This window comes from Niveispirillum sp. SYP-B3756 (assembly GCF_009495745.1).
Classification (GTDB): Bacteria; Pseudomonadota; Alphaproteobacteria; order Azospirillales; family Azospirillaceae; genus Niveispirillum.
In genome coordinates this window covers 56,636-105,987 of record NZ_WIDQ01000015.1, presented here as the reverse complement: position 1 = coordinate 105,987, position 49,352 = coordinate 56,636, and the positions used below count along the sequence as shown (strand labels likewise).

The 49,352-nt window shown below is 63.2% G+C and carries 49 protein-coding genes and 6 tRNA genes (1 of these 55 cut by a window edge); 21 read left to right on the top strand and 34 right to left on the bottom strand.

Annotated features, from left to right (window positions below; genetic code table 11):
* Positions 1-346 precede the first annotated feature (346 nt).
* The 3 genes from GE253_RS21145 to GE253_RS21135 all read right to left on the bottom strand — a co-directional run bounded on the left by GE253_RS21145 (position 347) and on the right by GE253_RS21135 (position 2,654).
* The gene (locus tag GE253_RS21145) at positions 347-1,426 is read right to left on the bottom strand and encodes an OmpA family protein (protein WP_153206123.1); all 1,080 of its coding nucleotides are present in this window, start codon (positions 1,424-1,426) and stop codon (positions 347-349) included.
* Between the two features lie 220 nt (positions 1,427-1,646).
* Positions 1,647-1,832: a hypothetical protein gene (locus tag GE253_RS21140; RefSeq protein ID WP_153206122.1), complete on the bottom strand. Its 186-nt coding sequence runs from the start codon at positions 1,830-1,832 to the stop codon at positions 1,647-1,649.
* A gap of 201 nt (positions 1,833-2,033) precedes the next feature.
* Positions 2,034-2,654, bottom strand: coding sequence for a hypothetical protein (locus tag GE253_RS21135; protein WP_153206121.1), 621 nt, complete (start codon positions 2,652-2,654; stop codon positions 2,034-2,036).
* Between the two features lie 449 nt (positions 2,655-3,103).
* On the opposite strand from GE253_RS21135, the gene GE253_RS21130 reads away from it, so the two are divergent.
* A complete protein-coding gene (locus GE253_RS21130; RefSeq protein ID WP_173012762.1) occupies positions 3,104-4,240 on the top strand; it encodes a hypothetical protein in 1,137 nt (378 codons plus the stop codon).
* A gap of 207 nt (positions 4,241-4,447) precedes the next feature.
* On the opposite strand, the gene GE253_RS21125 is transcribed toward GE253_RS21130, so the two are convergent.
* From GE253_RS21125 to GE253_RS21090, 8 genes are all read right to left on the bottom strand, one after another.
* Positions 4,448-4,651: a hypothetical protein gene (locus GE253_RS21125; RefSeq protein ID WP_153206119.1), complete on the bottom strand. Its 204-nt coding sequence runs from the start codon at positions 4,649-4,651 to the stop codon at positions 4,448-4,450.
* Positions 4,652-4,799: 148 nt separating this feature from the next.
* Positions 4,800-4,875, bottom strand: a tRNA-Glu gene (locus GE253_RS21120).
* 118 nt (positions 4,876-4,993) lie between these two features.
* A complete protein-coding gene (locus GE253_RS21115) occupies positions 4,994-6,508 on the bottom strand; it encodes a hypothetical protein (protein WP_153206118.1) in 1,515 nt (504 codons plus the stop codon).
* 210 nt (positions 6,509-6,718) lie between these two features.
* On the bottom strand, positions 6,719-8,509 hold the full coding sequence (gene recJ / locus GE253_RS21110; protein WP_153206117.1) for a single-stranded-DNA-specific exonuclease RecJ: 1,791 nt from the start codon (positions 8,507-8,509) through the stop codon (positions 6,719-6,721).
* Positions 8,510-8,604: 95 nt separating this feature from the next.
* Positions 8,605-9,579 carry a class II fructose-bisphosphatase gene (gene glpX / locus GE253_RS21105; RefSeq protein WP_153206134.1) on the bottom strand — a complete coding sequence of 325 codons (975 nt, stop codon included), beginning with the start codon at positions 9,577-9,579 and terminating at the stop codon, positions 8,605-8,607.
* A gap of 94 nt (positions 9,580-9,673) precedes the next feature.
* The gene (locus tag GE253_RS21100; RefSeq protein WP_153206116.1) at positions 9,674-10,972 is read right to left on the bottom strand and encodes a homoserine dehydrogenase; all 1,299 of its coding nucleotides are present in this window, start codon (positions 10,970-10,972) and stop codon (positions 9,674-9,676) included.
* Between the two features lie 12 nt (positions 10,973-10,984).
* Positions 10,985-12,214 (bottom strand): LL-diaminopimelate aminotransferase, encoded by a 1,230-nt coding sequence (locus GE253_RS21095; protein WP_153206115.1) that lies wholly within the window; start codon positions 12,212-12,214, stop codon positions 10,985-10,987.
* Between the two features lie 125 nt (positions 12,215-12,339).
* A complete protein-coding gene (locus tag GE253_RS21090) occupies positions 12,340-12,729 on the bottom strand; it encodes a hypothetical protein (protein WP_153206114.1) in 390 nt (129 codons plus the stop codon).
* A gap of 269 nt (positions 12,730-12,998) precedes the next feature.
* Here GE253_RS21090 and phaC point away from each other — a divergent pair, with 269 nt between their 5' ends.
* Entirely contained in the window at positions 12,999-14,798 is a 1,800-nt protein-coding gene (gene phaC, locus GE253_RS21085) for a class I poly(R)-hydroxyalkanoic acid synthase (RefSeq protein WP_153206113.1), read from the top strand.
* 64 nt (positions 14,799-14,862) lie between these two features.
* On the opposite strand, the gene tatC is transcribed toward phaC, so the two are convergent.
* The 6 genes from tatC to GE253_RS26350 form a co-directional block, all read right to left on the bottom strand.
* Positions 14,863-15,675, bottom strand: a complete 813-nt coding sequence (gene tatC / locus GE253_RS21080) for a twin-arginine translocase subunit TatC (RefSeq protein WP_348770923.1) — start codon at positions 15,673-15,675, stop codon at positions 14,863-14,865.
* The gene (gene tatB, locus GE253_RS21075; RefSeq protein ID WP_153206112.1) at positions 15,672-16,238 is read right to left on the bottom strand and encodes a Sec-independent protein translocase protein TatB; all 567 of its coding nucleotides are present in this window, start codon (positions 16,236-16,238) and stop codon (positions 15,672-15,674) included. The genes tatC and tatB overlap by 4 nt, the downstream gene beginning before the upstream one ends.
* Before the next feature lie 52 nt (positions 16,239-16,290).
* Entirely contained in the window at positions 16,291-16,548 is a 258-nt protein-coding gene (locus GE253_RS21070; protein ID WP_153206132.1) for a twin-arginine translocase TatA/TatE family subunit, read from the bottom strand.
* Between the two features lie 114 nt (positions 16,549-16,662).
* On the bottom strand, positions 16,663-17,823 hold the full coding sequence (locus GE253_RS21065) for an ABC transporter ATP-binding protein (RefSeq protein ID WP_173012761.1): 1,161 nt from the start codon (positions 17,821-17,823) through the stop codon (positions 16,663-16,665).
* A 160-nt stretch (positions 17,824-17,983) separates the two neighbouring features.
* A complete protein-coding gene (locus GE253_RS21060) occupies positions 17,984-20,668 on the bottom strand; it encodes a valine--tRNA ligase (RefSeq protein ID WP_153206111.1) in 2,685 nt (894 codons plus the stop codon).
* 102 nt (positions 20,669-20,770) lie between these two features.
* The gene (locus GE253_RS26350) at positions 20,771-21,145 is read right to left on the bottom strand and encodes a DUF2497 domain-containing protein (RefSeq protein WP_247878789.1); all 375 of its coding nucleotides are present in this window, start codon (positions 21,143-21,145) and stop codon (positions 20,771-20,773) included.
* 44 nt (positions 21,146-21,189) lie between these two features.
* Between GE253_RS26350 and GE253_RS26590 the strand changes: the two genes are divergently transcribed.
* Positions 21,190-21,318 (top strand): hypothetical protein, encoded by a 129-nt coding sequence (locus GE253_RS26590; protein ID WP_282183251.1) that lies wholly within the window; start codon positions 21,190-21,192, stop codon positions 21,316-21,318.
* A gap of 195 nt (positions 21,319-21,513) precedes the next feature.
* Here GE253_RS26590 and GE253_RS21050 read toward each other — a convergent pair whose 3' ends face one another.
* The 3 genes from GE253_RS21050 to GE253_RS21040 are packed head-to-tail and all read right to left on the bottom strand — an operon-like array spanning position 21,514 to position 23,917.
* Entirely contained in the window at positions 21,514-22,896 is a 1,383-nt protein-coding gene (locus GE253_RS21050) for a TolC family outer membrane protein (protein ID WP_153206109.1), read from the bottom strand.
* 2 nt (positions 22,897-22,898) lie between these two features.
* Complete coding sequence (locus GE253_RS21045; protein WP_348770922.1) at positions 22,899-23,228, bottom strand: rhodanese-like domain-containing protein; 330 nt, start codon at positions 23,226-23,228, stop codon at positions 22,899-22,901.
* 23 nt (positions 23,229-23,251) lie between these two features.
* Entirely contained in the window at positions 23,252-23,917 is a 666-nt protein-coding gene (locus GE253_RS21040; protein ID WP_153206107.1) for a protein-L-isoaspartate O-methyltransferase, read from the bottom strand.
* Between the two features lie 226 nt (positions 23,918-24,143).
* On the opposite strand from GE253_RS21040, the gene GE253_RS21035 reads away from it, so the two are divergent.
* Positions 24,144-24,217: transfer RNA gene (locus GE253_RS21035), tRNA-Cys, on the top strand.
* A gap of 65 nt (positions 24,218-24,282) precedes the next feature.
* Here the strand turns inward: GE253_RS21035 and GE253_RS21030 are convergent.
* Complete coding sequence (locus tag GE253_RS21030; RefSeq protein WP_348770921.1) at positions 24,283-24,879, bottom strand: NUDIX hydrolase; 597 nt, start codon at positions 24,877-24,879, stop codon at positions 24,283-24,285.
* 191 nt (positions 24,880-25,070) lie between these two features.
* On the opposite strand from GE253_RS21030, the gene GE253_RS21025 reads away from it, so the two are divergent.
* Together GE253_RS21025 and GE253_RS21020 are read left to right on the top strand one after the other, a co-directional pair.
* Positions 25,071-25,145: transfer RNA gene (locus GE253_RS21025), tRNA-Asn, on the top strand.
* A gap of 85 nt (positions 25,146-25,230) precedes the next feature.
* Positions 25,231-25,305, top strand: a tRNA-Asn gene (locus tag GE253_RS21020).
* A gap of 68 nt (positions 25,306-25,373) precedes the next feature.
* On the opposite strand, the gene GE253_RS21015 is transcribed toward GE253_RS21020, so the two are convergent.
* The 3 genes from GE253_RS21015 to GE253_RS21005 are packed head-to-tail and all read right to left on the bottom strand — an operon-like array spanning position 25,374 to position 27,157.
* Positions 25,374-25,607, bottom strand: coding sequence for a hypothetical protein (locus tag GE253_RS21015; protein ID WP_089287826.1), 234 nt, complete (start codon positions 25,605-25,607; stop codon positions 25,374-25,376).
* A gap of 38 nt (positions 25,608-25,645) precedes the next feature.
* Positions 25,646-25,870, bottom strand: coding sequence for a hypothetical protein (locus tag GE253_RS21010; RefSeq protein WP_153206106.1), 225 nt, complete (start codon positions 25,868-25,870; stop codon positions 25,646-25,648).
* Between the two features lie 60 nt (positions 25,871-25,930).
* Positions 25,931-27,157, bottom strand: a complete 1,227-nt coding sequence (locus GE253_RS21005) for a bifunctional alpha/beta hydrolase/OsmC family protein (protein ID WP_153206105.1) — start codon at positions 27,155-27,157, stop codon at positions 25,931-25,933.
* A gap of 118 nt (positions 27,158-27,275) precedes the next feature.
* Here GE253_RS21005 and GE253_RS21000 point away from each other — a divergent pair, with 118 nt between their 5' ends.
* The 8 genes from GE253_RS21000 (at position 27,276) to GE253_RS20965 (ending at position 33,455) form a co-directional block, all read left to right on the top strand.
* The gene (locus GE253_RS21000) at positions 27,276-27,941 is read left to right on the top strand and encodes an NUDIX domain-containing protein (RefSeq protein WP_173012760.1); all 666 of its coding nucleotides are present in this window, start codon (positions 27,276-27,278) and stop codon (positions 27,939-27,941) included.
* A 79-nt stretch (positions 27,942-28,020) separates the two neighbouring features.
* Positions 28,021-29,022, top strand: a complete 1,002-nt coding sequence (locus GE253_RS20995; RefSeq protein ID WP_348770920.1) for a cysteine synthase A — start codon at positions 28,021-28,023, stop codon at positions 29,020-29,022.
* 26 nt (positions 29,023-29,048) lie between these two features.
* Positions 29,049-29,777 (top strand): alanyl-tRNA editing protein, encoded by a 729-nt coding sequence (locus GE253_RS20990; RefSeq protein ID WP_153206102.1) that lies wholly within the window; start codon positions 29,049-29,051, stop codon positions 29,775-29,777.
* 78 nt (positions 29,778-29,855) lie between these two features.
* Complete coding sequence (gene sseA / locus GE253_RS20985) at positions 29,856-30,725, top strand: 3-mercaptopyruvate sulfurtransferase (protein ID WP_153206101.1); 870 nt, start codon at positions 29,856-29,858, stop codon at positions 30,723-30,725.
* Positions 30,722-31,339 (top strand): GNAT family N-acetyltransferase, encoded by a 618-nt coding sequence (locus GE253_RS20980; protein ID WP_153206100.1) that lies wholly within the window; start codon positions 30,722-30,724, stop codon positions 31,337-31,339. The genes sseA and GE253_RS20980 overlap by 4 nt, the downstream gene beginning before the upstream one ends.
* An 11-nt stretch (positions 31,340-31,350) precedes the next feature.
* Positions 31,351-32,535 (top strand): cystathionine beta-lyase, encoded by a 1,185-nt coding sequence (gene metC / locus GE253_RS20975; protein WP_153206099.1) that lies wholly within the window; start codon positions 31,351-31,353, stop codon positions 32,533-32,535.
* A gap of 2 nt (positions 32,536-32,537) precedes the next feature.
* Positions 32,538-32,978, top strand: coding sequence for a phosphoribosyl-AMP cyclohydrolase (hisI, locus tag GE253_RS20970; protein WP_153206098.1), 441 nt, complete (start codon positions 32,538-32,540; stop codon positions 32,976-32,978).
* A gap of 108 nt (positions 32,979-33,086) precedes the next feature.
* Positions 33,087-33,455: a hypothetical protein gene (locus tag GE253_RS20965; RefSeq protein ID WP_153206097.1), complete on the top strand. Its 369-nt coding sequence runs from the start codon at positions 33,087-33,089 to the stop codon at positions 33,453-33,455.
* A 31-nt stretch (positions 33,456-33,486) separates the two neighbouring features.
* Here the strand turns inward: GE253_RS20965 and GE253_RS20960 are convergent, their stop codons facing one another.
* The 5 genes from GE253_RS20960 to GE253_RS20940 form a co-directional block, all read right to left on the bottom strand.
* A complete protein-coding gene (locus GE253_RS20960; protein WP_153206096.1) occupies positions 33,487-33,741 on the bottom strand; it encodes a DUF6460 domain-containing protein in 255 nt (84 codons plus the stop codon).
* A gap of 333 nt (positions 33,742-34,074) precedes the next feature.
* Entirely contained in the window at positions 34,075-35,946 is a 1,872-nt protein-coding gene (locus tag GE253_RS20955) for a flagellin (RefSeq protein WP_153206095.1), read from the bottom strand.
* A gap of 543 nt (positions 35,947-36,489) precedes the next feature.
* On the bottom strand, positions 36,490-37,248 hold the full coding sequence (locus GE253_RS20950; protein WP_153206094.1) for a sulfite exporter TauE/SafE family protein: 759 nt from the start codon (positions 37,246-37,248) through the stop codon (positions 36,490-36,492).
* Between the two features lie 60 nt (positions 37,249-37,308).
* Positions 37,309-37,986 carry an RNA pseudouridine synthase gene (locus GE253_RS20945; protein WP_247878788.1) on the bottom strand — a complete coding sequence of 226 codons (678 nt, stop codon included), beginning with the start codon at positions 37,984-37,986 and terminating at the stop codon, positions 37,309-37,311.
* A gap of 11 nt (positions 37,987-37,997) precedes the next feature.
* The gene (locus GE253_RS20940; RefSeq protein ID WP_153206092.1) at positions 37,998-39,578 is read right to left on the bottom strand and encodes a hypothetical protein; all 1,581 of its coding nucleotides are present in this window, start codon (positions 39,576-39,578) and stop codon (positions 37,998-38,000) included.
* A gap of 276 nt (positions 39,579-39,854) precedes the next feature.
* On the opposite strand from GE253_RS20940, the gene GE253_RS20935 reads away from it, so the two are divergent.
* From GE253_RS20935 to GE253_RS20915, 5 genes are all read left to right on the top strand, one after another.
* Positions 39,855-40,058, top strand: a complete 204-nt coding sequence (locus tag GE253_RS20935) for a hypothetical protein (RefSeq protein ID WP_153206091.1) — start codon at positions 39,855-39,857, stop codon at positions 40,056-40,058.
* 66 nt (positions 40,059-40,124) lie between these two features.
* Positions 40,125-40,199, top strand: a tRNA-Met gene (locus GE253_RS20930).
* Between the two features lie 71 nt (positions 40,200-40,270).
* Positions 40,271-40,345, top strand: a tRNA-Met gene (locus tag GE253_RS20925).
* Positions 40,346-40,565: 220 nt separating this feature from the next.
* Entirely contained in the window at positions 40,566-42,233 is a 1,668-nt protein-coding gene (locus GE253_RS20920) for a GGDEF domain-containing protein (RefSeq protein ID WP_153206090.1), read from the top strand.
* A 69-nt stretch (positions 42,234-42,302) separates the two neighbouring features.
* A complete protein-coding gene (locus tag GE253_RS20915) occupies positions 42,303-42,611 on the top strand; it encodes a hypothetical protein (RefSeq protein ID WP_153206089.1) in 309 nt (102 codons plus the stop codon).
* Here GE253_RS20915 and mnmA read toward each other — a convergent pair.
* Together mnmA and GE253_RS20905 are read right to left on the bottom strand one after the other, a co-directional pair.
* The gene (mnmA, locus tag GE253_RS20910) at positions 42,577-43,725 is read right to left on the bottom strand and encodes a tRNA 2-thiouridine(34) synthase MnmA (protein ID WP_153206088.1); all 1,149 of its coding nucleotides are present in this window, start codon (positions 43,723-43,725) and stop codon (positions 42,577-42,579) included. The genes GE253_RS20915 and mnmA overlap by 35 nt on opposite strands.
* A gap of 283 nt (positions 43,726-44,008) precedes the next feature.
* On the bottom strand, positions 44,009-44,701 hold the full coding sequence (locus GE253_RS20905; RefSeq protein WP_173012759.1) for a beta/gamma crystallin-related protein: 693 nt from the start codon (positions 44,699-44,701) through the stop codon (positions 44,009-44,011).
* 223 nt (positions 44,702-44,924) lie between these two features.
* Here GE253_RS20905 and GE253_RS20900 point away from each other — a divergent pair, with 223 nt between their 5' ends.
* Together GE253_RS20900 and GE253_RS20895 are read left to right on the top strand one after the other, a co-directional pair.
* Positions 44,925-46,526 (top strand): peptide ABC transporter substrate-binding protein, encoded by a 1,602-nt coding sequence (locus tag GE253_RS20900; RefSeq protein ID WP_153206086.1) that lies wholly within the window; start codon positions 44,925-44,927, stop codon positions 46,524-46,526.
* Between the two features lie 109 nt (positions 46,527-46,635).
* Complete coding sequence (locus tag GE253_RS20895) at positions 46,636-47,379, top strand: transporter substrate-binding domain-containing protein (RefSeq protein WP_153206085.1); 744 nt, start codon at positions 46,636-46,638, stop codon at positions 47,377-47,379.
* On the opposite strand, the gene GE253_RS20890 is transcribed toward GE253_RS20895, so the two are convergent.
* The 3 genes from GE253_RS20890 to GE253_RS20880 form a co-directional block, all read right to left on the bottom strand.
* Positions 47,372-48,160, bottom strand: coding sequence for a hypothetical protein (locus GE253_RS20890; RefSeq protein ID WP_153206084.1), 789 nt, complete (start codon positions 48,158-48,160; stop codon positions 47,372-47,374). The genes GE253_RS20895 and GE253_RS20890 overlap by 8 nt on opposite strands.
* A gap of 82 nt (positions 48,161-48,242) precedes the next feature.
* Positions 48,243-48,911 (bottom strand): ABC transporter substrate-binding protein, encoded by a 669-nt coding sequence (locus GE253_RS20885; protein WP_247878787.1) that lies wholly within the window; start codon positions 48,909-48,911, stop codon positions 48,243-48,245.
* Positions 48,912-49,008: 97 nt separating this feature from the next.
* Positions 49,009-49,352, bottom strand: partial view of a VacJ family lipoprotein gene (locus GE253_RS20880; protein ID WP_247878786.1) — the 3' portion only. 532 nt of this gene lie beyond the right edge of the window; only the last 344 of its 876 coding nucleotides appear in the window; the start codon falls outside the window, past its right edge; it ends in the stop codon at positions 49,009-49,011.

Genomic DNA, 49,352 nt, shown 5'->3' with positions numbered 1-49,352 from the left:
CCCAAAAAGGTCGTCCTCATCGCTGTCGCCCGCAAACTGCTCGTCCGTCTGAATGCAAAAGCGCGCGAGGTGCTCACAAAAACACCTCTTTGCGCTTGACCTGACAGACAGTCGCTCATGCGCCGGGGCGGGCACTTCCGTGCCCTTGGCTTGGCGCCGCACGTGCGGCGGACCGGCGGTCGCCGGCCTCCAACCCGCCTAAAGGTCAACCTTTAGGCGGGTTGGTATAATAAAAAGGAGCCGCCATTTACTGGCAGCTCCTTCTCTTTGCTCTACAGCGTTTCCAGCATCTTCCTGAGGATGCCCCTGTACCCTAAAAGGGCACAGGGGATACTCCGGCGGTAGATTACGGGAACACGATGACAGCGCGACGGTTCGACGGCTCGCGCACGCCGTCGGCGGTCGGAACCAGCAGGTCCGTCTCGCCCTTGGCTTCCACGGCGATTTCTTTGGCCGTCAGACCCTGCGAGGCCAGATATTCCCGTACGGCTTCTGCACGGCGCATCGACAGCTTCTCGTTATACTCGAACGAACCAGACGTATCGGCATGGCCAGACACGACGATACGGACGATCTTACCAGCCTTGGCGTCACGGGCAACGTTCTGCAGAACCTGCTGTGCGTCGGTCGACAAGGTGGACTTGTCGAAATCGAAGAACACCGTGAAGTTACGGGTGATCGACGGTGCCGGGGGCGGCGGGGGCGGCGGCGGGGGGGGCGGCGGCGGCGGCGGGGGAGCCACCACCGTGGTCGCCACCGGCGCCGGAGCCGGGGCCGCACCGAACACGGTACGGACACCGATCAGCACGGAGTGGGACTTATAATCGGCATCAAAGGCCGGGCGCTCATTCTTGAACTTGAGCGAGTCCATGGCCAGATAACGGTAGCCGAGGGTCAGATCCAGATTGTCAGCGATCGCATAAGCGACACCGGCATTCAACTGATAGGCAAAACTGTCGGTATTGCCGTGATTATAATTGTTCGGCGCCAACAGCGGACCGACGGTGTCGGTCTTCAACCAGCCCCAACCGGCACCAGCGCCAACATAGGGACGCAGCGGGGAGCCGATATCGAACTCCTTCTGCACCACACCCATCACGGTGAAGGCCTTCAAATCGCCGATCGGGTTGCCGCTGCGGCTGGCCGGGCCCCCGGTGATCCCGCTCACTTCATGGACGGTGTAACCACCTTCCAGACCCAAACGCAGGCCCTCACCAAACTGGTATCCCAGTTCGACAACAGAGGACAAAGCATCTTTGGTGGACACTTCGTTGGTGGTGCTGGTGGACTTGAAGTCGCTGTCCTGCAGCCAGTTAACACCGATCTGGGCACCGAAATAGGGGCCCTCGACGGATTTCTGTGCAAAAGCGGCACCAGGGAGGGCCAAGGCAATAGCCGTCCCCAACAGCATGTGGCGCAGTTTCATCTCTGTATACTCCTAGAAGGCCCTTGGATTGCTGCCCTTGCACGCTTGAACCGGAGGCAGCTTGTTCTGTCTTGGGCAAAAAGATGGCGCAGCCGCCTTCTTACGGCCCAGAGCCCATAGGCTTAACAGAAAATGAAGGGGCAACTCAAGGAGGCACGGCTCTGGCTAAAGATACTAGCCCTAACGGCTAGGCCTCCCCCTCATCGTTCTTGCTTTTCATCTATGCCGCAGCGCGAAAGACATTCAGCGCGACCCGGCGGGCTTCCAGCGCATCAGCGAAGGTTTGGCCATGCATTTGTTGCACGGCAGGATGGACCGCATGGAACACGACACCGTGCTCCTCCGCCATCGCCAACCCCAGTGGCTCCTCTTCGATCTCGATGATGTAATCCTTGAGCCGCTCCATCGTGCCACCTATTTGCTCGCAGGGCCGTTTAGCGGTCCCTGCCTCCACCTGGCACGGCTTCTAGCAACGCAACCATGACGCTTGTCATCATGGTTGCGTGACATTGGGCAAAATAAAACCCTTTATCCGTCGGCGCACGCCTGCTGCAGGCGAGGAGCCAGGGCAGCAAACCGCACTTTGGCATATGGTTTAAGCGCTGGCTCAGCCAGCCTTGCCGGTATTCTTCACCGCCGCCGCCTTCTTGGCCGCTACCTTCTTGGACGGCGAGGCAGACGGGCTGGAACGGGCTGCGGGAGTAGTGGCAGCCTCGGCCACCAAGGCCCCCTGCATCGGCTTGTCGCAGCGGGGTTCCTGTACAAGACGGAAACCTGGCGCGTCCGGACGCAGGCTGGCTCGGATGACACCAATATCTGTCGTCATCGCCTTTGCGACCGCCGCCACATGGTCGGCACAGAAAACCGGATTGGTCAGCGCGATGGCGCGTTGAGAGGTCTCATTCGCCAATCGGGTACGGAACGTGTCAAAGGCCCGATTGGCATTCCCCTTAACCGTACGTTTGTAATAGGCGATAAGGTTATTTTCCCACGTCTGAATCTGCTTCTGATTCTTCAGCGTAAACATCTTGTACTGAGCGAAGAGGCTGGGCTGGCCCTTGACGCTCATTTCCTGGCAGGTAAGCCCCACAACCATCAATTCAGTATGCAACCGGATGCCCTGTTCCGCCTCAAACTCGTCCGGCGTATAGCAAGGCGACTTTGCCTGAACAGGCGCAGCGAACATCGCAAACAAGGCCGTCATCGCAACAAGACGTTTACGCAGCATGGTTTTAGGTCCAAAAGCCGTTAAAATCGGGGCTGAGCGCGGGCATCCGCACCTATTTCCGAAGAGCGACTGTGCCCCAAGCCGGGGGAGCACCGCAAGAGGCCGCTATGGGGCGCCGACCGCAATTCCGGATGATGCGGACAACGATCAACGATCCCGCACAGGGACTCGCGCGCAAAATGTCCCCAGGCGCACGCATCGGCGTTAGGGCATGAGAACATGTCACCACGCGGCAGAGGGGATTTTTTTTGCCCCCAATGTGCACTTCCTCTTTTAATTTCTGACCTTTTCGCCCATATCTGCATTATAACTCCTGGCACCCCCGTGCGCGGCACCTCCCCAACGACCCTTCGGGTTCGAATTTATTGGGCAGGCTCAACCGCCGGACACGCCGAGATTTGTGAATCCGCTTAATGACGCATGAGCCTCTCTGGCAACCGAGTGATATCTTGAACGCCGAAACCGAAGGTGATGCGGAGTCCCCGAAGCGTCGGGGTCGTATTCCGCAATCTGCTTGGCCTCGAATCCTGGAACGCCACCGGGCGGGCGTCACCCTTTCCGCAATCGCGCGGGAGTTTGACTGCACGCCCAGTGCCATTTCCTACATCGTCCGCAAGGCGGAGGCTGCTGGCCTTACTGCCGATGCGGGACCGGTGGAGGAACAGGTCTCCTTGCCGATTCCCGCTGCTGAGGAGGCAACGCCGCCGGAAGCATTACGCCCCCCACGCCGTGTGAAAACACAGGCGGAGCCTTTGGGGCAGGCTCCCGCAGCAGTGCCGCCTCCTGCCGAACCCGTGGCGGAGGCCATGCCGGTCGCCACCACCGCGCCCGTTACCGCGTCGGAGTCGGATACCGTACAGCAATCCGCACCGGACGAGCAGGCCATCCCCGCTGGCCGGGAAGGTGGCGTCGGTGAGCTGTTCCAGCATGATAGCGGTCGGCACGAGCAGCGCGAGGCCGGGCGGCGTTTTGAAAGCCGTGAAGGTCGCCCGCCGCGTGACCGGGATAATCGTGAACGCGATAACCGTGATCGTGAAGGGCGGGAACCTCGTGAGCCCCGTTTTGCTGAGAATGGCAATCGCGGCGACCGAAACGAGGGTCGTACCCCACCACAGGAAGGGCGCCGCCCTCAACAGGGCGTTCCCCGTTTCCCGCAGGGTGGTCAGCGTTTTTCCGGTCGTGATCGCCAGGAAGGAAGCCGTGATACGCGTCCCCCGCGCGATTTTGATCGCGGTCAAGAGCGTCCGCTTCCGGTTGACGCGAATATCAGCGATCAGCCAAGCGACGTGGTTTATCCCTATCGTCAGCAGCAGCGCAATCCTGCCCGCCTTGAAGCCCAGGAAACGCCGACGGTGCCGGCAGATGAGCGGATGGATATAGCGGCCAAAGCCTGTGCTGAAGCCTATCGTATGTGGAAATCTGGCGAAGGTGACGTGCAGTCTCTGGGCGATTCTATCCATGAATTGCGTAAAGTGATCGCCCGCATGGAAATTGAGGTTTCTGCCAGCCGCAAGGAAGAGCAGCGCCCGGTCCCCATTCCATCCTACCGACGGCACCAACCGCCGCCGCAGGCGCCGCGCGGCTGATGGCGAACACAAAAAGGGCCCTGGATCATGCTGATCCAGGGCCCTTTTTTCATCAGATACCAATCTGCCTTGACCACCATTTCCCAAGAGCCATGCGTCATGCTTCTTGGGATTTTTGCGCTCCTCCGTCGCCGACGTTGCATCGGCAGTTCAAGCACGAGGCTCGCAGTGGCTGCCGGAGCTGTTTCCGGTCAACCGACAGCAGCTCTAACGGGCGCGGGGTTTGCTACCTTCCGCCAATTCAGTCTTCAGTTCGCGGATGCGCTTTTCCATCGTATCGCGCAGACCGGGCGTCGGCTTCGGGCCAAGGGCGGCCAAGGCGGCTTCAAGCTGCAGCAGCGCCTTGCGTTTTTCCACATCGTTACGCTTCAGGGGCTTATTATCGCTGCGCTGTCCATCCATCGCACGCATGGTGACATTCCTTATTCTTCAAAGCTCGTCTGGAGGAAACGAAAAAGCCCCGGCCAGAGGGCACGGGGCTTTTTTCCGTCCGACCAAATGGCCATCAAGTAAACCATCTGGCACTGCCAAGTCTTCCAAGATATCACTTGGAAGGGATTGGCGTCCCCAACGGGATTCGAACCCGTGTTACCAACGTGAAAGGCTGGTGTCCTAGGCCTCTAGACGATGGGGACGTCGTCGGTGGGCGGTTAATTAGCCGGGGCAGCTGAGCAGATCAAGCAGTTTTTTTATATTTCGCGCATAACGCCCATGCTTTCTACATGGCGGAAGGCTTCACCACCTCCCAAAGGTTCAATCGCTATACCTTTCCAGCGTCCAGCCGACACGATGTTCCAGGTCGCGGATGATGTTGATGGAGGGCAACCCCTTCAACACGCGATGGATGGCTGCCAGCTGGGCCAGCACCACGGCGTGGCGCGGGCGAGCGCGCAGATATTCCACGCGGAACTTGATGGCAATCTCCAGCCCCTGCGCCAGATCCGCCTCCCGCGCGCGCAGCAGCCGTTCCTGCCCCTCCTGCTCCAGCAATTTGCGCAGGGTGGTCAACAGCAGAGCGGCGGCCATGGCCACGCCCTGTTCTTCCTCTGTAGGGATATGCGCCATGTCGGGTTCCACCCGCAGCTCCGCACCGGGGCGCTCCTTGGTTGCCCGCGTCGGCAGCACGCTCAGGCAATCATGCAGGGCGGCGTCAGCAAAGGCATTGATGGCGTTCATCACCCGCGCGCGGGCCTCCGACAGCAGCCGCTGCCATTCGGGATCGGCCCCGTCGCGCGTTTCCTCCGCCAGGCCCCGGATCATCAGGCCCGCGTCAGACAGCAGGCGGGCGCTGGTCAGCAGCCAGACCCGCCGTCCCATGGCCGCATGGCCCCCACCCTGGCGCCCGATTTCCGACAAGGTATGGGTCAGATCAGAGAAGAGTCGGGCGGGGATCAGGCGGGCCGGGTTGTCGCTGCCAGTGTTCGACATGTCCTGGGACAGCAGGCGCACCAGCCGCAGCGCCTGGAAGGGCTGGTTCAACAGCGCGATCAGGCCGAAGAAAAAATACTCCACCAGCTCGGCGCCAAGATTATGCAGGTTCAGATAGGCGGTGCGCGCCGCGATCACCGCCGCCGGGGTAAAATCCAGGATACGGGCGGGTGTCGCCACACCGGCGGCCCGCTGGATGCGGGCCATGGCGGGGGAAAGATGCGCATGAAGGCGCATCAACAGCCCGATCTCCCGCATGTCGGCCAGGGCGCGCTCCCCGCCCAGCATGGACGCCAGTTCGCCGCGCCGGCCATAGGAGCGTTCCGCTTCGCCAAGGATGGTGAGTGTCACATCCCCGGCGGTCAGCACCCCGCGGTCAACGATGGCCGGCAGATCATCCCAGCGCTGTTCATTCACCGCCTTGGCATATTCCGCATCGACCGCCAGCAGCTCCGTACGATGGGGGGAATTGGTCAGCACCCGCCACCAGGGGTTCAGCAACTGACGCGGAATGGCGGCCTTGCGCTTCTGCTCCGGTGGCGGACCATCGAACAGGTAAATCTGAATGGGCGCACAGACGGCGCGCTGAAAGGTGGAAAGACGGGGCGGCTTCAATTCCCGCAGGCGGGGCCGCAAACTGTCCAATATCTGCTCGTCGGCGACGTTACCATGCTCAACCGCGCGCGCCGTTTCCACCGCCCTTGCGACGCGCAGAAGGGCGGTTTCATCCAACCCTTCGAAATGCGCCCGCAGCCGCGACAGGGCCTGCCCGGCCTCTGCCTCGGCCGGCTTTTCCGAACGCTCACGATCCAGCGGCGCATCGGCCGACTTCATCGTCATGACCAGCCAAGTCCCCCACCCGCGCCGACCGTTCAACCGGGCGATCCGCCCGGCCTGCCCCGATCCGATTTCGGATCAAACGCCATCGGCAGCGCTTATCCCAAAGTATAGGGGCTCACGGTCATTTTGTCTGTATCGAACTGCGTCAAGACTATGACAGACGCGCGGCTGGGTTCACCTTGTGACAATGAAGTTCCGATGGCGTTTCCGTTAAAGATTGTGACCAGTCGGGGCGGCATCATCGATCAACAGCTGGACACCATCATTGCCATTCCAGCGATCAGGCCGCAGCGTACCGGCCAGATGCATGGGCATACCGCCAGACTGCAGCAAGGCTACGCCCAGATCACCATCCAAGGCACGGAAAGCAATGGATTTCAACCGGCTACCGTCATTGCCGGTCAGGATGCAGCGCACATGGTTGGCCCCCACCACATCGGCCTTCACAATACGCGCATCGGTAATGGCGAAGCGCGGTTCAGAATTCCCGGTGCCATAGGGCGCCAGTTTCTCTAGGTGGCGCATTAATTCCGTATTGGCACCGCGAACAGACAGGGCGCCATCCAGGTTCAGGCTGGGCACCAGCGGCCCCAGATCGGAAAGCTGGGCCGCGATGCGCTCGCGCAGGAAGCAGCGCAGCTCCTCCAGCTTCTCCCGTTCCACCGTGAAGCCCGCCGCCATGGCATGGCCGCCACCGGCCACCAGCAGCCCCGCCTGACGCGCTGCAATGACGGCCGACCCCAGATCAACGCCGCGCACCGACCGACCGGACGCCTTGCCCAGCATCCCGTCCAGCGCCACCACACAGGCTGGCCGGTTAAATTTTTCCTTCAGGCGGGAGGCGACAATGCCGATGACGCCTGGATGCCAGCCCTCCCCCGCCGCCAGTACCAGCTCGGGCGAACCATCCGCCGCTTCCACCTGGGCCATGGCTTCTTCCAGCACGACGGCTTCGATGGCGCGGCGTTCGGCGTTGAATTCGTGCAGCTCACGGGCCAGTTGCGCCGCCTCCGCAGGGTCTTCGGTGGACAGGATGCGGGTGCCGAGATCAGCACGGCCGACGCGACCGCCGGCATTGACGCGCGGCCCAATGATGTAGCCGGAGCAATAGGCATCCAGCGCATCCTTGACGCTGGCCACATCGGCGAGGGCGGAAATGCCAGCATTGCCGCGTTTGCCCATCACCCGCAGTCCCTGGGCCACATAGGCACGGTTCAGCCCCACCAGCGGCACCACGTCACAGACCGTACCCAGCGCCACAATATCCAGCCAGCCCATGAGGTCGGGTTCCGCCACGCCATTGGCGTAAAACCCCGTCCCCCGCAGGGCGCGGTTCACCGCGACGATCAGCAGAAAGGTCACCCCCACCGCCGCCAGGGTGGACAGCGGCCCGGCCGCCGGTTCATCCAGCCGGTTGGGGTTGACCACGGCGGTGACGTCGGGCAAACGCGGCTCTGCCTTATGGTGATCGACAACAATCACCTCCAGCCCTGCCGCCACGGCCCCGTTCAGCGGGTCGAAACTGGTGACACCACAATCCACCGTCACCACCAGCTTCACCCCCTCCCCCTTCAGCCGCAGCAGGGCCGGCAGGTTGGGGCCATAGCCTTCCTCGATCCGGTCGGGAATATAGACGCGCAAGTGCCGCCCCAGCGCGCGGAAGAAGCGGTGCAGCAAGGCAGTGGAGGTGGCACCGTCAACGTCATAATCGCCGAAGACGGCCACCTTCTCCCCATCGCGGATGGCACGGGCCAGCCGGTCGGCTGCCTTGTCCATATCCTTCAACACCGACGGATTGGGCAGGAAGGCGCGCAAGGTGGGCGACAGGAACTGTTCCGCCTCCTCCAGCCCCACCCCGCGCGCCGCCAGCAGCCTTCCCACCAGTTCGGGCAGGCCGAAGCTCTGTGACAGGGCCAGCGCCATACGGTCGTCCGTGCCACGCGCCTTCCAGCGGCGGCCGGTGATGGAGCTTTCAACACCCAGGAAGGCAGGTTCGGTCATGGCAACAATCAACAGGCTTCAGGAATGGAAAATCCCTCCCCCGCAGCAGCGGGAGAGGGATCTGCATTATACAACAAACAACAGATCAGCCGGTATCAGCGCTTGGCTTCCGGGATCATGCTGGTCTTGGTGCGGAAATTATGATGTGCCTCAACATAGCGCACCGTGCCGGACTTGGAGCGCATCACCACCGAATGGGTGATGGCCCCGCCAGCGAAGCGGCGCACGCCACCCAGCATCGGGCCGGTGGTCACGCCGGTGGCGCAGAACATCACGTCGCCCTTGGCCAGATCATGCAGCCCGTACTTCTTGTCCAGATCGGTGACGCCCCAGCGCTTGGCACGCTCCCGCTCGGCATCGTTGCGGAAAATCAGGCGGCCCTGGAACTGGCCACCGATGCAGCGCAACGCGGCAGCCGCCAGCACGCCTTCCGGCGCGCCACCGGAACCCATATACAGGTCGATACCGGCGGCCGGCTGAGCCGTGGCGATCACGCCCGACACGTCACCATCGCCGATCAGCATGATGCGGGCACCGGCTTCACGCACCTTGGCGATCAGTTCGGAATGGCGCGGACGGTCCAGGATACAGACGACGAGTTCCGACACGTCGGCGCCCTTGGCCTTGGCCAGATTCTTCAGGTTGTTCTCGACCGTCTCATCCAGATCGACCACACCCTCGGGCAGACCGCCGCCAACGGCGATCTTGTCCATATAGACGTCGGGTGCGTTCAGGAAGCCGCCGGCTTCCGCCATGGCGATAACGGCCAGGGCGTTGGGGCCGCCCTTGGCGCAGATGGTGGTGCCTTCCAGCGGGTCCAGCGCGATGTCGATCTTCGGACCATTGCCGGTGCCGACCTTCTCCCCGATATAGAGCATCGGGGCTTCGTCGCGTTCACCCTCACCGATGACGACGGTGCCTTCGATGGACAGCGCATTCAACGCCTTGCGCATGGCGTCCACGGCAGCCTGGTCGGCGGCCTTCTCATCGCCACGGCCCATCAGCAGCGACGCACTCAACGCGGCGGCCTCCGTGACGCGGACCACTTCCAGCGCCAGGTTCCGGTCCATCACCAGGGAAATATCACCCTTCGGATTGCTGCTCATTGTTGGTTCCCCTCCAGGAAAACGCCGCCGGCATTGTGCTTGTAAGGGCCGGTCGACGTCAGAAATCCTCAATACGGATCATGCGCGGCGGCTCCAGCACAGCGTCGAGCGCCCCGATGGCGGCCAAGGCGCTCTGCATCGCCGCTTCATCGGTTTCGTGCGTCGTCCACACCACGGGCACCGCCTCACCGGGCGAGCGGCCACGCTGCAGGAACGCTTCCATCGACACATGCTGGTCGCGCAAGGTGGCGGCAATATCGGCGATCACGCCCGGACGGTCCACCACCATCAAGCGGACATAATAGCGGCCCTGGCGACGGCTGATCGGAGAAGGCACCAGTGATGCCAACTGTTCCGCCGGCACACCGAAGGTGGGGGTGGAACGGCCACGGGCGATATCCACCAGATCGGCGACCACGGCGGACGCCGTGGGACCGGCACCGGCACCACGGCCGACCAGCACCACCTTGTCCACGAAATCGCCATCGGCCACCACGGCGTTGAACACGCCATCCGTGGCCCCGATCGGGCTGTTGGTGGGCACCATGCAGGGATGCACCCGCTGTTCGATGCCGGCATCCGTGCGGCGGGCAATACCTAGCAGGCGGATGCGATAGCCCAGCTCCTGGGCGTAATTGATATCCAGCGCAGAGATGTGGCGGATACCTTCCACATGCACCGAGGCGAAATCCACCTTGGTGCCAAAGGCCACCGCCGTCAGCACGGCCAGCTTGTGCGCGGCATCCACCCCATCGATATCGAAGGAAGGATCGGCCTCCGCATAGCCCAGACGCTGGGCATCGGCCAGCACATCGGCAAAGTCGCGGCCGGTCGTCCGCATCTCCGTCAGGATATAATTGCAGGTACCGTTGAGGATGCCATGCACCTCACGGATATTGTTGCCGGCCAGCCCTTCGCGCAGCCCCTTGATGGCGGGGATACCGCCGGCCACCGCCGCCTCGAACGCCAGGGTCAGGCCGGCAGACTCGGCAGCCGTGGCAAGGGCCGAACCGTGATGGGCCAGCAAGGCCTTGTTGGCCGTCACCACATGCTTGCCAGCCGCGATGGCGGCTTCGACGGCGCGCTTGGCGATCCCGTCGGAACCGCCAATCAGCTCAACAAACACGTCGATCTCGGGATCAACGGCGAGCGCTGCCGCATCCTGGTACCAGCGGACGGACGACAGGTCGACGCCACGGTCCCGCGAAGCATCGCGGGCTGACACGGCGGTCACCTGCAAAGTCCGGCCGGTGCGTTGGGTGAGCAACTCGCCATGGCTGGCCAGCAGCTTCAACACACCACCGCCGACCGTTCCAAGGCCGGCGATACCGATACGCAGGGGTTTGGCAACACTCATGCTGTGACGTCCTCAGTCAGCGGAAACGGAGACAGGGGAAACGGGGGCATTGGCTTTGCGCACCCGGTCCAGGAACAGCTTGATGCTCCGGGTGGCCTGACGGATGCGTTGGGTATTTTCCACCAGACCGAAGCGCACATGCGTATCGCCATATTCACCAAAGCCGATGCCGGGGCTGACCGCCACCTTGGCTTCCTGCATCAGCAGCTTGGCAAATTCCAGGCTACCCAGATGCTTGAACGGTTCGGGGATTTCAGCCCAGACGAACATGGAGGCATTGGGCGACACAACCGGCCAGCCAGCCTGCTGCAACCCTTCCACCAGCACATCGCGGCGCTGCTTGTACATTTCCCGGATTTCCAGCACGCAATCCTGCGGGCCATTCAAGGCGGCGGTGGCCGCCACCTGGATGGGCGTGAAGGCACCGTAATCGACATAGGATTTGAACTTGGCCAGCGCGCCGACCAGCTTCTTCGACCCCACGCCAAAACCGACACGCCAGCCCGGCATGTTGTAGGTCTTGGACAGGCTGTTGAATTCCACGGTGATGTCGCGCGCTTCCGGGATCTGCAGCACCGACGGCGGCGGGTTACCGTCGAAATAGATCTCCGCATAGGCGATATCGGACAGGATATAGATGCCGTGCTTCAGGCACAGATCGACGATGGGCCGATAGAAATCCAGCGTCACCGTCTGCCCGGTCGGGTTGGCGGGGAAGCTGACGATCAGGGCTGTCGGCTTGGGCACCGAATGTTTGATGGCACGTTCCAGTGCCGGCACAAAATCATCCAGCCCGTTACTCACCGGGATATGGCGCAGCGCCGCACCGGCCAGCATGAAACCGAACGGATGGATCGGGTAGCTGGGATTCGGCACCAGAATCACGTCACCGGGGCTGGTGATGGCCTGGGCCAGATTGGCCAGACCTTCTTTGGAGCCGATGGTGACGATGGCTTCCGTCTCCGGGTCGATATCGACATCGAAGCGGCGCTTGTAATAGGCGCTGATCGCCCTGCGCAGGCCGGGGATGCCGCGGCTCTGGCTATAGCGGTGGGTCTTGGGGTTCTGCACCGCTTCCACCAGCTTCGCCACGATATGCGGCGGGGTCGGCTGGTCGGGATTGCCCATGCCCAGATCGATGATGTCCTCCGCGGCGGCCCTAGCTCGCGCCTTCATCGCGTTCACTTCTGCGAACACATAGGGCGGAAGCCGCTTGATGCGGTGGAATTCAGCGTCGCTCATGGACCTGGCACCGGTTAGAAGAGGAAGGGGCGAAATATGTAGCGCACCGGCTTTCGCCGCCGCGACATGATTTTACAGGTTTGACCGATTTGCTGCCATGAATGGAAGGGATGGCGGCAGAAAAATCACTTTTCCTTCTTTCCGGCAGCAGCCCCGGCCGTACCGCTGGTGGACGGCAGGGCGCTGGGAACCGGCGGCGGGGCTTCCGGCAGGGTGGGGATATCCACCGTCGGCGCCTGGGGCTCGGTTCCAGTGGCGCGCAGCGCGTCCCCCACGCTGGTCCCCTGCTCCCGATCCTGGGTCAGCCGATCCATCATGGCCTGCCGCTCAATGGGGGAGGAGAACGCCTCCGGCCGGGCGGGCACGGCGGCGAGATTGGCCGTTCCATCTGCTCGTGGATCGGCGCGGCGAATCGGCCGCGACCCGGTCAGTACGCGGGTGGGGTCGCTGTCGCTGATGGCTTCCTTGGTGGCCGGCGCCGGCCCGTCATCAAAGACGATGTCGGGCAAAGGCACACGGGCGCATCCGCCTAAGCCCAAGGCGGCCGCCAGGGCCAGCCCCCCCAGCTGCAACGAAATATTCTTACGGATAGGGGATGATGGGTCGGTGAAAATCATGGCCAGATCGTGTATGAAAATGCCCGTGTCGGCAACCTTAAGCCCTATCCTGGGGCAAGAGGCAAGGAAAGCCGCATTGCCTGAACGCGCCTGCCGATAATCAGGCCAATAAATTATGTCAGGAAAGAGTTGGGGTTCTGTTCCAACCAGTTTTGAGGAAAGCGCGAATGGCCGAACCGCAAGGGTCCGAAATCAAGATCCCCGATCCCGTGGAGATGTCGCGTCACATGGCGACGATCGCGGAACAGAGCCAGCGGCTGGTGGCGGAATTCCTGAAACGGCAGGGCGAGGGCGGCAACGGCGCCCAGGATGCCATGCATATCGGCGCCGCCTTTCTGGAAATGACAGCCCGGATGATGGCCGATCCGGCCAAGCTGATGCAGGCGCAATGGTCGCTCTGGCAGGATTACATGGCGCTGTGGCAGCGCACCACCCAGCGTATGCTGGGCCAGGAGGCCGCATCGCCGGTGGCCGCCCCCGCCAAGGAGGACAAGCGGTTCAAGGACAGCGCCTGGGATGAGAACACGCTGTTCGACTATATCAAGCAATCCTACCTGCTGACCGCCCGCTGGCTGCAATCCACCGTGCGGGAGGTGGAGGGCATGGACGACAAGACGGCCAAGAAGGTGGATTTCTATACCCGCCAGTTCGTCGATGCCATGGCCCCCAGCAATTTCGTGCTGACCAACCCAGAGGTGCTGCGCAAGACGCTGGAATCGGGTGGGGAAAATCTGGTCAAGGGGCTGGAAAACCTGCTGGGCGATCTGGAACGTGGCAAGGGCCAATTGGCCATTTCCATGACCGATTATTCCAAGTTCAAGGTGGGCGAAAATATCGCCGCCACGCCGGGCAAGGTTGTTTATCAGAACGAGCTGATGCAACTCATCCAGTATGAGCCGACGACGGAGCAGCAGTTCAAACGCCCGCTGCTGATCGTGCCGCCCTGGATCAACAAATTCTATATCCTGGACCTGCGGCCCAGCAATTCGCTGGTGAAATGGCTGTGCGACCAGGGCCATACGGTCTTCATCGTCTCCTGGGTCAACCCGGATGAGAAGCTGGCCGACAAGACCTGGGAAGATTACATGAATCTCGGGCCACTCTCGGCCCTGGATGCCATCGAACAGGCCACCGGCGAGACGGAGATCAATGCCGTCGGCTATTGCATCGGCGGCACGCTGATGTCGTCCACGCTGGCCTATATGGCCGCCAAAGGCGATGAGCGGATCAAGAGCATCCTCTATCTGGTGACGTTGACCGACTTTACCGAGCCGGGGGAACTGTCTGTCTTCATCGATGAAGAACAGCTGGCCGCCCTGGAAGAGAAGATGAACAGCCAGGGCTATCTGAATGGCCAGTCCATGGCGACCACCTTCAACATGCTGCGGGCCAATGACCTGATCTGGTCCTTCGTCGTCAATAACTACCTGTTGGGCAAAGACCCCTTCCCCTTCGATCTGCTGTATTGGAATTCCGACGCCACGCGGATGCCGGCGGCGATGCACAGTTTCTATCTGCGCAACATGTATCAGCGGAACCTGCTGGTGCAGCCGGGCGGCCTGACGCTGAAGGGCGTGCCAATCGATCTCAGCCAGATCAAGGTGCCCACCTTCATGCTGTCGACGCGGGAGGATCACATCACCCCGTGGAAATCCACCTATGCCGCCACCCAGCTTTATGGCGGGCCGGTAAAGTTCGTGCTGGCGGCATCCGGCCATATTGCCGGCGTGGTCAACCCGCCGGCTGCCAACAAATATTCCCACTTCACCAATACCAAACTGCCCAAAGACCCTGAGCAGTGGATGACCAGCGCCAAGGAGGTGCCGGGCAGCTGGTGGCCGGAATATGCCAAATGGGTGCAGAAATATGCCGGGGCCAAGGTACCGGCCCGCATCCCTGGCGAGGGCAAGCTGAACGCCCTTGAGGCAGCCCCCGGTTCCTACGTCAAAACCCGGGTGGTGGAATAAAAAAGGGCGGGGGTGCCATGGCACCCCCGCCCTTCCCTTTTGATCGCGGCACCCGCACCGTTGATCAGCTGTTCAGTTCTGCATCCAGTTCCGCATCCCTGGCAGCGCGCTGCTTTTCAATCCGGCGCGCCATGAAGACGGACACCTCGTACAGCAGCAGCATGGGCACAGCGAGACCGACCTGGCTGATCACATCCGGCGGGGTCAGAACCGCTGCGGCCACGAAGACGCCGACGATGGCGTAACGGCGTTTGGACGCCAGCCCCGCCGCTGATACCAGCCCAGCGCGGGCCAGCAGGGTCAGAACAACCGGTAACTGGAAGGCCAGACCGAAGGCGAAAATCATCGCCATGATCAGCGACAGATAATCCGCCACACGGGTTTCCGCCTGCACCGCCAAGGTCGTGGCCGTCGCTTCCACTTCAAAAGAGAAAAAGAATTTCAGGGCCAGCGGCATGATGAAGAAATAAACCAGAGCCGCGCCCAGGCCGAACAGCACCGGGGTTGCCACCAGGAAGGGGGCAAAGGCGCGGCGTTCATGCTTGTACAGGCCCGGGGCGACGAACTTGTAAATCTGCGTGGCGATGATGGGGAAGGCCAGCATGGCACCGGCCCAGAAGGCCACCTTCACCTGGGTCAGGAAGAATTCCTGCGGTGCCGTGAAGATCATGCGCCGTTCATGCGCCTTCTCCCCCAGCGCCTGCACCAGCGGGTGCATCAGTAGCTGATAGATATGATCGGCAACGGTGAAGCAGAGCAGGAAGGCAACGATCAGCGCGCCCAGGCTCCACATCAGCCGGTTCCGCAGCTCGATCAAATGTTCCAGCAGCGGCATCCGGCCGGCTTCAAGTTCATCTGGCGTTTGGGGATCGGTCACGGCCGCTCACCTTGGGTCTTGGGGGCTTCCACTGGCTTATCCGCATCCGCGACGGTAACGGGCGCCGGCGCTGCCGGCTCCACGGGGGGCTGCGGCGGCGGGTCCGAAATGGGGTTCACCGGCTCCATCTGCACCGCAGTGGCGGGCGATGCCACCGGGGTGGGTTCCAGCGGGGTCACCGGGGGCGCGCCGGGCGGTGGCAGGGCGACGGCCGCCAGATCGGCATCTTCCTCCGGATCGGGGGTCACGGGTGTGGCCGGCTTGGCCGTGCCCTCCTGCGGGCCGCCCAAGGGCTCCCGCAATTTGCCATCGGGGTCGATGGCCTTCTCCAGTTCCTGGTTCAGATTGAAGCTGCGGGCCTGTTCCACCTGCTTGCGCAGTTCATCCAGTTCAGCCTGACGCACCATGTCGTCGACATTGTTCTGGAATTCGCGGGCCAGCGAGCGGGCCTTGGCAACCCACTTACCCACCGTATGCAGGGCCTTTGGCAAATCCTTGGGCCCGATGACGACAAGCGCCACAACGGCGATGACAGCGATTTCGGACCAGCCGATATCAAACATGATGGATCAAACTTCCCCGTGGCGGGTGAACGGGATGGCGGCGTGCCCCGGATCAGCTCCGTGCAGCCGGTTCGTCCTTGGTTACCGGGCTGGCGGGGGCCGTGGCAACCTTATTGTCGACAACAGCCGTGTGCGCCGACGTCGCATCCGCCCAAGTGTCAGCGACAGTGGATTTGGGATCCTTCAGTCCATCCTTGAAGCGACGAATGCCCTCACCGAAATCACCCATCACTTTAGGCAATTTGCCGGCCCCGAAAATGACGCCGACAATCACCAGAATGAGAAGGATTTCCCAAACACTCAAACTCATGACGGTTTCCTCGGGCAAGGCGCACGCAAGGCCTGCGGCGGCGCGGGATGATGGCAGAAAGCCCCCCTCCCCGCAATCAAGGCCGGAAAACATTCATGTTTCAGTGCCGGCACCCTATCGCGGGAAAATGAAGGCCTGTTGCCGGTCCAAAGCGACGGAGACATGGGTATCATCCGCCGGTAGAAAATGGCCCGGCATACGGGCGTGCATATGGTGCGGCCTGCCCTCGGCATCCAGTACCCGCAGATGCACCAGACTGGCGCGGCCCAGCAGGCGGGATGCCTCCACCCGCGCCAGATTGGGCACCCCGTCACTACCCAGCCCCTGCTCCACCGCCGACAGGCGCAGCCCCTCCGGCCGGATCAGGATGGCCACCGCCGCCCCTTCCGCATGACCGGGGGCGCTGAGGCAGCCGATCGGCGTATCGACACGGCCGCCGCGTACCGTGCCGGTCAGCCGGTTCACCTCCCCGAAGAAGCTGGCGGCAAATTCATCCACCGGCTTGGTGTAAAGCGCCGTGGGGGAACCCAGTTGCACCAGCTTGCCATCCCGCATCAGGGCGATGCGGTCGGCCAGGAACATGGCCTCTTCCGGATCATGGGTGACGATCATCGTCGCCGCCCCGCTCTGTTTCAGCACATGCAGGGTCTCATCGCGCACCGTCTCCCGCAGCCTTGTATCCAGGCCGGAGAATGGCTCGTCCAGCAGCAGAACGGCGGGCTTGGGGGCCATGGCGCGGGCAAGGGCCACGCGCTGCTGCTGGCCGCCTGACAGGGCATCGGGGAAGGCATTGGCATAGGCTTCCATGCCGACCTGCCGCAGTGCCGCCAGCGCCCGTTCCTTTTGCTCCGCCACCGGCAGACGATTCAGGCCGAAGCGCACATTGTCCAGCACCCGCAGATGCGGGAACAGGGCATAATCCTGGAAAACCAGCCCGATACCGCGCTTTTCCGGCGGCACGGAACGGCCGGGCCGGGCGATCACCTGCCCATTGACCGACACTTCCCCCTGCTGCAGCGTCTCCAGCCCGGCCGAGAGGCGTAGCAAGGTGGATTTGCCACAGCCGGACGGCCCCACCAGACAGACAATCTCCCCCGGTCCGATGGACAGGCTGACATGATCCACCGCCCGCTTGTTGCGGTAATCATGGCTGACATCGGACAGGGACAGGGCCGCTAGCCGATGCGACGCCACGGTGGCAGCCGAGGCCGCCGCATCCAGGGCGACCGGGTGCCGGTTGGTGGCGTGGGTGATGTCGGTCAGATTCAAATCCATACCGGACAAGGCTCTCTCTTGGCGCGGGGTACGGCGCGGAACACCGGAACAGAACGGACTGATTAGGTAGGGATCACCGCAGGGAATTGCAAATCATTATTAATTGACAGCCAGGAAATCGGGTGGGGACGGTCGTTCCATCCCCACCCGCAACGCTCCCTCAGCCCAACTGGCCCAGGGCAGCGGCCAGCTTGGCCCGCACGGCATCGGCCTCGGCCCGGCGCTCCCGCTGTTCCTCGATCACCTCTTCCGGGGCCTTGTCGACGAAGTTCTTGTTGGCCAGCTTGGCGTCGATCTTGCCAATCTCCTGCTCTAGCTTGCCAATTTCCTTCGCCAGACGGGCCTTCTCCTTCTCGATATCGATGAAGTCGGCCAGCGGCAGCACCAGGGTCGCCTCGTCCAGCACGGCCTGGGCGGAACCCTTGGGTGCCTCCGCGTCCGTTGCCTCCACGCCGGACAAGCGGGCCAGACGCAGGATCAGGTCACGATGGGTGGTCAGACGCCGTTCCGTCTCCGCATTGGCGCCCTTCAGCAGCAGCGGCAGTTGGGCCGAGGGCGGCACATTCATTTCCGACCGCACGGTGCGGATGGTGGAAATCAGCTTCACCACCCATTCCATTTCGGCGGACGCGGCGGCATCGATCAGCGCCTCATCGGCCAGCGGCCACTCCGCGCTGATCAGGGTCTTGGTCAGGCCGCCGGTCTTCTCGTTCAGCTCTTCGGTGATGAAGGGCATCACCGGGTGCAGCAGATGCAGAATCCGGTCGAACACCCAGGCGGTGGTGGCGCGGGTTTCGGCCTTGGCGGCCTCATCCTCGCCATTCAGAATCGGCTTGGTGAATTCCAGATACCAGTCGCAGAAGCTGTTCCAGGCGAACTGGTAGATACCAGCCGCTGCCTCGTTGAACTTATAGGCGTCCAGCGCTTCCGTCACACGGGCCGACGCCTGCTGGAAGGCAGCGATGATCCATTTATTGACCGTCAGCCCCACCTTAGCCGGATCGAACCCAGCCACCGGGGCGACCTGATTCATCTCCGCATAACGCGCGGCGTTCCACAGCTTGGTGGCGAAGTTGCGGTAACCTTCCACCCGGTTGACCGCCAGCTTGATATCGCGCCCCTGGGCAGCCATGGCGGTTAGGGTGAAGCGCAGCGCGTCACAGCCATATTGGTCGATCACATTCAGCGGGTCGATGACGTTGCCTTTCGACTTCGACATCTTCTGGCCCTTCTCGTCACGGACCAGGGCATGGATGTAGACAGTCTTGAACGGCACATCGCCCATGAAATGGATGCCCATCATCATCATCCGGGCCACCCAGAAGAAGATGATATCAAAGCCCGTCACCAGCACGTCACCGGGATAATAGCGGCCCAGTTCCGGCGTCTGTTCCGGCCAGCCCAGCGTGCTGAACGGCCACAGCGCGGAGGAGAACCACGTATCCAGCACGTCACTGTCGCGGGTCAGCACCACACCGGCCCCTGCCTGGGCCTGGGCATCCTCTTCCGTCTCGGCAACGAAGACATTGCCCTCGGCATCATACCAAGCCGGGATCTGGTGCCCCCACCAGAGCTGACGGGAAATGCACCAGGGCTGGATGTTGCGCATCCATTCGAAATAGGTGTTCTCCCACTGGCGCGGCACGAAGACGGTCTTGCCCGTCTCCACAGCCTCGATGGCGGGCTTGGCCAGGGTGGCGGCATCGCAATACCACTGGTCGGTCAGCCAGGGCTCGATCACCACGCCGGAGCGGTCGCCATGCGGCACCGTCATCTTGTGCGGGACGATCTGTTCCAGCAGTTCCAGCGCTTCCAGATCGGCGACCACCTGCTTGCGCGCCGCGAACCGGTCCAGCCCGCGATAGGCTTCTGGCACCGGCTCGCTGAAGGCTTCCAGGCGGCCATTGGCACCGGGCTTATAGCCCTCGAACGACTCCACAATGCGGGCATCGCGGTCGAGCAGGTTGATCAGCGGCAAGTCATGCCGGCGACCCACCTCAAAATCGTTGAAATCGTGGGCGGGGGTGATCTTCACCGCACCGGAACCCGTCTCCGGGTCGGCATATTCGTCGCCGACGATGGGGATCAGGCGGCCAACCAGCGGCAGGCGCACGAACTTGCCGATAATGTCCTTGTAGCGTTCATCCTCGGGATGCACAGCCACGGCGGTATCGGCCAGCATGGTTTCGGGCCGGGTGGTGGCGACCACGATGTAGCGGCCCGGCTCCCCCTCGATCGGGTAGCGGAAGTGCCAGAGATTGCCGGCAACCTCCTTCTGCTCCACCTCCAGGTCGGAAATGGCTGTGTGCAGCTTGGGATCCCAATTGACCAGCCGCTTGTCGCGGTAGATCAGGCCCTGGCGGTGCAGTTCCACGAACACCTTACGCACGGCCTTGTTCAGGCCCTCATCCATGGTGAAGCGCTCACGGCTCCAATCGGTGGAAGCGCCCAGGCGGCGAAGCTGGTTGGTGATGGTGCCGCCGGATTCGGCCTTCCATTCCCACACCTTCTCCAAGAACTTCTCGCGCCCCAACTGCTGGCGGGTGATGCCTTCCTTGCCCAGATTGCGCTCCACCACCATCTGGGTGGCAATGCCGGCATGGTCGGTGCCGGGCTGCCACAGGGCATCCTTGCCGCGCATCCGCTGATAGCGAATCAAGATGTCCTGCAGGGTGAAGGTCAGCGCGTGCCCCATATGCAGGCTGCCCGTCACGTTGGGCGGCGGCATCATGATGGTGTAGGGCACCTGATTGCTGTCTACATGGGCGGCGAAGGCGCCGTCCTTCTCCCAGCGTTGGTAGTGATTCGATTCCACATCGGCGGGGGAAAAGGTCTTTTCCAGCATGACCGGGCCTTCAGGTGACAGGGTTGGCACAGTTGATAAATGGAAAGGGGCGGCACCGTCCAGGCGCCGCCCCCAAACTTTCGTGCAATGCGGGTCGGCGCGTCAGTCGAGTCCGCGCCGTACGACCCGCTCAATCTCGCGCTTGACCAGCCGCTCCACCATGGTTGGCAGGTTATCGTCCAGCCATTCACGAATCATCGGTCGCACCAGATCATAGACGATCTGTTCGACCGTGGTGTCAGACCGGCCAACCGGCCCTTCACCATGGATGGAAGGCCCGCCACGGCGGAACCCAGCCAGACCGGAGGCAAAGGCGCGGCTGGCCGCATCGGCGGCCTGATCGGAAATCAGACCGTCATCCATGGGCAGCGGCCGACGCGGTGGCGGCGGCGGGGATGGTGGCTCGAAGAAGGAGGGTGGTTCCTCGAACGGCTCCGTCAGTTCCAGCGGCGGCTCCTCCTCCGGCTCCGTCATCATAAACGGCTCCGGCTCCTCAAAAACGGGAAGCGGAGGCGGCGGCGGTGGAGGGGGAAGCGGAGGCGGGGGTGGGGGAGGAGGAGGCGGTGGTGGAGGGGGCGGCGGCGGCGGGGGAGGCGGCGGCGGGGGGGCCTCCGCCTCCGCCGGGGGTGCGTCGCTGTCTTCGGAAATGATCCTGCGGATGGAAGCTAGAATCTCTTCCATCGACGGTTCTTGTGACGCGCCTTTATCGACCATCTCGCCTATAACCCGAATTCAACGAATTGGCCGTCAGCCTAGGGCAGAAACGGACAAATTTCCATGAGCTTGATGAAAAATGGGGGGCAGTTTGCCCCCCATTTACGCAGATTCCCTGAAATATTGTCGGATCAGTCGGCCGACAGGCTCCAGAGCTTGTCGCGCGTGTTGTTGTAATGCGCTTCGTAATCATAGGTCTTGACCGGCAGGCCCAGGCGCCCGGCGGTCAATTGACCGGTGGCGGACAGCACCTGGAAGATCGCCACGACCTCATCACGCTCGGCCTGCACCAGATTGACCTGGGCGTTCAGATATTCCTGCTCGGCATCCAGCGTATCCAGCACCGTGCGCGAACCCACGGTGGCTTCCTGGCGCACGCCTTCCAGGGCGATATTGGCTGCACGCACCTGCTCCTTGCGGGACAGGATGGAGGCGCGGGACGTCACCAGAGCCTCCCAGGCGCGAATCCCGGTCTCCCGGGCCTGGCGCACCGCTTCGTCGATCTCGATTCGGCGCTGCTGGGCGGTCTGCTTGGCCTGACGCACACGGGCGTTTGGCTCCCCGGCGGAATAAATCGGCACGCTGACGCGGGCAACGATGGAACCGTTATCCAGCTGGCCCATGGTGCCGGGCTGGTCCCAGGTCCGACTGTAGGAGCCGACGATGGAAACCGAGGGCAACAGCTCACCAGCCGTCGCACTGACCGCGGCATCAGCGGCGCGTTCAGAATATTTGGCCGCCAAAACGGACGGATTATTCTGTTCCGCCATGGCCACCGTGGCTTCGAGCGATTTCGGCAGGTCCACCGTCGGGGCCGGCTGGCTCAGCTTCTCCGGTGACTGCCCCATCAGGCGCGCAAACACAGCGCGGCTGGCACTCAGTTGGCCTTCAGCAGCAATACGGTTGGATTTGGAGAGCGCCAGACGCGATTCGGACTGGCTGACATCCGTACGGGTGATTTCACCGACCCGGAAGCGGTCACGCGACGCCTCCAACTGGCGGCGCAGCACCTGCTCATTGTTGATGTTCAGCTCCAGCACAGCCTGATCACGCACCACGTCGCAGTAAGAAGCGGCAGCGGACAACAGCACCGACTGTTCGGTCGCCATCAGAGAAGCACGCTGCGCCTGCACCAGCGCTTCAGCGCGATTCAGGGTCGCAATGGTGCGGCCACCGCGATAGATGGGCTGTACGACCTGGGCGCTGACCGACTTCTGGTTCCAAAGAACCTCGGATTTTGCGCTACCGGTCTCCTGCTTGTAACGCCCGATATCACCGGAAGCCGAGACCTGAGGCAGGAACCCGGAACGGGCCTGCGGCACCAGTTCATCCACAGCCCGCAATTCGGCGCGAGCCGCTTCCAGGGTAGGGTTAGCCTGATAAGCAAGCGCCAACGCGTCATTCAGCGCCTGCGCCTGAGCCGGGCTGAAGCCCAGCCCGACAGACAGAGTGGCCAGCGGCAGTGCAGTGCGCGCCAGACGGCGCAGGATCGGCTTCAGACGAGAGGCTCTCATTGTCAATACACCTTCATCGAGGGGTCGATCCGCCGGGCCCAAGCGTCGATCCCGCCCGCAATATTGATGGCCCGGTCGAATCCGTGCGCACGCAACCACGCGGTAGCGTGCGCACTACGCATTCCATGATGGCAAAGTACCGCAATATCACGATCCTGCGGCAAATCACCAATCGCACCGGGTAACTGCCCCAGCGGAATGTGAAGGCTGCCGGGAATGGCGCAAAGCTCCACTTCCCAGTTTTCTCTTACATCCAGCACGACGGCGTCACCGCGGCGGAGACGTTCCGCCAAATCGTCCACCAGAAGCTCAAAGTCAGTGACATCACGCACAGCCGACCTCACCCCGTGGTCGATCAGAAAGAAAAAGCCGCCTTCGGCTCCATCCCCGGCAGCAGGGCGGCGGAGGCGTCGAACAACGTCCGGCTGGAAATCAAGCCACCGATCTTCTGATAGAGGCGGGCGACAGCCACACCGCTCTCCAGCGCCACCACCGTTACCAGACGGCCGCCATCGGACAACTGGTCCAGCAGCGCCTGCGGCACAGCGGCAACAGCACCTTCGACGACAATGACATCGTACGGACCCTGCCTCGCCCAGCCGGCGGACAGATCGCCCTGAACGATGGCGGCATTGTCCACGCCCAGCGTCTGCATGGCCTGATTGGCCTGCGCTGCCAGGGCGGCATCCGATTCCACGGCAACCACTGTCGCGGCAACGCTGCCGATGATGGCAGCGGAATAGCCGGTGGCGGTACCGACATCCAGCACCAGATCGGTGGCGGCAATGCGCGCTTCCTGGAGCAGGCGACCCAGCACCATCGGCTCCAGCAGGAAGCGGCCATTGCCGACCGGAATGGCCTTGTCCACATAAGCGACGCCGCGCAGCGCCGGGGGCACGAACTGGTCGCGCGGCACGGCCAGGAAGGCATCGACCAGCCGCTGGTCAGTAACCTTGTTCGGCCGGAGCTGGCTTTCGACCATGTTGTAGCGGGCAGCGCTGTATTCCGTGGTGGCGATCATGGGGGTCGTTCGCGCGTGGGGAAAAGGAAGGATGAGAGGGCACCGGCAAGCCGAACCCCGACGCTATATATCCGCCCCATGCCCGGAACACAATGTTGCGGGCGCACCCAAAACATCATGTCATGCGCAATTCCTTGTTTCTGGTGCTTGACCGCATCGGTAAAGCCCGTCTATATACCGGCCCCACGCCGGACGGGTTTCGACGATCCTGACGTGCGGCACCGTTGGCGCGGTGGCAGAATGGTGATGCAACGGACTGCAAATCCGTGAATCCGGGTTCGATTCCCGGCCGTGCCTCCAAGTTTTGGCCATAAGCCATTGAAAAGCCCGCCCTAACCGGCGGGCTTTTCTGTTTTCCGCTTTGGCTATGCCAGTCCTCGGCGCAGCGCCTGGCGCAAATCTTCCGGCACATCCGGCTGGGTCAGCAGCATCGGCGCCCGCAGCAGGGCGATCAGCGACATGGAATCGGTGATGTCGCCCCGCAGCACCATATCCAGCGCTTCGCGCAGGGGCAGACGGCGCAGGGCCAGCTTTTCCGTACCTTCTGGCTCCGCCTCCCCTTCCGTCAGCCCCCAGGCCACGAATACGGTGCCCTGTTCATCACAGACACTGTTGGAAAGCGCCACCTTGTGGATCGGCAGCAGATGTGTCGCCCGCAGCCCCGTCTCCTCCCGCAGTTCCCGATGGGCGGTATCGGCAGGGCTGGTGCCCAGCGGGCAGCCCCCTTCCGGAATTTCCCAGCTATAGGCGTTCAGGGAATAACGAAACTGGCCGACCAGCCAGGTGCTGCCATCATCGGCGACTGGCAGCACACCCACCGCGTGGTTGGCGAAGCGGACAACGCCATAGATGCCGGGGGCACCGTCAGGCTGCAGCACATCATGATGTTCCACTTTCACCCAGGGATTCTCATAGACCTGGGTACGGGACAGGGTTTTCCAGGGATTATCGTGATGGGACACCGGCAGCGGCTTTCCGTGAAAAGCTGTTGGAAACGAAGCGATTATGCGCCACACCGGGCGCCATTCGCCAACAGCTTCGCAGAAAAATCAAAAAAGTACGAAACAGGGGTTTACAAAGGCGTCAGGGGTTGGCTATAAGCCCGCCCACCGCACGATGCGGCGTCGACGACGGCGCAGCAGTAAGCGTCTGATCCCAGGTAGCTCAGTGGTAGAGCAGGCGGCTGTTAACCGCCCGGTCGGGGGTTCGAATCCCTCCCTGGGAGCCAATTGGCAGGAATCGAGATGAAAATCTCGGTTCCACCCTTGGTAAGGACATGTTTTGCTGTAGGATCACGCATCGGAGCGCACTGATCCCAGGTAGCTCAGTGGTAGAGCAGGCGGCTGTTAACCGCCCGGTCGGGGGTTCGAATCCCTCCCTGGGAGCCAATGATGAAGGGCCGAAGCAGCGATGCTTCGGTCCTTTCTCTTTTTCCGCTTCGGGCCGCGCTGCCGCCTCACAGCTGGTCGTAAAGCGTGGCTTCTTCCACCGCATCGGCCGAATCGCGCAGGCCGCCATGGCGCTGCCATTCCCCGCACCAATCCGTGAAATTGGTGATGGGGAAGGAACCGGCGGGCGACCGGTCGGTCACCACGGGCGGGAAACGGCGGCAATTGCCCTTGGGCCCGCGTTCCCGCACCCCATGGCCCAGCCAGAACCGGCAGGTATAGCAATTATCACCGCGACGCACGTTGGCTCACTCCATCCATCGAAAACAAACCCATCCTATCATGACTCGGTGTCGGATGGGCTTTTGGGACTTTTCCGTTCCATATCCGGTTGTCGTTCGGGCTTGGCCTTGCGCAGCCCCTCGGCATGTTCGGTGTAATAGGCCTGAATATCGGCATTCAGATTATCGCGGCGGTCGGCATCGGCGGGGGAGATATTCCCCCCGCCCAGCCGCTGGAATTCCTGCACCGCCTGTTCCAGTTCCTGTTCTGTCCTGATCGGCATCAGTCCGGCTCCGGTCTGTGGTTGTCCATCAGGAACCACAGACAGGGTACGGCGGTTCCATCAGGCCAGCAGCGTATCGATGGCGGAACGGCTGCGCAGGGTCCGGTGAACCGGGCAGCTATTGGCGATCTCCAGCAGCCGCTTGCGCTGGCCCTCATCCAGCCCACCCTCAATGGTGATGTGGCGGGTGAACTGGTCGACCTTGCCGCCGGCATTCTCCGTCTCCTCCCCCGGCAGGGCGTCGCGCTTGGCATGGTCCACCTGCACCGACACACGGGAAAGCGGCCAGCCCTTGCGGTTGGCATACATGCGCAGCGTCATGGAGGTGCAGGCACCCAGGGCCGCCTGCAACAGCTCATAGGGATTGGGGCCCGTGCCGGTGCCGCCATCGGCGGTGGGCTCATCGGCATGGAATCGGATACCGGCGGCCTGCACCAGATTGACGAAGGCACCCTCCCCCGTCTCCGACACGGTGACGGGGCCGGCATGTTCCACGCCGGCCGGGCGGGCCGAGGGCAGGTCCAGCTTCAGGCTGCGCTTGGCCCAGGCCGCCACGGTTTCGGCGACAAAGTTGGTGGTACGCTGATCAGCGGCCAGATGGCCCGCCCCGTCCAGGGCGATGAAGCTTTTCGGGTGCTTGGCGAACGAGAGAATCCGGTCCGCCTCGGCAATAGGCACCACCGGGTCACGCGGATCATGCAGCACCAGCAGCGGCCGGCCCAAAGCGGCGATGGCCGATTCCATATCATGCGTGGCCACGTCGGCCACAAACTCACGGGTGATCGGCATTTCCCGGTCACCGACATTCAGCGGCACTCGCCCGTCGCGCGCCATCTCCGCGTCGCGCCCGGCGATCTTGCCCAGCAGCGTATGCGGGCCGGAGGGGCTGTTCAGCGTCACCACGGCACCCACGCTGGGCAAGTCACCTGCAACACGGAGCATGGCCGCCCCGCCCAGGGAATGGCCCATCAACAGGCGCGGTGCTTCCAACTCCTGTGTCAGCGCCGCTGCGGCAGCCAGCAGATCGGCCACATTGGTGGAGAAGGTGGTTTCGTCAAAGGCGCCACCGCTATTGCCCAAACCGGTGAAATCAAATCGCAGCACCGCGAATCCCCGATCCGCCAGGCCCCGGCTGATCCGGGCAGAGGCGTGGTAATCCTTGGAACAGGTGAAGCAATGGGCAAAGATCGCTGTGGCGATGGGCCGGCCTTCCGGCAGGTCCAGCCGGCCCGCCAGTGTGGCCCCCGTTGATCCCGGAAAGTTGAATTCCTGCGTCACGCGCGCCATCGTGCCCTCACCAGCGTTTCATCCTGCAACCCGCTCACGGGTCCGTTGGCTGCAAAGCTGGCCCGCCTGCCCTGCCCTGCGCAACCCCCTTCGCATTTTCCCGTCACACCGGATGATCATGACCAACAAAACCTTCGCCCGCCCGTTCCCCGTTCTGCCCGATATCACCAGCCCGACGCGGGTGGACACTGTGAAAAATGAGATCATCCACAAAGGATTTATGGATTTTTCCCGGCAAACCCTGCGGCATGAGCGGTTTGATGGTGGAATGACCCCCGAGATTGAGCGGGAAGTCTGCCATCGCAGTTATGCCGTGGCGATCATCCTCTATGATCGGGCGCGCGACATGCTGGTGATGATCGAACAGTTCCGGGCCGGCGCCCATGCTGCGGGTATTGATCCATGGCTGCTGGAATTCGTTGCCGGCATGGTGAAGCCGGGGGAGTCCGCCGCCGAGGTTGCCGCCCGTGAAGCTGAGGAAGAGGCGGGCTGTACCCCGTTGGACGTGCGCCTGATCTTCACCATGATGCCCAGCCCCGGCGGCTGTACGGAGATCGTCGAGCTGTTCTTTGGCTATGTCGACAGCCAGGGGCTGGGCGGGTTGCACGGGTTGGAAGAGGAGGTGGAGGATATCCGCGTGCATCTGGTGCCGGCAGACCTCGCCATCGCCCAGATGGATGCCAACCGCATCACCAGCGGCCTGACCCTGCTGGGCCTGGCCTGGTTCGCCCGCCACCATGCGGCACTGAAGGCGGGCCTTGCGGAGAATGCGTTGCAGGGCTGATGCGGCGGGGGTTAGGTTTTTAACAACCTCACCCCATATGGGGTGCCAGCATTCTACACATGAACAAGGGCACAACGCCGTGGATATACGCAACGGCTTCATCGACAGCATCGGCCGCACCCCGCTGATCCGCCTGAAGGGCCCATCGGAGGCGACGGGCTGCACCATTCTGGGCAAGGCGGAATTCCTCAATCCCGGTGGGTCGGTGAAGGACCGGGCGGCGCTCGCCATCGTGCAGGACGCGATTGAACGCGGCCAGTTGCGCCCCGGCGGCACCATTGTGGAAGGGACGGCGGGCAATACCGGTATCGGTCTGGCCCTGGTGGGCAATGCCATGGGCTTCCGTACGGTCATCGTGATGCCGGAAACGCAGAGCCAGGAAAAGAAGGACATGCTGCGCTTGTGCGGCGCCGACCTGCGGCTGGTGCCCGCCGTGCCCTTCAAAGATCCCGGTAATTATGTGCATGTCTCCCGGCGCATCGCGGAAGAACTGGCGCAGACGGAACCCAACGGTGCCATCTGGGCCAACCAGTTCGACAATCTGGCCAACCGGGAAGGCCACCGCCGCACCACCGGCCCGGAAATCTGGCAGCAGACGGATGGCAAGATCGACGCCTTCACCTGCGCCACCGGCACCGGCGGCACGCTGGCCGGCATCGCCCTGGCACTGAAGGAGCGCAAGCCGGAAACCAGGATCGTGCTGGCCGACCCGATGGGGTCCGCGCTTTACGCCTGGAAGAAGACGGGCGAATTGAAGGCCGAAGGCAATTCCATCACTGAAGGCATCGGCCAGGGCCGGGTAACGGCCAATCTGGCCGATGCGCCGATCGACGATGCCGTGCAGGTGACGGATGAGGAAGCGTTGCCCGTCGTCTTCGACCTGTTGAAGAATGAAGGGCTGGTGCTGGGCGGTTCCAGCGGCATCAATATCGTTGCCGCCATGAAGGTGGCCCGCCTGCTGGGTCCGGGCCATACCATCGTCACCATCCTGTGCGATTGCGGAACCCGTTACCAATCCAAGCTGTTCAATCCCAGCTTCCTGCGCGAAAAAGGATTGCCGGTTCCCGACTGGCTGTCCTGATACAGTTCCTTGATGGAGGTCCGCCCATGACGCTGTTGTTCCGTGACGATCCCTACCTGAAACAGGCAGAGGCCACGGTGGTTGAAAGCGGGGCGGACGGCATCCGCCTGGACGCCACGCTGTTCTATCCCAATGGCGGCGGGCAGCCCGGCGATACCGGGCGGATCGACTGGGATGGCGGCAGTGTGGCGGTGACCGATACGCGCAAGGCAGTGCCGCTGGTGGAGAACGGTCCCGATATCCTGCACATCGTGCCCGCCGAATCCCCCCTGCCCCCGCCCGGTACCCGCGTGACCCTGTATCTGGATTGGGAACGCCGTCACCGGCATATGCGGATGCACACCGCCATGCATCTGCTCTGCGCTGTGGTGCCGGGCGCCGTGACCGGCGGGCAGGTCGGGGCAGAGAAATCCCGGCTGGATTTCGATGTGCCCTCGGCCAGCCTGGACAAGGACGCGCTGGAGGAGAAGCTGAACGAGCTGATCCGCGCCGACCACCCGGTACGTGAACGCACCATCACCGATCAGGAAATGGCGGAACGGCCAGAACTGGTGCGTACCATGTCGGTCAAACCACCCATGGGCAGCGGCTCGGTGCGGCTGCTGCAGATCGGTACCGATGACGCGATGGTGGATTTGCAGCCTTGCGGCGGCACCCATGTGGGGCATACGGGGGAGATTGGCCCGATCAGCATCGTAAAGATCGAAAATAAGGGCAAGCAGAACCGCCGCGTGGTGCTGGGCTTCCGGGATTAAGGGACAGTTTGCGTTCCAATCGCCTATAAAGGACAGATGGATATTACGTTTCCTCCCTCTGTCCCGATAGGAACGAACATGGCCGTCCCCGCGCTGACCGATCCGCTGGTGTCCCCCCTCTGGCTGCGGGCGATGCTGGGCCGGCCCGATGTGAAGCTGGTGGATGCCTCCTGGCACATGCCAGCGGCCAAGCGCGACGCCAAGGCCGAATTTGCGGCCAAGCGCATTCCCGGTGCCGTGTTCTTCGATATTGACGGGATTTCCGATCCCGATACCGACCTGCCACATATGCTGCCCAGCCCGCAGGGCTTCGCGGCGGCCGTCTCGGCCCTGGGCATCGGGTCGGCGGATGCTGTGGTTGTCTATGACAGCACCGGTTTGTTCAGTGCGGCGCGCGCCTGGTGGATGTTCCGCGTCTTCGGCCATGATGACGTCTATGTGCTGGATGGCGGGCTGCCCGGCTGGATTGCCGCCGGCGGCGAACTGGCCAGCGGGACGCCCGAAGCCCCCGCCCGCGCTGCCTTCCGCGCCCAGTACCGGGCGGACATGGTGCGCAGCGCCGACGACCTGAAAACCAACCTGGAAACCGGCGCGGAACAGGTGCTGGATGCCAGGGCCGCCGCGCGCTTCACCGGATCAGTGCCGGAACCGCGCGCCGGCCTGCGCAGCGGCCATATACCCGGCGCCCGCAACCTGCCCTTCAACGAGCTTCTGGCCAGTGAGACTCAGCAGATGCTGGAAGGGGAGGCCCTGCGCGCCCGCTATATGGCCGCAGGGATCGACCTGTCGCGGCCCGTCGTCACCTCCTGCGGCAGCGGCGTCACCGCGGCTGTGCTGGCGCTGGGGCTGCACCGGCTGGGCGTCAGTGACGTGGCGCTCTATGATGGTTCCTGGACCGAATGGGGTGGGCGCGAAGATCTGCCGCTGGAAACGGGGAATGCCGCATGAGCAACGCTGCCCCCCTGGACGGCCCGGTCCCACCGGGCCGGATGCGCACCACCGTCACCTATCTGGAAATGACGGTAAAGCCGGCTCGCCGTCAACGCCCGCATCCGCATGAAAAGCTGGCCTTGATGCGGGCGGAGAACTGCACGCTCTCCTTCTACCGCTATCTTTATGACAATGTCGGGCAGGACTGGCTCTGGTGGGCACGCCGGGCCATGGATGACGCCACGCTGGATGCCATCATCAAAGACCCGGCGGTGGAAATCTATGTGCCCTATGTCTGCGGTGTGCCCGCCGGCTATGTGGAGCTGGACCGCCGCACACCGGGCCAGTGTGAGATCAATTACCTGGGTCTGCTGCCGGATTTCATCGGCCATGGCATTGGCCGCTGGTTGCTGGACTGGGCGATTGAGGCGGCCTGGAATGCAGCCGGCATGAAAAAACTGCTGGTGAATACCTGCACGCTGGACCATCCCCATGCCCTGATGACCTATCAAAAGGCCGGTTTTCACCCCGTGGGCCAGATGGAAAAGGAAGAGGATGACCCCCGCGTCACAGGCCTGATCCCCCGCCATGCCGCCCCCCATGTTCCCCTGATCCTGCCGCCCGAAGGCTGAGAGCGTCCCCGATGAGCACCGATAACAGCGCCAAGCAGAATACCCGCCTGATCCATGCCGGGCGTCATCCCGAACGCCATGCCGGGGCGGTGAATGTGCCGCCGTTTCGCGCCTCCACCATCCTGTTCCCCACGCTGGCGGCGTTGGAGGATTACGATCCCTATTACCGCTCCATCCGCTATGGCCGCACCGGCAGCCCCAGCAGCCACGCCTTTGAAGAGGCGGTGACGGTGCTGGAAGGCGGCCATGGCGCCGTCGCCTATGGCTCGGGCGTGCAGGCCATCACCTCCGCCCTGCTGGCCTTCACCAAGGCCGATGATCATATTCTGATGGTGGATACGGCCTATGGTCCAAGCCGCAGCTTCTGCGACGGCATCCTGAAGCGGGCCGGGGTGGAGACGGAATATTACGATCCCTGCATCAGTGCCGCGGACCTGAAAGCACTGCTGCGGCCCAATACCAGCGTGCTGTTCATGGAATCGCCGGGTTCCCAAACGTTTGAGCTGCAGGATGTGCCGGCCCTGGCCGCCGTGGCGCGCGACGCCGGCATTGTCAGCATGATCGACAATACCTGGGCCGCTGGCATCCTGTTCCAGCCGCTGGCCCATGGGGTGGATATCACCATCCAGTCGGCCACCAAATATATTGGCGGCCATGCCGATGCCAGCCTGGGTGTCACCGTCACCGCCAGCGAGGCCCATTGGCTGAAGCTGAAAAAGGCATCGGTGGAGCTGGGGGCCGTGGCGGGGCCGGACGATCTGTTCATGGGGCTGCGCGGCCTGCGCACCCTGCCCACCCGGATGCGCCAGCACCATGAAACCGGCCTGATTCTGGCCAATTGGCTGGCCGAACAGCCGGAGGTGACGCGGCTGCGTCACCCCGCCCTGCCCGGCTGCCCCGGCCATGAAATCTGGCAAAGGGATTTCAACGGCGCCTGCGGCCTGTTCGCCTTTGAAATGAATCCGGTGCCGAAGGCGGCGCTCGCCGCCATGGTGGACGGGATGCGGCTGTTCGGCATGGGCTATAGCTGGGGTGGCTTTGAAAGCCTGATCCTGCCCTGCGACCCCAGCCGCATCCGCACCGCCACCCGCTGGCAGGGCGGCCAATTAATCCGCCTCCATGCCGGGCTGGAAGATCCGGCCGACCTGATCGCCGATCTGGATGATGGTTTCAACCGCCTGCGCAAGGCCCTGTGACAATGACCACTCCCTTCACCCCCCTGCCCGACTCCGCCATTGATGCCGTGCTGACCCAGGTGCGCTTCACCGCCGAGGGGCTGGTGCCTGCCGTCGCGCAGCAGCATGACAGTGGCGAGGTGCTGATGATGGCCTGGATGAATGCGGAGACCATCCGCGAAACCCTGCGCAGCGGGCGGGCGTGTTACTGGTCCCGCTCCCGCCAGTCCTTCTGGCGCAAGGGCGACACCTCCGGCCAGGTGCAGAACCTGGTGGCGCTGCGGGTGGATTGCGACGGCGACACGCTGCTGCTGCTGGTCGACCAGCTGGGTGTCGCCTGCCATACCGGTCGGCGCTCCTGCTTCTACATCGAAGCACGCGCGACGGGGCCGGAGACTATCGCCCCTGTGCTGATGGACCCCAACGCGCTCTATGGCGCCAACCAAGGCGGCAGCGGCTTCTGATCAGTGCAAAAGGATAGGGTCGGGATGGCCCGGCCCTGCCAGCTGGCGGCGGCAGGGCCGAACCCTTATGCTGTTTCCGTTACGAACATGTCCGGGTTCTGAAGTCCGATGAAAGAGCTGCGCTGCATCCTGTTCACCGATCTGGAGGTGCTGGCGGCAATCCTGGACCGCCGCCGCAAGCTGAACGAGGCGCTGCCCGACGGGCAGGTGACCGGGCTGCGCCTGGAAATGAACCAGGGTACCCGCTGCACCTTGTTAGTCGATGGTGGCAAGCACAGCCTGACCATCCCGGAAGCAGAGCTTCAGGCGTCCTTGTTGGCTTATTGCATGACGAAAAAAGTGCCGCTGCCGGCGGAGGCCGATAAAAGCGTCTACCTGATCCGGGGGCGCGCCACCTTGATGATGACGATGAATTTCAACAAGAGCGCGCGGCTGGTCAGCATGGTGGAAGAACGGGCCGACAGCCTGCCGCACTGACGCCCCCCCCCGACGCGGCCGATACCCCGTATCAATCCCGTCCGCCGCCGGAAGGCCCCCGCCGCCATAGCCGGGGCAGCAAGCTGATCAGCGCAATCGGCACCACGATGACCGCCCCTGTTGCCACATAGGGCCAGGCCCAGCCGAACAGATCAGCCAGCATCTCTGGCAGGGCAGCAACAGAATGCAGCGCACCGCGCAGCAGGTCGTAGGGATCGATCCGCAGCCACGCCAGCAACAGCCCCACCAGCAGGGACCAGATCAGGATATTGACGATCAGTCTCATGCCTTGGCTGTACCCCATGGGCCGATAGACCGCAACAGCGCGGCGGGATCACCCCTTCCGAAATAGATCGAATTTTACTGTAATCTACAATGCGAATTATACCAATCCGCCGAGGGTTTGACCCTTGACGGATTGGAGGCCGGCGACTGCCGGCCCGCGCCCCCATGGGCACGTAAGCCAAGCTGCCGGAGGCAGCGCCCGGCGCGTGAGGGAGCACAAAATCTCCCTGGATCGGTCACGATCAAGGGAGATTGGTATTATTTTGCAAAAAGAAAAAGGCGGCGACCTTGCGGCCGCCGCCTCCCCCGTCTTTCAGAAAACGTCCTGCTATTCTTAGAACAGACGCAGGATGGCCTGCTGCGACTGATTGGCCAGCGAGAGGCTGATGGTGCCCAGCTGCTGACGCGTCTGCAACAGCAGCAGGTTTGCACCCTCCTCGTTCTGGTCGGCCTGGACCAGCTTGTTCCCACCTTCGGTCAGAACGTTGGAGAACTCGCTGGTGAAATTCTCGCGGTTCTGGATGATGTTCAGGTTGGTGCTGAGGCCCTGCGAGGCCGACCGCAGGGTCGCCGTAGCATAGGTCAGGCTTTCGACTGCCTTGTCGATATCCGACCGGTCCAGGAAGTTGTTCTGGGCATAGTCCAGACGCAGGCCCTGACCATCGGTCTGCACGTTCACCGACTGAACAGAGATATTGTTGGTGTTGGACTCGTTCAACTGAACGTTCAGGTCATTCTCGGTATTGGCGTCGGTCCGCTGTACCGTGGTGATGTTGGCGGAGTTCTGGGCTGATGCCGCCTGCATCAATGTGGACGGGTCAACATTGAAGCGCACCGTACCGGAGGAGAAGCTCAGCGCATTTTCCCCTTCCGACAGCTTGGCGTTACCCCTGGAATTGCTGCCTGAACGGCTGACCGTGACACCATTGAGGTTGGTCGCCGACACTTCGATATCGACATTCTTCTGAACGACAGAGGTACCGTTGGCGGCCGTTTCCAGCTTGTCCAGATCGGCCCGATTGACATTGAAAGAAACGACCGTGCCAGAGGTGAAGCTGACGGAGATGGCCTTATCTGCCGCGTTGGTGGTGGAAGCACCAACCTGGAAGCTAACTGCCGTACCAGTGGTGACCAGCCCGGTGATCGTAAAGGTTCCGTCGGTTGCCGAGGAGTCGACCGAGAAGCGTGCGGAATCTAGACCGGCCTGAACGGCGGTGGCCAGCTTGTCCGCTACGAATTCCCGCCGCTGATCCGGGCTGTAATCCAAGCCGGTGCTGCTGTCCACCACGTCGGCGGCGGTCGCCTTATAGGTGAAGGTCTGGCCATTCACCGCCGCAGTGAAGGTATCACCCTCCTCAATCGCACCATCGATCTTGATCTTCGACACCTGTCCGGTGCCCTCTGCGCCAGCGGTCACCGTGCTCGCTGCTGCCGACTGGCTATTATCAAAGAAGCGGATGGTGCGGCTTTCAGAACCTTCCGTCACCACGACGGTACGTTCACGTCCCGCCTTGCCGCGCATTTCGATGGAAACGTCCGCGAAGTTACCAGCCGTTGCCGACAATTTGCCGGACACTTTCAGGGAGCTGATGCCGCGCTTGTCTTCTGCTGTCGAAATATCGGCCAGATCGGCACTGATATTGCCAGTACCGCTGACGCGCACGGAGTAGGTATCGGCGGAAACCACATTGGTGACGCGGCTGGAAGCCAAGCCGGAGATGGTGTTCACCTGCTGACGGCTTTCAGCCGTGCTGTCCAGCGTACGACCATTGCCGACCAGCAGGTTCTTACCGGCATAACCACTGTCGCGGGCGATCTTGTCGATCTGGTCCTTGATGGTATTGAACTGCGTGGCCAGCGACTTGCGGGTGGCGATCGACTGCGGATCGGTACCCAGGCTGTTATAGGCCGAAGTGGTCAGGCCCTTGGCCTGCTCGACCAGCTTTTCGATGGCAGTGATGCCCTTGTCACCCGCCTGAATGGTGCTGATCGACTGTCCCATGCTTTCCTTAAGCTTGGTCAGGTCGCCCGCACGGGTGCTCAGGCTCTTGGCGGCAAAGAAGTTGGTGGGGCCGTCCAGGGCGCTGTTGATCTTGTTGCCGGTGGACAACCGGGTCTGGATTTCCTGAACGCCCTTGTTGGTCTTCTGCAACAGCAGCAGGTTATTGCGCATACCTGCGGTCAGCTGGACATCACTGCTCGACATGGTCATCTCCTTTTGAGCGCTACCGAGGGACCGTTTAGGCCCCTAATCGATTCTCGTGGACACCGTTGGGCGCAGGGTGAGAGCCGTTACCGTGGAAGACGCCGGGTGCGATGCAGGACCGGCAGTTTCGGGTGCGGATCGGGCTATCCGTCGTGCTGATCGCGGCAATCAGGCTTGGCACAGGCATTGCGCCTGGAGGCTGTTCCTGCACCGCTGTCCGCTCGACGCCATTGTCCAGAGTTACGGCTCTTCCTATGCTTTGGTGGACACGAAGGGTTCGCCCTCATCAAAGCAGGAAGCGTGCCAAGTGCCGAAAAGCGCGGATTTCCGTAGTTTCGGATGGGGTTTCGGCCCGAAGCCATCCCCAGACGGGGGAGAGGAGGAAAATGAGTCCCAGTTCCAGGCCCCCGGCCCGATGGGACTTTTCTGCCTAGATCGGCATTTCCTGCCGGGGGAACCAACGAAAACCGGGTCGCTTATGCCCAACAAAAAGGGCCCCGCCATCAGCCGATGGCGGGGCCCTTTTTGTTGGGAGCGCAATGCTCAGCTGCCCAGCAGCACGTGGATCGCCTCCACCAGATTGCGCAGGCTCAGCAGCATGATGATGATCGCCACCAGGATCATCATCGGCTTATCGGGCAGCTTCTGCGTCACCATGGCGGCAAAGGGGGCAGCGATGACGCCGCCCAGGATCAGGCCCAGAATGGCCGGCCAGAGATCCAGACCAATGGTCAGAATGAAGGTGCAGGAAATCACCGTGGTGACAAAAAACTCAGCCAGATTGGTGGAGCCGATGGCATAGCGCGGCGTGGTGCCGGCCCCGATCAGGGTGCTGGCCACCATCGGCCCCCAGCCCCCGCCCCCCACGGCATCCAGAAAACCACCCCCCACACCCAGCGCGCGCACCTTGTTGGGTGACAGCTCTGTTGCCGGCGGCGGGTGCAGGGCCTTCCACAGGATCACCCCGCCCATGGCCACCAGATAGATGGACACGATGGGACGGATCAGTTCCCCCGACACGCCGGATAGAACATAGGCCCCCAGCCCCCCGCCAACCATACCCGGAATCGCCAGACGCCAGACCAGTTCCGGGCGGATATTGCGGCGGCGCCAATGGGCAAAGCCCGACGCACCGGTGGTGAACATCTCCGCCACATGCACGCTGGCGCTGGCCGTGGCAGGCGGAATGCCCAGGGACATCATCACGCTGCTGGCAGTAACGCCATAGGCCATGCCGATGGCCCCATCCACCATCTGTGCAGCGAACCCGACGGCCATGAACAGCAGGATGTCTTCGATCATAAGGGGGGTTATCTTCCTTGCTTATCGGAAGGTGCCTGCCGCTGGCGCAACCAGCGGCGGCTATCCATTAACAATCTTCTCCAATGTCTGTGCCATATGCGGGGGCGGCTCCGCCACCGCCGATACATGGATTTCAGCAGAAAAGGCGAAATGAACGCCCCGGGCCATCAGATGCAGCCCGGTTTGCGGCGGCATCTGCGCCCCATAGATCGGGTCGCCCAGCAGCGGCATTCCCATATAGGCGCAATGGGCGCGAATCTGGTGCATCCGGCCGGTGCGCGGGTGCAGTTCCAGCCAGGACAGCCGGTCATCGCTGGCCAGCAGCCGCCAATCGGTCAAGGCCGGCTTGCCGGCAAGGTCGACCACCACCTTTGACGTACCGGGGATGCGCACTTTCAACAGGGGCATATCGATGCTGCCGGCATCGCCCTTCGGTCGCCCCTCCACCACCGCCCAATAGGTTTTTGCCACCTTGCCGGCCAGGAACAGGTCGCCGATGCGGGCGGCAGCGGCAGCATCGCGGGCCAGCACCAGACAGCCTGCCGTATCCTTGTCCAGCCGGTGGGCCAGACGCGGCGGCTCCTCCCGCTCATCGGTCAGATGCGGCAGATAGAGTTCCAGATGGTCGGTGGTTTTGGTCCCGTAATGAACCGGCAGCCCATAGGGCTTGTCGATCACCAGCACATGATCATCACGGTAAAGCACGCGGGCGCGCATATCCGCCGCTGTCAAAGCCATGGGTCCGGCCCTCATTCCGTGGCCAGCCGCGCCTCGGCCATCTCGGCAAATTGCTGCAAGGCAGGGTCGCGCCAATGTTTGGTCCGGCGCAATTCCTCCATAGCCAGTTCCAGCACGGAGCGGGCCAGCGCCGCCTCCCCGCCGGACAGCGGCTCCGGCTCCTTCAACCGCTGGGCGACGGTGCGAGTCAGGCCGGGGTCCATCAGCCCCATCCAGCTGCCGGCCTCCGCCCCCAGCCGGTTGCCCAGCTGCGCCAGCCGGATGGCATGGGCCAGCCGCTGCGAGGCCGAGGCGTAACCGTTGCGGGAGAAGCAGCCGCGATAGGCATCCCGCAGCCCGGCCACAACATTATCATGGAAGGAGGAAAAGCCGGTGCCCCAGAACAGGCTGCGCTTCAACACCGCGCGCCAGCGGCTGCAAAAGGCCAGGGTCCAGTCCAGCGCCTCAAAATCAGGAATCGGGCGGCTGGCGCTGCGCCCTTCCATCAGGCAGCGCTCCTCCAGCATGGGATAAAGCTCTGCTTCCACCCGGCGAACCATGCGGTCCAGGAAATCGCGTGCCAGGCTGCCATAGCGCATATGGTTGATCAGGTCCAAATCCTCAAACAGGGAGAGGATTACATCCAGATTACCCAGTTCCCGGTCCAGCAGGTCGCGCCGCGCCAGCGGCAGCGACAGGCCGGGCCGCACCAGTTGCCCCACCCCCATGGCACCCAGGATTTCTTCCGTCAGGGCAAAGCAGGTACGCCCCAGATGGCGGGTCAGCGCCATCACCGTCGGTTCCTGCCAGGGCTGCGGCCCGTGCAGCAGGATCATCCGGCCGGCAATATAGTTCCGATCCACATGCAGCAGGGCCAGGGGGGCCAGCACTCCGACACCCGGGACCAGGGCCGCCACCCGCCCATCCAGCCCCTGCGCCGGGTTACCCACCATGGCGGCCAGGGCATCCGGGTCACGGGCGGCCCGGCGCAACTGTTCATGCAGCTCTGCCATCGCCCGCCCCTGCGCCAGCACCCCCTGCATCAGGCGCAAATCCTCAATGGTCAACGGCCTTGGGTCAAACCCCAGGCGAATCCGCCTGGCCTCCAGCCCGCGCCAGCGGTTGGTCTCCTCCAGAAAGGGGCGAACGGCGCCGGCCGTGCCCAGGGTGGCTGTCAGCACCTCTGCCGCGCGCTTGGCCAGGTCCACCTGCAGGGCCACCACCTCCGGCAGGCCGAACACGGCGCGCAGCGGGCGGGACTGGGCGCGTTCAGCCAGCATGGCATCTGCCTGCCGGGCGAACGGCCCGATGGATTTGTCGACCAGCCTGATCCACAAGGCCCCCACATCCAGTGGATGCAGGGTGCCCGGGCTGGCAAATTCCGGCCGCAGCAGGGCGGAATCACGGGTCATGTAGCGCTGAAACAGCTCGGTGAACAGGCGGCGGGCGTGCTGCTGGCGCAGGGCGTTCAGCTTGGCCACCAGGGCACGGCGCACCGCCTGCCGGCGTGCGGTATCCCCCTCCAGCCGTTCCAGTTCCTCGAACAGCCGGTCGGCCTCTTCCGTCGGCAGACGGGCAACCAGATCGTTAATGGTACTTTCAGAGACGTTCATGGCGCTTCTGGCAAAAGCCGTCCTGTTCATTATCTAGCGCGCTTTCGTGTATGCCACACCAACTTCATGAACACCCTATGCAATTGCACCCATCGGGAAAATCGACAGGCAGTGGGCCGGAACACCGGCCGCTTTGCTGAATTGCGAACAGACCCATGCCAGTTTGCTTTGCCAGCGGCCAATTTCCTGCACATAACGCAACCGGTGTCAGGTGGACAGACACGGGCTTTACGCGGCATTCTGTCCCGTATGACAGCCGCGCCCGGTGCCCCCACCATGTCCATGCCTTCCCCCGCCCCATTCGTGTTCCGCTGGCGCGATGAGGCGGGCCAGTGGACAGAGGTGAATTGCTGGGCCGCCAGCCGGCGGGAAGCGGAAATCTATGCCAGCCGCGCCGGCTGGCCAGGCCATGACGGCACAAGGTTGGGCCGCTACCGCGCCTGGCTGGAACAGACGATCAAGGGCACGGATGAAAACTGAAAAAGAGGCTTGACGAAAGCAGCTGTTTTATCTACACAGCGGCTCCCGATCGGAATGGCGGTCGATGGCACTGTAGCTCAGCGGTAGAGCAGGGGACTCATAAGCCCTTGGTCGCGTGTTCAAATCACGCCAGTGCCACCATCCCCTCCCGACGACAGGATATGCGCCCGTATTTCTACATCACGGCATTCGGCCCTGTGGGCCCGGGTTTCGGCACTGTAGCTCAGCGGTAGAGCAGGGGACTCATAAGCCCTTGGTCGCGTGTTCAAATCACGCCAGTGCCACCATTCATTCGCCCCGCCGGCCCCAGCGCCCGGCGGGGCGTTTTGTTTTGGCCTCCCCCCTCCCAACCCATTTTTCAACGGTTTCCTCACCGAATGGATAGAGGGAACGCCGTTTGCGCCTGCGGGAAGCTCGGTTAATTACGAGTAAACCTTCCCCTGTGTAGCGGCCCGCAATCCCGGCGGTGGCGCTTCGTCCCCTGGTACCGCCCCCGGAGCATCGCCCATGCTCAGCCTGCGCAGCATCATCGGCCTGTCTTTCCTGATCCTGACAGCCACCACGACGACCCTTTGCGGCGCCTATATGGAGGGCGAAGCCCAGACCACCCTGCGGCGGGAGGTGGGCAGCATGTTGGCCAGCATCGCCGATGGCATGGCCGACAAGATCAATGGTGACATGCGCCACCGGGCCAGCCAGGCCCTGCTGCTAACCCAGTTCGGTGGGCTGACCGATCCGGTCCATGCCCAGCGCACGGTGGATGAGATCGTGTCCCTGGACCCGACCGCCTCCTGGATCGGCGTCACCGATGCCCAGGGCAATGTGATTGCCGGCAGCCGGGGCGTCCTGACCGGCAAGAGCATCGCCAGCCGGCCGGTCTTCACGGAAGGGAGCAAGGGCCTGTTTCTCGGCGATGTGCATGATGCCGTCCTGCTGGCCTCCCTGCTGCCGAACCCGACAGGGGAGCCGGTGAAATTCGTCGATGTCGCCGCCCCCATCCAGGGGCCGAACGGCGCTGTCGTCGGTGTGCTGGCCATGCATTACAGCTGGACCTGGGTGCGCGATCTGGCCCGCAACCTGCTGCGGCCGGTCTCCAACCATGAGGGGATGGAGGTGATTGTCGTCGCCCGTGAGGGAACTGTGCTGCTGGGACCAACGGCGATGATCGGCCATCCGCTGGCCTTCGCCCCTCGCCCGGGTCAACGGGGGTGGGAGGAAAGGCGCTGGCCGGATGATCATGCCTATCTCACCGGCTATTCCACCGGGGTGGATGGGGCAATGGTCAAGGATCTGGGCTGGACGGTTATTGTCCGCCAGCCCATGGACAAGGCCATGCAGGCTGTCCAGCATATGCGGAACCGGGTCTATCTGGTGGGAATGCTGCTGGCAGCCTTGCTGGGTGGCATTGGCTGGCTGACTGCCGGCATCATCACCCGCCCCCTGCGTGCCATCACCAAGGCAGCGGAACGCATCCGCCAGGGCGACAAGGATGCAGCCATCCCCATGGTGGGCGGGGCCCGCGAAACCCGCATCCTGTCGCAGACCCTGGGCGATCTGATCAATAATCTGGTGACCAGCAACGGCGCCCTGATCGCTTCGGAAAAGGCGCTGGCCCAGATGGAGGATATCGCCTATCAGGACAAGGTGACCGCCCTGCCCAACCGGCATTTCTTCGAGCATTATCTGGGGCTGGCACTGGCCCGCGCCCAGGCCACGGACGAACAGCTGGTCGCCCTTTATATTGATCTGGACGGTTTCAAGCCGGTGAATGACCAATATGGTCATGATGCCGGCGATGCCGTGCTGTGGCAGGTGGGAGCGCGGTTTTCCACCGTGCTGCGCCAGAATGACCTGATCGCCCGCATTGGCGGCGACGAGTTCGCCGCCTTGCTGCCCTGCGACGGGGCAGACGGCCATGCGGAGGGGGCGGCGGTGGCCGCCCGCCTGTTGGCCGCCGTGGCACAGCCGGTCAGCATCCAGGATGGAGGCGTGACGGTGAACGTGGGCTGCAGTATCGGCATCGCCGTCTGGCCGCTGGACGGGGACGATGCCGAAACGCTGCTGAAACATGCCGATGCAGCACTTTATGAAGCCAAGAAACGCGGCAAGAACCGGGCGGTGCATTACCCGGCCCTGGTGTCTGAACTGACGCTGGGCCTGCCCTGTCACGATTGAACTGGCGGATCATCGCCCCTACCATGGCGGGCATCGGAGGCGCCAAAGCCTTCCCCAGGGAGTGTCCCCATGGCCCGCAACCGCCGCCCGTCGCTTTACCTGATCCCCGCCATTCTGCTGGCCTTTATCTTCGTGATTGTGCCCGGCCTGCCCTTCGATTTTCTGCCAGATGGCGTGCGCAGCGTCTGGGACGGGCTGGTCGCCCCCCTTCGTACCCCCGTCACCCAATTCTGGTGGGGCTATATCAGGGGGGCAACGCAGCAGCCCTTGTTCAATCTGGTCAGCTATCTGACCCAGGTGGCGATTCTGGTCACGCCCTGGATCATCATCCGCCTGATCTGGATCAGGCGGCAGCGCGCCGCTGGGCCGTTCCGCTGATCCAGCCACCGCCCAGCATCCGTTCCCCATCATAGAAAACGGCTGCCTGACCGGGGGAGATGCCATGCTGCGCCTCCTCCAGATCCAAAGTGGCATTGCCGTCGCCATGCAGCAGCAGCACGGCCGGCGCCGGGTTCTGGGCGGAGCGCAGCTTCACCATCACCGGCATCGGCACACCGGCGGCCGGGTTACCCAGCCAGTTGACCTCCCGCACCTGCACCCGATCGCGGGCGAGTGCCGCGCGGGGACCGACAATCACCTGATTGGCCACGGGGTCGACACGCACGACGTAGAGCGGATCAGCCTCGTCCCCGCCCTCCCCCTTACGGCCACCGATACCCAGACCCCGGCGTTGGCCGACCGTATAATTGATCACCCCGTCATGCCGGCCCATCAAAGTGCCATCGACATGCACAATCTCCCCGGGCCGCACGGCACCGGGGCGCAGCTTCTCCACCACCTTGGCGTAACCGCCGGTGGGGACGAAGCAGATATCCTGGCTGTCCGGCTTGTCCGCCACGGCCAGGCCCAGCTCATCGGCGATGGCGCGGGTTTCCGTCTTCGGCTTCATGCCCAGGGGGAAGCGCAGGAAATCCAGCTGTTCCTGGGTGGTGGCAAACAGGAAATAGGACTGATCGCGGCTGTGATCGGCCCCGCGCAGCATCTGCGCCTTGCCATCAGCACCGACGAGGCGGCGGGCATAATGGCCGGTGGCCATGCATTCCGCCCCCAGCTCGCGCGCCTGATCCAGCAGATCCTTGAACTTGACCGTCTGGTTGCAGCGCACGCAGGGGATGGGGGTTTCGCCCTTCAGATAGGTATCGACGAAATCATCCATCACCGAATTGCGAAACCGGCTTTCGTAATCCAGCACATAATGCGGGATCTCGATCTGGTCGGCCACGCGGCGGGCATCATAGATATCTTGGCCCGCACAGCAGGCCCCCTTCTTGCCCACCGTCATGCCGTAATCATAAAGCTGCAGGGTGATGCCGACGACATCATAGCCCTCCCGCTTCAACATGGCGGCTGCAACGGAACTGTCAACGCCGCCAGACATGGCGACGACGACGCGGGTGTCGGCGGGCGACTTATCGAGACCAAGGCTGTTCATGGGCGCAAATATAGGCCGCCCCCCGCCCCGCCGCCACGGGGATGCAAAGCAAAGCGGCTATGAAGGGGCGGTGGGGCGGATGGGGATATACCAAGGGGCATAGAGTACACGCCGCGTGGAGGCCAAGGCGGCGGATGCCGCCGCCCGGCGTCTGAGAGTCGGGCCAGGAACTCTTAATTATTTTCCAATATCTTAACCGTCATTCCCGCGAAGGCGGGAATGACGGTAGAGAAAGGGCAAGGCTTCGAAAGGCGAGATAACTTTCTGGACAGATATCGAGGAATTACTGCCAGATATTGATCTGGCCGCCGCTGCAGCGATAGTTCCAGCGCTGGCCTTCCCACCAGATGTTGCCCTCATACTCATTGCCGGTGAAGCGCGAACTGCCGCTCAAGCCATAGCGCTGGATGAAGGCTTTCTGCACCTCCCGCTGGCAGCTGTTGCTGGGGTTGGGATTGGCATCCCACTGGTCGCCCCGATCCTTGTTGCCGCGATTATCCCAGATGATCCCATCGTCATCGGCGCGCCGATCCGGCCGGCGATTATCCTCCCACGGGTCGCGCTGGCCCCAGCCCGGCCGGCGATCATCCTCCCACCGCCGGTTATCCCAGCGCCGGTCATCCCAATCGCGGTCGCGCCCGTCGCGCCAGTTATCCTGCACCTCCCGCAGGGAGCTGATGCCACCGCGCAGATTCTTCACCTCCGCCGTATTGGCGATACGGGCGCCGCCGGCGAAGGTCTGGCAATGATCGTAGCGCTTGTCCTTGCAGATCTCCCAGACACCCGAATGCACGATGACGGAGCGGGCCCGGTCATTCCAGGGCGGAATCTTGGCCAGCGAATCGACATCATCGCGGATGGTGATGCGATCCCCACGGAAGTCCGGTTCGGCATAAAGCGTCACCGCCCCGGCCAGGGCCGCCCCCGACCAAGCCATGCTTGCCAACCCAAGGGTGATCGCAACGATCTTCTTCATCTTCTGTCCAAGGGGCCAACCCACCCACCATGGGCCGCCAGCCCCCCTCCCGTCCTGCTGTCTTCCGGCCATCGCCGGACAGATCATCACTGTCGCGTGGCTTTATGGCGCAGCAAGGGCACAGGCGCGGCACAATTTCGTTGTGGATTGAAGATGGACAGAGGGCACATGACCAGACAGTCTGTGCTGCCGATTGCGCAGACCGGGAGATAGTGCAACCCTCATGACCAACATCACACGGCGCAGCATTATGGGCGGCGGCCTGTCCCTGGGGCTGGCCCTTGGCCTGCCAGGGACGGCCAGTCTGGCAGCAACACCAACGATCCTGAATATCGGCCTCGGTCCCGATATCGACACGGCCGACCCGCACCGTTCCACCACCATCGTGGCCGGCGGCCTGTTCGTGGAATTGTGGGAAGGGCTGACCAGCTTCGATGCCGCCGGCACTGTGGTGCCCGGTGTCGCCACATCTTGGGAAACCAGCGCCGACGGGCTGCGCTGGAATTTCACCCTGCGCCAGGATGCCAAATGGTCCGATGGCAGCCCGGTGACGGCCGATGATTTTGTGTTCGCCTGGCGCCGCGCCGTGACGCCTGCCACCCGGCTGGGCCTGCCGGAATGGATCGCCCCCATCCGCAACGCCATGCCAATCATGCGGGGGGAAAAGCCGCCGGCTGAACTGGGCGTGCGGGCCATCGGCCCCTATCAGCTGGAAGTGCTGCTGGAACATCCCAAGCCGGATCTGACCGTCTATACCGCCTATTGGGTGCTGAGCCCGCTGCACCGCGCCTCGGTGGAAAAGCATGGCGACAGTTTCCCGCAGCCGGGCAAGCTGGTGGGCAATGGCCCCTTCATCCTGGATGCCGCCATCCCGCAGAGCCATTATGCCCTGAAGCGCAACCCGCATTACCATGGCGCGGCCAGCATCGCCGCCAGTGCTGTGAATTACCATGTCACCGAAGATCTGCAGACGGAGATGAAGCGTTTCCGCAGCGGGGAACTGGTGGCCACCAAGGAGGTGCCGCCCACCCAGCTGGACTGGGCGCGCAGCAACCTGGCCGACAGTCTGCGGCTGGCGCCCCGCGCCTCCACCTTCTTCCTGGTGCCCAACCTGACCCGTGCGCCTTGGAAGGAGAATGCCAAGCTGCGCCAAGCCCTGGCGATTGCCATCGACCGCAAGACCATTGTGGAGAAGATCGCCCGGGGGAATGAGCCGCCAGCCTACAGCATGACGCCGCCGGGGCTGGTCGGCTATCAGCCGCCGGAGCCGGACTGGGCAAAGCTGGGCGATGCTGACCGGGTGGCCCTGGCCCGCCGCCTGTTCGCAGAGGCCGGGTACGGCCCCGGCAGCCAGACCCTGCCGCCCATCGAATTGCTGTACAACACCAACGAGCTGAACCGGCAGGTCGCCGTGGCGGTGGCCGCCATGTGGCAGCAGGTGCTGGGGGTGAAGACCACCCTGTCCAACCAGGAATTCAAGGTGGTGGTCAGCCGGATGAAGGAACATTCCTATCCGGATTTCGCCCGCATCTCCTGGGCGGTGGGGCTGGTGACCGAATATCTCAACCTGCTGCGCTCCCGTGCGGAGGCGCTGGGGCCGGGCTATCGCAACCCGGTTTTCGATCAGGCGATGGAGGCGGTGGATGCCAGCCTGAGCCTGGAGGGGTTTCGGGCGGCCCTGGCCGCTGCGGAAAACATCGCCATGGCCGATATGCCGATGATCCCGATCATGCGGCAATCCAGCCGCCGGCTGGTCAATCCAGCCCTGAAAGGCTGGGTGGACAACCCACTGGACCTGCATCCGGCCAAATTCCTATCCGTTTGATCGCCGTGGGGGGCGCGACGGGCGGATAGCATTGTTGCATGATGAGTGCAGTGCCACGGCGTGAATTCCTACCACCGGGGTGTTGCAATCATCATGGAAAGGCAAGTGCATGGCCCGCTTCTGGCCATTGGTCCTGATGCTTATTCTAGTGCTGCCCGGTCTTCCCGCCGATGTGCGGGGGGAAGTTGTACGGTTCGGCCTGCGGGAAGCGGCACCGATGGTGTTGATGCAGCCCGATGGTCGCCTGTCCGGACTGGAATATGACATCGTCCAGGCCGCCATGCAGGCGGCGGGCATGGAACTGCTGCCCTATCTCGGCTCCAACGCCCGGCTGGCCATGGCCGCCGATGGCAAGGCGGTTGAGGCATTCGCCCCAGTGGTCGGCCCGCCACCAGAGGGCGTCACCCTCACTGACAGCTATCTGACCTATCATAATGTGGCGATGAGCCTGCGGGAGCGACGGATAAAGCTGGAGCGGGTCAGCGATCTTGGCCGTTACCGGGTGTTGGCCTTCCAGCGTGCCACCCAGACCCTGGGACCGGAATTCGCTGCCGCCGTCGCCGGCTGTCCCTTTTACCGGGAGGAACCCAAGCAGGCGCTGCAGGCGGCGGGCCTGCTTTATCAGCGCTATGATGTGCTGATCGCCGATTCCCGCATCCTGCGCCACCATCTCGGGCCGACACCGGTGACAGAACACCGGCTGTTCGCCCCCAGCCCCTACAGTGCCGGTTTCCGCGACCCGGCCCAGGCTGCCCGCTTCAATGAGGGGCTGCAGCGGATCAGGGCCGATGGCACCTATGCGGCGATCCTTGCCCGCTATCCGACCCTGTCGGACGATCCGACCATCAACTGAAGCGTCTTCCGTCCAACCGGACCGCCCGCACCCGGTTGATGATTGACCAGCGGTCGGCAATTTCCCCCACCGGGGCCACGGTCCAGTCCCATTCAGAACCGGCGGGCAGGCTGGCACCGAACAGCGGGTCTTCCACCTCCACCACCACGCCCTGATCATTCAGCACATGGCGCGCTATGTCGCCAATCAGCAGGGTGGGGCAGGCAAAACCGCGCAGATGCGCCAGATGGGCTTCCACAATGGCCCGGCCCAGGGCCACCGAATTGGTTTCCGGCCGGTGGCGCAAGGTCTGGCGCAAGGGCACCAGCGGCAATTGCGAGACCAGATTGGCGGACACGACAAGGCCGATACGCGGATCATCCCAAAAGGCGGTGATCGGGGGCGCCGCCTTTGTGCCCCCCTCTGCCGCTTTCCAGACGTCAGCCATGCCCGTCAGTTCCTGCGTCACCAGTTCGATCCCCGCATGGCGCGCCGCCAGACGGCGGGCTGGCGGCGGATGGGCCACATCCACCAGCAACAGCCGGGCGAAGCGGGCCAACAACTCCGCCATGGGCAGATCCAGGCAGGGGCCAGCGCCCAAAATCAGAGCCGTATCCCGATCCGGCGGCACATCGGCCATGGCACTGATGATGGCCGCGCGGGTCCGGCGCTGATGCGGGGCCCAGGCGGCGGCACAGCGTTCCGCCCGGCTGAGGCAGGCCACCGCCGCGTAACGATAGCCCAGCGCCACCAGCCCCTTGGGACAGCGGGTTCTGAGGCTGATCAGCCATTCACGCAGCATGGGACCATCCACCGGACATGGAAATGGCCCGCCGGACAGATGCCGGCGGGCCACGAAAAACGGGGAGACGCGCCCCAAGGGCTTAAGGGGTGGCTGTCGCAGGATGGCTGATGCGCTGGCGCAGCGCCTCCAGCAGGGCGTCGAACTTGCCGCCATTATTCTCAATCACGGAGGCGAATTCCGAACGCTGCGTCTGGCTCATGGAGACATTCTCCACCACCACATCGACGATCTTGTAGCCGCCATCCTTGGCACGCACGCGCCAAGCCACATTGACCGGTGGACCATTGGGACGCAGCACCTGGCTGACCACCACCGCGTCACGCTGGCCGGCCGGCTGGGCACCGCTGACCTTGAAGCTTTCACCGGCATATTGGCTGAAACGCTCGGCATAGACCTCCACGATCATCCGCTCGAACAGGTCCATATATTCCTTGCGCTGCGGCTCCGTCGCGGTGTTCCAGTACCGGCCCAGCACGAAGCGGCCGATGGTGGCGACATCGAAATTATCATTCAGCAGCTGGCGGAAGATCTCCTTTGTCTGTTCCTTGGAGACTTTGGAATCCGCCAGCGTGGCGATGGCCTTGTCACCCAGCGACTGCACGAAATCGGCGGCTGCCTTCGCCCCCTGGTCCGCCTGGGCCTGCGCCGGCTGTGTCGCCACAACAGGCATGATCGCGGCACCAAAGCCGGCCATCAGCATGAAAGCGGCACCAGAGAGAAGCGAACGGCGATTATTGGTCATGGTCATCACGGGGTTCAGTCCTTGTTTCTGGCGTCAACATCGTTCTTTACCGCAAGGCAAACAGTGATGGACGTCACGGGGAATGCTGATAGGCCGGTTCCCGTCATTTGGCATCCCCATAGTCCGGTATAGCTGGCAATTGGGACGGATCTGGGGCGCCATCGCGGATCAGACCATTACGCCGCTGGCGATAAAGCGAACGCATTGCGGCATAGTAATCGAGACTATTACGTTTCAGATCATCCAAAGGTTCCAAAAGCTCGGCGCGCGTGTCGAGCCCGACCAGCCCGGCACGGGTATAGATGATCCAGTCGCGGTCTGTGTTCTGTGCCCAGTTCGTCACCGGGTCGGCATAGGCCTCCCCGGTCAGGCCCACAGCGTCACGCACGGAAGACGGCCCCAGCAGCGGCAAGACCAGATAAGGCCCTTCCGGTACGCCCCAGACCG

Bases quoted from the DNA above. Each gene is read 5' to 3' on its own strand.
- GE253_RS21145 (WP_153206123.1), bottom strand. From the start codon at position 1,426: ATGAAACTGCGCCACATGCTGTTGGGGACGGCTATTGCCTTGGCCCTC.
- GE253_RS21140 (WP_153206122.1), bottom strand. From the start codon at position 1,832: ATGGAGCGGCTCAAGGATTACATCATCGAGATCGAAGAGGAGCCACTG.
- GE253_RS21135 (WP_153206121.1), bottom strand. From the start codon at position 2,654: ATGCTGCGTAAACGTCTTGTTGCGATGACGGCCTTGTTTGCGATGTTC.
- GE253_RS21125 (WP_153206119.1), bottom strand. From the start codon at position 4,651: ATGCGTGCGATGGATGGACAGCGCAGCGATAATAAGCCCCTGAAGCGT.
- GE253_RS21115 (WP_153206118.1), bottom strand. From the start codon at position 6,508: ATGACGATGAAGTCGGCCGATGCGCCGCTGGATCGTGAGCGTTCGGAA.
- recJ (WP_153206117.1), bottom strand. From the start codon at position 8,509: ATGACCGAACCTGCCTTCCTGGGTGTTGAAAGCTCCATCACCGGCCGC.
- glpX (WP_153206134.1), bottom strand. From the start codon at position 9,579: ATGGACCGGAACCTGGCGCTGGAAGTGGTCCGCGTCACGGAGGCCGCC.
- GE253_RS21100 (WP_153206116.1), bottom strand. From the start codon at position 10,972: ATGAGTGTTGCCAAACCCCTGCGTATCGGTATCGCCGGCCTTGGAACG.
- GE253_RS21095 (WP_153206115.1), bottom strand. From the start codon at position 12,214: ATGAGCGACGCTGAATTCCACCGCATCAAGCGGCTTCCGCCCTATGTG.
- phaC (WP_153206113.1), top strand. From the start codon at position 12,999: ATGGCCGAACCGCAAGGGTCCGAAATCAAGATCCCCGATCCCGTGGAG.
- tatB (WP_153206112.1), bottom strand. From the start codon at position 16,238: ATGTTTGATATCGGCTGGTCCGAAATCGCTGTCATCGCCGTTGTGGCG.
- GE253_RS21070 (WP_153206132.1), bottom strand. From the start codon at position 16,548: ATGAGTTTGAGTGTTTGGGAAATCCTTCTCATTCTGGTGATTGTCGGC.
- GE253_RS21065 (WP_173012761.1), bottom strand. From the start codon at position 17,823: ATGGATTTGAATCTGACCGACATCACCCACGCCACCAACCGGCACCCG.
- GE253_RS21060 (WP_153206111.1), bottom strand. From the start codon at position 20,668: ATGCTGGAAAAGACCTTTTCCCCCGCCGATGTGGAATCGAATCACTAC.
- GE253_RS26350 (WP_247878789.1), bottom strand. From the start codon at position 21,145: ATGATGACGGAGCCGGAGGAGGAGCCGCCGCTGGAACTGACGGAGCCG.
- GE253_RS21050 (WP_153206109.1), bottom strand. From the start codon at position 22,896: ATGAGAGCCTCTCGTCTGAAGCCGATCCTGCGCCGTCTGGCGCGCACT.
- GE253_RS21040 (WP_153206107.1), bottom strand. From the start codon at position 23,917: ATGATCGCCACCACGGAATACAGCGCTGCCCGCTACAACATGGTCGAA.
- GE253_RS21010 (WP_153206106.1), bottom strand. From the start codon at position 25,870: ATGCCGATCAGGACAGAACAGGAACTGGAACAGGCGGTGCAGGAATTC.
- GE253_RS21005 (WP_153206105.1), bottom strand. From the start codon at position 27,157: ATGGCGCGCGTGACGCAGGAATTCAACTTTCCGGGATCAACGGGGGCC.
- GE253_RS21000 (WP_173012760.1), top strand. From the start codon at position 27,276: ATGACCAACAAAACCTTCGCCCGCCCGTTCCCCGTTCTGCCCGATATC.
- GE253_RS20990 (WP_153206102.1), top strand. From the start codon at position 29,049: ATGACGCTGTTGTTCCGTGACGATCCCTACCTGAAACAGGCAGAGGCC.
- sseA (WP_153206101.1), top strand. From the start codon at position 29,856: ATGGCCGTCCCCGCGCTGACCGATCCGCTGGTGTCCCCCCTCTGGCTG.
- GE253_RS20980 (WP_153206100.1), top strand. From the start codon at position 30,722: ATGAGCAACGCTGCCCCCCTGGACGGCCCGGTCCCACCGGGCCGGATG.
- metC (WP_153206099.1), top strand. From the start codon at position 31,351: ATGAGCACCGATAACAGCGCCAAGCAGAATACCCGCCTGATCCATGCC.
- hisI (WP_153206098.1), top strand. From the start codon at position 32,538: ATGACCACTCCCTTCACCCCCCTGCCCGACTCCGCCATTGATGCCGTG.
- GE253_RS20965 (WP_153206097.1), top strand. From the start codon at position 33,087: ATGAAAGAGCTGCGCTGCATCCTGTTCACCGATCTGGAGGTGCTGGCG.
- GE253_RS20960 (WP_153206096.1), bottom strand. From the start codon at position 33,741: ATGAGACTGATCGTCAATATCCTGATCTGGTCCCTGCTGGTGGGGCTG.
- GE253_RS20955 (WP_153206095.1), bottom strand. From the start codon at position 35,946: ATGTCGAGCAGTGATGTCCAGCTGACCGCAGGTATGCGCAATAACCTG.
- GE253_RS20950 (WP_153206094.1), bottom strand. From the start codon at position 37,248: ATGATCGAAGACATCCTGCTGTTCATGGCCGTCGGGTTCGCTGCACAG.
- GE253_RS20945 (WP_247878788.1), bottom strand. From the start codon at position 37,986: ATGGCTTTGACAGCGGCGGATATGCGCGCCCGCGTGCTTTACCGTGAT.
- GE253_RS20940 (WP_153206092.1), bottom strand. From the start codon at position 39,578: ATGAACGTCTCTGAAAGTACCATTAACGATCTGGTTGCCCGTCTGCCG.
- GE253_RS20935 (WP_153206091.1), top strand. From the start codon at position 39,855: ATGTCCATGCCTTCCCCCGCCCCATTCGTGTTCCGCTGGCGCGATGAG.
- GE253_RS20920 (WP_153206090.1), top strand. From the start codon at position 40,566: ATGCTCAGCCTGCGCAGCATCATCGGCCTGTCTTTCCTGATCCTGACA.
- GE253_RS20915 (WP_153206089.1), top strand. From the start codon at position 42,303: ATGGCCCGCAACCGCCGCCCGTCGCTTTACCTGATCCCCGCCATTCTG.
- mnmA (WP_153206088.1), bottom strand. From the start codon at position 43,725: ATGAACAGCCTTGGTCTCGATAAGTCGCCCGCCGACACCCGCGTCGTC.
- GE253_RS20905 (WP_173012759.1), bottom strand. From the start codon at position 44,701: ATGAAGAAGATCGTTGCGATCACCCTTGGGTTGGCAAGCATGGCTTGG.
- GE253_RS20900 (WP_153206086.1), top strand. From the start codon at position 44,925: ATGACCAACATCACACGGCGCAGCATTATGGGCGGCGGCCTGTCCCTG.
- GE253_RS20895 (WP_153206085.1), top strand. From the start codon at position 46,636: ATGGCCCGCTTCTGGCCATTGGTCCTGATGCTTATTCTAGTGCTGCCC.
- GE253_RS20890 (WP_153206084.1), bottom strand. From the start codon at position 48,160: ATGCTGCGTGAATGGCTGATCAGCCTCAGAACCCGCTGTCCCAAGGGG.
- GE253_RS20885 (WP_247878787.1), bottom strand. From the start codon at position 48,911: ATGACCATGACCAATAATCGCCGTTCGCTTCTCTCTGGTGCCGCTTTC.